54 protein-coding genes, 3 tRNA genes and 1 rRNA gene (1 of these 58 running past the window's edge) are annotated in these 57671 nt (G+C 32.8%); 15 read left to right on the top strand and 43 right to left on the bottom strand.

Annotated features, from left to right (window positions below; all coding sequences use genetic code 11):
- Both lptA and lptB read left to right on the top strand, forming a co-directional pair.
- Positions 1-489, top strand: partial view of a lipopolysaccharide transport periplasmic protein LptA gene (lptA, locus tag GCL57_RS14245; RefSeq protein WP_152214025.1) — the 3' portion only. Its footprint begins 204 nt before the window's first position; only the last 489 of its 693 coding nucleotides appear in the window; its start codon lies off the left edge, out of view; its stop codon occupies positions 487-489.
- A 13-nt stretch (positions 490-502) separates the two neighbouring features.
- Positions 503-1231 carry an LPS export ABC transporter ATP-binding protein gene (lptB, locus tag GCL57_RS14240; RefSeq protein ID WP_152214024.1) on the top strand — a complete coding sequence of 243 codons (729 nt, stop codon included), beginning with the start codon at positions 503-505 and terminating at the stop codon, positions 1229-1231.
- Here the strand turns inward: lptB and GCL57_RS14235 are convergent, their stop codons facing one another.
- The 7 genes from GCL57_RS14235 to rplU all read right to left on the bottom strand — a co-directional run bounded on the left by GCL57_RS14235 (position 1232) and on the right by rplU (position 5750).
- The gene (locus GCL57_RS14235) at positions 1232-1642 is read right to left on the bottom strand and encodes a septal ring lytic transglycosylase RlpA family protein (protein ID WP_152214023.1); all 411 of its coding nucleotides are present in this window, start codon (positions 1640-1642) and stop codon (positions 1232-1234) included.
- 362 nt (positions 1643-2004) lie between these two features.
- Positions 2005-2766, bottom strand: coding sequence for a hypothetical protein (locus tag GCL57_RS14230; protein ID WP_152214022.1), 762 nt, complete (start codon positions 2764-2766; stop codon positions 2005-2007).
- A gap of 27 nt (positions 2767-2793) precedes the next feature.
- Positions 2794-3303: a 23S rRNA (pseudouridine(1915)-N(3))-methyltransferase RlmH gene (locus GCL57_RS14225; RefSeq protein ID WP_152214021.1), complete on the bottom strand. Its 510-nt coding sequence runs from the start codon at positions 3301-3303 to the stop codon at positions 2794-2796.
- Positions 3304-3308: 5 nt separating this feature from the next.
- Positions 3309-3785 (bottom strand): ribosome silencing factor, encoded by a 477-nt coding sequence (gene rsfS / locus GCL57_RS14220; RefSeq protein WP_152214020.1) that lies wholly within the window; start codon positions 3783-3785, stop codon positions 3309-3311.
- Positions 3786-3800: 15 nt separating this feature from the next.
- Positions 3801-4829 carry a GTPase ObgE gene (gene obgE, locus GCL57_RS14215; protein WP_152214019.1) on the bottom strand — a complete coding sequence of 343 codons (1029 nt, stop codon included), beginning with the start codon at positions 4827-4829 and terminating at the stop codon, positions 3801-3803.
- A 224-nt stretch (positions 4830-5053) separates the two neighbouring features.
- Complete coding sequence (gene rpmA, locus GCL57_RS14210; protein ID WP_152214018.1) at positions 5054-5320, bottom strand: 50S ribosomal protein L27; 267 nt, start codon at positions 5318-5320, stop codon at positions 5054-5056.
- A 103-nt stretch (positions 5321-5423) separates the two neighbouring features.
- Complete coding sequence (rplU, locus tag GCL57_RS14205) at positions 5424-5750, bottom strand: 50S ribosomal protein L21 (RefSeq protein WP_152214017.1); 327 nt, start codon at positions 5748-5750, stop codon at positions 5424-5426.
- Between the two features lie 203 nt (positions 5751-5953).
- Here rplU and GCL57_RS14200 point away from each other — a divergent pair.
- Positions 5954-6044, top strand: a tRNA-Ser gene (locus tag GCL57_RS14200).
- Between the two features lie 164 nt (positions 6045-6208).
- On the opposite strand, the gene GCL57_RS14195 is transcribed toward GCL57_RS14200, so the two are convergent.
- Complete coding sequence (locus GCL57_RS14195; protein ID WP_152214016.1) at positions 6209-6877, bottom strand: M24 family metallopeptidase; 669 nt, start codon at positions 6875-6877, stop codon at positions 6209-6211.
- A 501-nt stretch (positions 6878-7378) separates the two neighbouring features.
- On the opposite strand from GCL57_RS14195, the gene dnaX reads away from it, so the two are divergent.
- Together dnaX and GCL57_RS14910 are read left to right on the top strand one after the other, a co-directional pair.
- Entirely contained in the window at positions 7379-9277 is a 1899-nt protein-coding gene (gene dnaX / locus GCL57_RS14190) for a DNA polymerase III subunit gamma/tau (RefSeq protein WP_152214015.1), read from the top strand.
- Positions 9278-9446: 169 nt separating this feature from the next.
- The gene (locus GCL57_RS14910) at positions 9447-9794 is read left to right on the top strand and encodes a hypothetical protein (protein WP_211363274.1); all 348 of its coding nucleotides are present in this window, start codon (positions 9447-9449) and stop codon (positions 9792-9794) included.
- An 18-nt stretch (positions 9795-9812) separates the two neighbouring features.
- Here GCL57_RS14910 and GCL57_RS14180 read toward each other — a convergent pair whose 3' ends face one another.
- From GCL57_RS14180 to GCL57_RS14165, 4 genes are read right to left on the bottom strand one after another with little or no spacing between them, the layout of a single operon-like run.
- Positions 9813-11108: a hemolysin family protein gene (locus GCL57_RS14180; RefSeq protein WP_152214014.1), complete on the bottom strand. Its 1296-nt coding sequence runs from the start codon at positions 11106-11108 to the stop codon at positions 9813-9815.
- A gap of 14 nt (positions 11109-11122) precedes the next feature.
- Entirely contained in the window at positions 11123-11683 is a 561-nt protein-coding gene (ybeY, locus tag GCL57_RS14175; RefSeq protein ID WP_152214013.1) for an rRNA maturation RNase YbeY, read from the bottom strand.
- Positions 11684-11701: 18 nt separating this feature from the next.
- On the bottom strand, positions 11702-13186 hold the full coding sequence (locus GCL57_RS14170; protein ID WP_152214012.1) for an outer membrane protein assembly factor BamB family protein: 1485 nt from the start codon (positions 13184-13186) through the stop codon (positions 11702-11704).
- Positions 13187-13208: 22 nt separating this feature from the next.
- Entirely contained in the window at positions 13209-14012 is an 804-nt protein-coding gene (locus tag GCL57_RS14165) for a tetratricopeptide repeat protein (protein WP_152214011.1), read from the bottom strand.
- A 275-nt stretch (positions 14013-14287) separates the two neighbouring features.
- On the opposite strand from GCL57_RS14165, the gene csrA reads away from it, so the two are divergent.
- On the top strand, positions 14288-14599 hold the full coding sequence (csrA, locus tag GCL57_RS15095) for a carbon storage regulator CsrA (protein WP_152214010.1): 312 nt from the start codon (positions 14288-14290) through the stop codon (positions 14597-14599).
- Here the strand turns inward: csrA and murA are convergent, their stop codons facing one another.
- The 6 genes from murA to GCL57_RS14130 form a co-directional block, all read right to left on the bottom strand.
- Positions 14600-15949, bottom strand: coding sequence for a UDP-N-acetylglucosamine 1-carboxyvinyltransferase (murA, locus tag GCL57_RS14155; RefSeq protein ID WP_152214009.1), 1350 nt, complete (start codon positions 15947-15949; stop codon positions 14600-14602).
- A 221-nt stretch (positions 15950-16170) separates the two neighbouring features.
- Positions 16171-16247 (bottom strand) — tRNA-Val (locus GCL57_RS14150).
- A gap of 61 nt (positions 16248-16308) precedes the next feature.
- Positions 16309-16385, bottom strand: a tRNA-Val gene (locus tag GCL57_RS14145).
- 11 nt (positions 16386-16396) lie between these two features.
- A complete protein-coding gene (locus GCL57_RS14140) occupies positions 16397-17395 on the bottom strand; it encodes an amidohydrolase family protein (protein ID WP_152214008.1) in 999 nt (332 codons plus the stop codon).
- Between the two features lie 9 nt (positions 17396-17404).
- Positions 17405-18085: a hypothetical protein gene (locus GCL57_RS14135; protein WP_152214007.1), complete on the bottom strand. Its 681-nt coding sequence runs from the start codon at positions 18083-18085 to the stop codon at positions 17405-17407.
- Complete coding sequence (locus tag GCL57_RS14130) at positions 18061-19137, bottom strand: hypothetical protein (RefSeq protein ID WP_152214006.1); 1077 nt, start codon at positions 19135-19137, stop codon at positions 18061-18063. The genes GCL57_RS14135 and GCL57_RS14130 overlap by 25 nt, the downstream gene beginning before the upstream one ends.
- A 157-nt stretch (positions 19138-19294) precedes the next feature.
- Here GCL57_RS14130 and GCL57_RS14125 point away from each other — a divergent pair, with 157 nt between their 5' ends.
- The 3 genes from GCL57_RS14125 to GCL57_RS14115 all read left to right on the top strand — a co-directional run bounded on the left by GCL57_RS14125 (position 19295) and on the right by GCL57_RS14115 (position 22132).
- On the top strand, positions 19295-20380 hold the full coding sequence (locus GCL57_RS14125) for a L,D-transpeptidase family protein (protein ID WP_152214005.1): 1086 nt from the start codon (positions 19295-19297) through the stop codon (positions 20378-20380).
- A complete protein-coding gene (locus tag GCL57_RS14120) occupies positions 20358-21266 on the top strand; it encodes a hypothetical protein (RefSeq protein ID WP_152214004.1) in 909 nt (302 codons plus the stop codon). The genes GCL57_RS14125 and GCL57_RS14120 overlap by 23 nt, the downstream gene beginning before the upstream one ends.
- A gap of 71 nt (positions 21267-21337) precedes the next feature.
- The gene (locus GCL57_RS14115) at positions 21338-22132 is read left to right on the top strand and encodes a matrixin family metalloprotease (RefSeq protein WP_152214003.1); all 795 of its coding nucleotides are present in this window, start codon (positions 21338-21340) and stop codon (positions 22130-22132) included.
- A gap of 1 nt (position 22133) precedes the next feature.
- On the opposite strand, the gene GCL57_RS14110 is transcribed toward GCL57_RS14115, so the two are convergent.
- From GCL57_RS14110 to GCL57_RS14100, 3 genes are all read right to left on the bottom strand, one after another.
- Entirely contained in the window at positions 22134-23096 is a 963-nt protein-coding gene (locus tag GCL57_RS14110) for a class I SAM-dependent methyltransferase (RefSeq protein ID WP_152214002.1), read from the bottom strand.
- 24 nt (positions 23097-23120) lie between these two features.
- On the bottom strand, positions 23121-24056 hold the full coding sequence (locus tag GCL57_RS14105; RefSeq protein ID WP_152214001.1) for a chemotaxis protein CheX: 936 nt from the start codon (positions 24054-24056) through the stop codon (positions 23121-23123).
- A gap of 62 nt (positions 24057-24118) precedes the next feature.
- Positions 24119-24499 (bottom strand): hypothetical protein, encoded by a 381-nt coding sequence (locus GCL57_RS14100; protein WP_152214000.1) that lies wholly within the window; start codon positions 24497-24499, stop codon positions 24119-24121.
- 121 nt (positions 24500-24620) lie between these two features.
- Here GCL57_RS14100 and GCL57_RS14095 point away from each other — a divergent pair, with 121 nt between their 5' ends.
- Positions 24621-26348 (top strand): M3 family metallopeptidase, encoded by a 1728-nt coding sequence (locus tag GCL57_RS14095; protein WP_152213999.1) that lies wholly within the window; start codon positions 24621-24623, stop codon positions 26346-26348.
- A gap of 85 nt (positions 26349-26433) precedes the next feature.
- Here the strand turns inward: GCL57_RS14095 and GCL57_RS14090 are convergent, their stop codons facing one another.
- On the bottom strand, positions 26434-26874 hold the full coding sequence (locus tag GCL57_RS14090) for a hypothetical protein (RefSeq protein WP_152213998.1): 441 nt from the start codon (positions 26872-26874) through the stop codon (positions 26434-26436).
- Positions 26875-27567: 693 nt separating this feature from the next.
- On the opposite strand from GCL57_RS14090, the gene GCL57_RS14085 reads away from it, so the two are divergent.
- Entirely contained in the window at positions 27568-30462 is a 2895-nt protein-coding gene (locus GCL57_RS14085; protein WP_152213997.1) for a TIM-barrel domain-containing protein, read from the top strand.
- On the opposite strand, the gene prpB is transcribed toward GCL57_RS14085, so the two are convergent.
- Together prpB and GCL57_RS14075 are read right to left on the bottom strand one after the other, a co-directional pair.
- Positions 30448-31359 (bottom strand): methylisocitrate lyase, encoded by a 912-nt coding sequence (prpB, locus tag GCL57_RS14080; RefSeq protein ID WP_152213996.1) that lies wholly within the window; start codon positions 31357-31359, stop codon positions 30448-30450. The two genes, GCL57_RS14085 and prpB, sit on opposite strands and share 15 nt — an antisense overlap.
- Positions 31359-32867, bottom strand: coding sequence for an MmgE/PrpD family protein (locus tag GCL57_RS14075; protein ID WP_152213995.1), 1509 nt, complete (start codon positions 32865-32867; stop codon positions 31359-31361). Before GCL57_RS14075 ends, prpB begins: the two co-directional genes overlap by 1 nt.
- Before the next feature lie 389 nt (positions 32868-33256).
- On the opposite strand from GCL57_RS14075, the gene GCL57_RS14070 reads away from it, so the two are divergent.
- Both GCL57_RS14070 and GCL57_RS14065 read left to right on the top strand, forming a co-directional pair.
- On the top strand, positions 33257-34420 hold the full coding sequence (locus GCL57_RS14070) for a bifunctional 2-methylcitrate synthase/citrate synthase (protein WP_152214046.1): 1164 nt from the start codon (positions 33257-33259) through the stop codon (positions 34418-34420).
- A 526-nt stretch (positions 34421-34946) separates the two neighbouring features.
- Positions 34947-36008 carry a substrate-binding domain-containing protein gene (locus GCL57_RS14065; protein WP_152213994.1) on the top strand — a complete coding sequence of 354 codons (1062 nt, stop codon included), beginning with the start codon at positions 34947-34949 and terminating at the stop codon, positions 36006-36008.
- A gap of 1 nt (position 36009) precedes the next feature.
- Here the strand turns inward: GCL57_RS14065 and GCL57_RS14060 are convergent, their stop codons facing one another.
- The 15 genes from GCL57_RS14060 to GCL57_RS13990 are packed head-to-tail and all read right to left on the bottom strand — an operon-like array spanning position 36010 to position 49209.
- Complete coding sequence (locus GCL57_RS14060) at positions 36010-36618, bottom strand: hypothetical protein (RefSeq protein ID WP_152213993.1); 609 nt, start codon at positions 36616-36618, stop codon at positions 36010-36012.
- On the bottom strand, positions 36615-37082 hold the full coding sequence (locus GCL57_RS14055; RefSeq protein WP_152213992.1) for a hypothetical protein: 468 nt from the start codon (positions 37080-37082) through the stop codon (positions 36615-36617). The genes GCL57_RS14060 and GCL57_RS14055 overlap by 4 nt, the downstream gene beginning before the upstream one ends.
- A gap of 41 nt (positions 37083-37123) precedes the next feature.
- Positions 37124-37516 carry a response regulator gene (locus GCL57_RS14050; RefSeq protein WP_152213991.1) on the bottom strand — a complete coding sequence of 131 codons (393 nt, stop codon included), beginning with the start codon at positions 37514-37516 and terminating at the stop codon, positions 37124-37126.
- A 27-nt stretch (positions 37517-37543) separates the two neighbouring features.
- Positions 37544-38365 carry a sigma-70 family RNA polymerase sigma factor gene (locus tag GCL57_RS14045; RefSeq protein WP_211363272.1) on the bottom strand — a complete coding sequence of 274 codons (822 nt, stop codon included), beginning with the start codon at positions 38363-38365 and terminating at the stop codon, positions 37544-37546.
- Between the two features lie 17 nt (positions 38366-38382).
- Positions 38383-39300 carry a MinD/ParA family protein gene (locus GCL57_RS14040; RefSeq protein ID WP_152213990.1) on the bottom strand — a complete coding sequence of 306 codons (918 nt, stop codon included), beginning with the start codon at positions 39298-39300 and terminating at the stop codon, positions 38383-38385.
- A gap of 26 nt (positions 39301-39326) precedes the next feature.
- Positions 39327-40730, bottom strand: coding sequence for a flagellar biosynthesis GTPase FlhF (flhF, locus tag GCL57_RS14035; protein ID WP_161597778.1), 1404 nt, complete (start codon positions 40728-40730; stop codon positions 39327-39329).
- A 54-nt stretch (positions 40731-40784) separates the two neighbouring features.
- Positions 40785-42899 (bottom strand): flagellar biosynthesis protein FlhA, encoded by a 2115-nt coding sequence (gene flhA / locus GCL57_RS14030; RefSeq protein WP_152213988.1) that lies wholly within the window; start codon positions 42897-42899, stop codon positions 40785-40787.
- A gap of 3 nt (positions 42900-42902) precedes the next feature.
- Entirely contained in the window at positions 42903-43994 is a 1092-nt protein-coding gene (locus GCL57_RS14025) for an EscU/YscU/HrcU family type III secretion system export apparatus switch protein (protein WP_152213987.1), read from the bottom strand.
- A 14-nt stretch (positions 43995-44008) separates the two neighbouring features.
- Positions 44009-44827, bottom strand: a complete 819-nt coding sequence (locus GCL57_RS14020; RefSeq protein ID WP_152213986.1) for a flagellar biosynthetic protein FliR — start codon at positions 44825-44827, stop codon at positions 44009-44011.
- 11 nt (positions 44828-44838) lie between these two features.
- A complete protein-coding gene (fliQ, locus tag GCL57_RS14015; protein WP_152213985.1) occupies positions 44839-45114 on the bottom strand; it encodes a flagellar biosynthesis protein FliQ in 276 nt (91 codons plus the stop codon).
- A gap of 12 nt (positions 45115-45126) precedes the next feature.
- Positions 45127-45960, bottom strand: coding sequence for a flagellar type III secretion system pore protein FliP (gene fliP / locus GCL57_RS14010; protein ID WP_152213984.1), 834 nt, complete (start codon positions 45958-45960; stop codon positions 45127-45129).
- Positions 45961-45983: 23 nt separating this feature from the next.
- Positions 45984-46982 carry a flagellar biosynthetic protein FliO gene (locus GCL57_RS14005; RefSeq protein ID WP_152213983.1) on the bottom strand — a complete coding sequence of 333 codons (999 nt, stop codon included), beginning with the start codon at positions 46980-46982 and terminating at the stop codon, positions 45984-45986.
- Between the two features lie 27 nt (positions 46983-47009).
- Complete coding sequence (gene fliN, locus GCL57_RS14000; protein ID WP_152213982.1) at positions 47010-47453, bottom strand: flagellar motor switch protein FliN; 444 nt, start codon at positions 47451-47453, stop codon at positions 47010-47012.
- Position 47454: 1 nt separating this feature from the next.
- On the bottom strand, positions 47455-48432 hold the full coding sequence (fliM, locus tag GCL57_RS13995; protein WP_152213981.1) for a flagellar motor switch protein FliM: 978 nt from the start codon (positions 48430-48432) through the stop codon (positions 47455-47457).
- Between the two features lie 3 nt (positions 48433-48435).
- The gene (locus GCL57_RS13990) at positions 48436-49209 is read right to left on the bottom strand and encodes a flagellar basal body-associated FliL family protein (RefSeq protein WP_152213980.1); all 774 of its coding nucleotides are present in this window, start codon (positions 49207-49209) and stop codon (positions 48436-48438) included.
- 163 nt (positions 49210-49372) lie between these two features.
- Here GCL57_RS13990 and GCL57_RS13985 point away from each other — a divergent pair, with 163 nt between their 5' ends.
- Positions 49373-51538 (top strand): DUF455 family protein, encoded by a 2166-nt coding sequence (locus tag GCL57_RS13985; protein WP_161597777.1) that lies wholly within the window; start codon positions 49373-49375, stop codon positions 51536-51538.
- Between the two features lie 119 nt (positions 51539-51657).
- On the opposite strand, the gene GCL57_RS13980 is transcribed toward GCL57_RS13985, so the two are convergent.
- On the bottom strand, positions 51658-52875 hold the full coding sequence (locus tag GCL57_RS13980) for an ATP-grasp domain-containing protein (RefSeq protein ID WP_152213978.1): 1218 nt from the start codon (positions 52873-52875) through the stop codon (positions 51658-51660).
- A 12-nt stretch (positions 52876-52887) separates the two neighbouring features.
- Positions 52888-53763: an MFS transporter gene (locus GCL57_RS13975; protein ID WP_152213977.1), complete on the bottom strand. Its 876-nt coding sequence runs from the start codon at positions 53761-53763 to the stop codon at positions 52888-52890.
- Between the two features lie 974 nt (positions 53764-54737).
- Here GCL57_RS13975 and GCL57_RS13970 point away from each other — a divergent pair.
- A complete protein-coding gene (locus tag GCL57_RS13970) occupies positions 54738-56030 on the top strand; it encodes a YihY/virulence factor BrkB family protein (protein ID WP_152213976.1) in 1293 nt (430 codons plus the stop codon).
- A gap of 7 nt (positions 56031-56037) precedes the next feature.
- Here the strand turns inward: GCL57_RS13970 and GCL57_RS13965 are convergent, their stop codons facing one another.
- Together GCL57_RS13965 and rrf are read right to left on the bottom strand one after the other, a co-directional pair.
- On the bottom strand, positions 56038-57519 hold the full coding sequence (locus GCL57_RS13965; protein WP_152213975.1) for a DEAD/DEAH box helicase: 1482 nt from the start codon (positions 57517-57519) through the stop codon (positions 56038-56040).
- 39 nt (positions 57520-57558) lie between these two features.
- Positions 57559-57671 (bottom strand): 5S ribosomal RNA (rrf, locus tag GCL57_RS13960); the annotation flags it as partial.

The following is a 57671-nucleotide window of genomic DNA, read 5'->3' as shown; positions in this document are numbered from 1 at the left end:
AATGATTTGGCAAATCACAATCAAAATGCCCCCGTGTATTTTGAAGGAAACAGTGCTGAGGGATCACGCAAAACCGGGGTTTTAAATTTAATTGGCAATGTAGTCATTATACAAGATGATTTAAAATTAACGGCAAATAAAGCACAAATTATAAGTAGCCAAGGAAAAACCTTTGGGTCTGGCTCCACCACTGTAAAAAAAGCAATCGCAACAGGAAATGTGAATATTTATAAAAAAGGCACTTCAAATACACCAGAAATAAGAGCTGTTGCAAATGAAATTGAATTTCAAGTTCCAGAGAAAATAATGGTACTAACTGGAAAAGCAAAGGTTTGGCGTAATAAAGAATTTGTAAATGCAGAAATTATTACAATTAATTTAAACACAGGTGATATAAGTCTAAAAGATCCGCATGGGACAATTGATCCAAAATCAACAAATAGTTTTAGCAAAGACAATAAAATAACAGAAAAAAAGAATAATTTATAAGGGTATTTAAAAGATGAACAACCAACTAAAATCTTCTAATTTAATCCGAAAGTTTGGAACACGTACGGTCGTAGATGACGTGAGTTTTCATGTAAATAGAGGTGAAGTGGTTGGTCTTCTCGGTCCAAATGGAGCAGGGAAGACAACAAGTTTTTATATGACAGTTGGTTTATTAAAGCCAAGTTCGGGCATCGTAAGAATTGATAAGGACATTATCACTGAATTGCCAATTCATAAAAGAGCTCGCCTAGGCATAGGATATTTACCTCAAAATTCAAGTGTATTTCGTAAACTTTCAGTAGAAGACAACTTGAGAGCTATTATGGAAGTCTGGGGGGTTCCCAGAAAAAATCGAACATTGCTCTTAGAAAAATTAATAGAACAATTTGGTATAGGCCATATTAGAAAAAGTTTAGGTCTAAGTCTTTCTGGTGGCGAAAGAAGAAGGCTTGAAATCGCAAGAACTTTAGTTATTTCTCCTCGCTTTTTACTGCTCGATGAACCTTTTGCAGGGATTGACCCTGTTACAGTTGCAGAAATACAAGAGCTCATAAAAAAACTTGTGGTAGAAGAAAATTTAGGAGTGCTCATTACTGATCATAATGTTCGTGAAACACTTACATTGTGCGATAGAGCTTATGTTTTAGCTTCTGGAAAAATACTTGCCGAGGGATTACCTGAAGATGTAGCTTCAAACGAAAAAGTAAAACAAGTTTATCTTGGAGAGAATTTTACATTTTAATTAATTTTTGACTAAAAAAACCTCGACTTTAGCAACACCCTTTCTCATGATTCCAAGCTTTTTCGCGGCTGCCACACTTAAATCAATAACTCTGCCAGGAATAAAAGGCCCTTTATCATTGATTGTCACGACAACAAATCGACCTGTTTTAACATCTTTAACTAATACACGAGAGTGTAATGGCAAAGTTTTGCTTGCAGCAGTTAATAAACCCGGATCATAAATTTTTCCACTTGCAGTTGGCTTACCCGCAAATCCTTTTCCATAAAAGGAAGCATACCCACTTTCTACAAAAGTATGTTCATAATTTATTTTCTCTTTTTTACTACCCCATTCTTTTTTAGTGGTAGTGCAACCACTAAAAACAAAAAGTAATATAATAAAAGCAGAGCCTATACTTAATAACTTCATTAAATATTCCACGAGAGTTATTGTGTAATATAAATTCTTTACACATTTTTAAAAGATGAGAGTCACCTGAGACACACTCTATACAAAGCTAGCAAAACAGTATTCAGCATGAAAGCTGCAAAAAGTAGTTATAAAAAAATTGACATAGAAAAATAAAATAAAAAAAAAGAAATTTCTTTAGTCTCTCATCAGAAATTAAATACAAAATTATTTTTTGCCGAGATTTTTTGATTAATATTTAAGCAAAATTAATTTGAAAAAGAAATATATTTTGCTTGTTTTGTTTGCATTATTGATATTTTTGACTTTACTTTAATTGTCTTATATACATTTAATATATCGATTTCTAACTTTCTCACTTTTTATGAATTATTTTTAAGCAAATTCTCATCCTCCTTTTGAGGTGATCTAAAAATAGTAAAAAGACTCCATAAATTATTATTATTCACTTGCTGAATTGAATTTATGAGCTGTCTTGCTGTTCTTCCCGTCGTTAACACATCGTCTAACAATAACAAATTTTTATTATTGTCCCAAATAAGTTTTTTATTTCCATTTGCACAGTGCCAACTTATTTTTTGTTCAATTAAATTTGAATAATTATAACGTCTTTCAAGCTTACTTTTAATTGCATTCTTTTTTGATGAACCTAAAATGTGTGGATAATATATATAAATAAGAAAATTTTTATTTTTCAAATTTTCAGTTATACTTTCTAAAATATGTTGAAAAAAAATATTGGTATGCCAACCAGAATTAAGAATTCTTTCTTTCCGTAATGGAGAAAGTACAACATATTCAATTTTATTTTCAAAAATATAATTTTGTAGAAAGTTTTTAATTGGATTATAAAATAATTCATAAAATAATTTTTGCGCATTACAATCATTATTATCCTTAGCCAATACTAAAATTTTTGAAAACTCTGGACAATACTTGTAAAAACTCATGACTCTAGAAAATTCGAATAAATCTTCGCAGCCCAAACAATTCATTTTTCCGCAACGCATACAAAATAAACATTCACGCTTTTGCGCAATAGAAAAACATGATTCACATAGAATTTTAATACTATTTTTTACTTTTTTCTTACAAAGATAACAGCGAGAGAAATTGTATATCAACCCTATTCTCCAATTTGAAAACAGATTTCATTTTTTAAATTGGCTTTTAATACTCATAGCAAGTGGAGATTTATCTCCATGATGGTAAGGGTGATTTGATAAAATACAGCGCGCTCTATAAACTTGTTCCACTAAAACAGCAAAAGCCATTTCGTGAGGGAAAGTCATTTTTGAAAGAGAAATGAGTTCAACACGCACAAGAGCTTTCAGCTCTTCAGGCAAACCATAAGCTCCTCCTAAGCAAAAAAGAATATATTTCTCACCTTTTAATTCACACTGTTCAAGTGATTTAGAGAGTTCACTGCTATTTACACTATCGCCGTTTTCATCTAAGGCAAAACACAATGGTTTTTCCACGGATATTTTCTTTATTTCTTTTGCATAAAAAGCAGATAATTCATTGGAGTGAATTGTAGCAGGTGGAGAAATATGCTGGACTGGAGTGAACTTAGATATCCGACCTAAAAACTCCTGTATGAAATCATACAGGAGTGAATTTTTTGGTAATTTCCATGGAGTTATAAAAATATAACGCATAATTTTTAAAGTGAGGCTTCTTGAGCTTGGTCATCACTCACTTCCATCGATTTAGTTAAATTTATAACTTCTTTATAAAGCTCTTGGCATTTATCTTCACTGACTGGAAGCATATGCGCTTTGCTCCAAAGCTGTTCCAATTGATAAAGTTCGCGCGTTGGCTCTTGAAAAATGTGAACAAATAAAAAGCCATAATCGATAAGTACCCAAGTACAGTTTTCCATTCCATCAACTGTGACAGGAGACATACCAAAATGAGTCTTAAAAAAATGACGAACAGCTTCAGCGGCTGCATAAACTTGTCTTGTATTTGAAGCACTTAAAATAGCAAAAAGCTCTGTAAAAGCACCTTGACTCGTAAGATCCATAACAACAGGCCGCACAGCTTTTTTCTCTTCTGCAGCTGCAATTGCGAGCATAGCAATTTCTTCGTGGGTAAATGATCTCTCGCCGATCATCATGCTTGTACTAAAATCAGTCATCAAAACTCTCCAATATTATTTTTGCCCAAGAACTTCTATAAGTTTATCAAGCATTTCAGATATACCAATTCTATAGGCAGAGCTGATTTCAAGATAAGGTGTTTTCTTTAATTTTAAATAATTGCGAAAACCATTTAAAGCTTCAGTGTTATTAAGAGGAGCCTCGGTTTCCTCACCCGAAAGAGAATCAACTTTAGAAACCACCGTAATTCTGGGGCGTTCTAATAATGTCTTATCGTAAAGACGAAGTTCTTCTAAAATACCATCAAAGTCTGAAATCATAGCCTCAGCAGTTTCTTGACTACCATCAATTAGGTGAACAAGTACACGAGTTCTTTCAATGTGACGTAAAAAATCGTGACCTAATCCTTTTCCTTGACTTGCTCCAGGAATAAGCCCTGGAACATCCGCTACAACAAATGGATTGGCTTCCTTATGGCTCACAACACCAAGAGTGGGTACAAGAGTTGTAAAAGGATAGTCTGCTACTTTCGGACGCGCGGCAGAAATCACTGTAATAAGTGTACTTTTTCCTGCATTAGGGCTCCCAATAATACCAACATCTGCAATCATTTTAAGTTCTAAGCGAAGTGATTTACTTTCTCCTACTATTGGAGGGATAGTTTTAGTTGGAGCTTGATTTCGAGCTGTTGTAAAAACAGTGTTACCAATTCCCCCTTTACCCCCTTTAGCAACTAATAATTTATGTCCTTCATATAAAACTTCGCCAATAATTTCTCCGCTTTCAGAATCAAGTGCAACGGTGCCACAAGGGACTTTTAATATAAGCTCATCTCCACAACGCCCTTGGCGGTTATTCGTACCACCTTTTCCGCCCGCTTCAGCTTCATGAAAACGTTGATAACGAAAATCGAGTAATGTTGATAAGCCTTCAGTTGCATAGAGAAAAACATCACCACCATTGCCACCGTTGCCACCATCAGGACCTCCAGCTGGAACATATTTTTCGCGGCGAAAATGAGACATGCCTATCCCACCATCCCCTGCTTTTACTTTGATTTCAGCTGTATCGATAAATTTCATAAAAATGCCACCATAAAAATTTGATTAAATAGTAAAAGCTGAGAATGAATTCCAATCTTAACGAAAAATCATTCACCCCCATTTATATAAAAAAGCTAATGATAAAAATAGCTTGCTTACATCAAAGAAGGAGACAAAACAAAAAGCCAAGCTGCGCATAAAGACTATAAACGCACCTTGGCTTTTAGTAAAAAGAATGAGGCTACAAATTGAAACTGTAACTCTTAAGCTTTTGCGTCTACTGGATAAACGCTAACGCATTGACGTTCACGAGTTATGTGTTCGAACTTAACTTCACCGTCTATTTTTGCAAATAAGGTAAAGTCTCTGCCGATACCAACGTTTGTGCCTGGGTGAATTTTTGTTCCCACTTGGCGGATGATGATGTTACCAGCTCTTACTGTTTCGCCACCGTAGGTTTTTACTCCACGGTATTTTGGATTACTATCGCGTCCGTTTTTGGTCGAACCACCGGCTTTTTTACTTGCCATTGTACGAGATCCTTATTTGGTTCCCATAAGATACATGGGAGATTTAATTTAAAAAAACACTTAAAACTCAATAATTTCTTTATCTTAAACAGCAAAGAAAGAATTAACCTTCAATGTGAGTGATAGATAAAGTTGTAAATGGCTGGCGGTGACCATGCATTTTCTTGGATTTGTTTTTACGAAGATATTTAAAAACAAGCACTTTGTCTTCGCGTCCATGAGCAACAATTTGAGCTGTTACCTTGGCGCCGCTTATAGTTGGTGCTCCAACCTTGAGTTCACCAGCTTTATTAATCATTAAAACTTCAGAAAAAGGCAATGTTGTACCTACATCCGCTTCAATATAACTTGCTTTGATTTTATCGCCTTCAGCAACTTTGTACTGACGACCAAAAATATTAACGACTGCGTAATTTGTCTTACTGCTCACAATAGAATTCCTTATACGCTTTTTATGCTAACTTTCTGCTAACATATGGTTTTTAGGTAAGCGCTACCACGCCATAAATACGGCTCAACAAGAGTCGGAAGCTAGCTCATAGTGCAATTTTCTAAATAGGTCAAGAAGTTTATTTTTTCATGGAAAGCTGCTTGCATTTTTTTAAACGGTCAGGTAGGGATTTTAATCTCAGTGGAGAGATGTCCGAGTGGCTGAAGGAGCACGATTGGAAATCGTGTTTGCGCTAATACCGTAACGAGGGTTCGAATCCCTCTCTCTCCGCCATTTTAAATGGCTGTCTATACAGTGGCTGCATACTTAACTCTTATGTATATCTAAAAATTAAAACAAAAAATCACCAAAAAGCTACCATTTCCAACACCTGTGTAAATATATTTTTTTATACTTAAGTTTTATTTTTATTCTAATAAAATTATATATCAATACCTTTAAAGCAAAAGATCTTCATAAAAAGCACCAAATTTCATACTTGGGTGACATATTTGCAATTCAAGAATCCATCTTTCAGCAGAGGGGCAAAAATCGAGATCAAATAAACCCGCATTTGTATATTTGGAGTGAGAAAATTCAGAAAGCCTATGTCCTTTAACATATTCAGGTAAAAGTAAATAACCCATTTTTTCGACTTGCTGTCTAGAATATTCACATAATTTCTGACCTGTCGCCTGCGTTTTTAGCCAATATTGGTGAACATCATCAAATAAAACTTTAATATCGTTTTTGATCTGCAGAAACTTCGAGCCCTCTCCCATGACAAAAGTATTGCCACAGTCACCTTCAATACCATCCCAAACAGGACCCACGTCTATATAAAAAATATCATTTTCTTTTAGAATAATATTTTCTCGATAGGTGTCATTAAAACTTAAAATTGTAGATTCACCGAAGCGAATGTGAGTTTGATGCCAAAATCTGCGCACTCCACAATCTGCAAAATATCTATTTGCTATTTTAATTGCCTCTAACTCAGTCATTCCAGGGCGAATCCTATTTTTAATCTCATGCACAGCATCCCATGTTTTATTGCGCGCTTGAGTTGCCATAGAAACGATGGCATTGCTATTGATATTTTCTGCTTCTTGTTGATTCAAAATCATAGATCCGATCTTTCTTTACATGAAATGAAAAAATAACTTTTAGAATATTAAAACACTAAGCTTAGGACCCCCACAACACACTCTCCCCATTGACACCCATTAAACTGTGGTGTACTACGAGTCTCAGTCGAGAGTCCAATCCCTCTCTCCGCCATTCCATTTGGAATGAAAGTGTGCTAGAATGCCACAAAGCAACCATGAGAGGTGGTTACAAGCCCTTAGTGTTTTTCTAATGAACCCGCCAGAGTCGGAAGGCAGCAACGGTGTTTAGGACAACAGGTGAGATCAGCTTGCAACCACCCCTCATGGTTGTTTTTTTCTAAGGTTTTCATTTCATAATTTATGATCTTTAAGCTTTCTTGATTTTTATTTTTCCTGAACACATACTATTTCTAATTGAAAATTATCGTTCTTGTTTTTTACGGGGAATGATGATCTATAATTATATGATAAATCACTATAAATCATTATTTTTTTAAATTTTTATCTGGTATACTGACTATGCACTTAGAAAATAAATCTCCAAATCATGTAATCCCTTCCGGTAAAGGAACAAATTATATTGTTTTGGCTCGTCGCACCCGCCCACAAAGCTTTTCAGAGCTTGTAGGCCAAGAGGATGTTTCTAAAGCAATTGAAAGCATGCTTTCAAATAAAAAAATACCCCACGCTTTTCTTTTTACAGGCACAAGAGGAACTGGAAAAACATCCAGTGCGCGTATTCTTGCCAAGTCCCTTTGTTGTCAAAAAGGGCCTATAGCTTCTCCATGCCAAACCTGCATTCACTGCACTCAAATTACAGCATGCGCTCATGATGATATTCTTGAAATTGACGGCGCCTCAAATACAGGAATTGATAATATTCGTGAATTGCGTGAAGCAACTCGCTTTTACCCAAATTCAGCACGCTATAAAGTTTTTATTATCGATGAAGTTCATATGCTTAGCACAGGTGCCTTTAATGCCCTTCTTAAAACCCTTGAAGAACCGCCTCCTCAAGTCGTATTCATTTTAGCCACAACCGAACTTCATAAGGTTCCTATAACAGTGCGCTCACGCTGCATGATATTTTCATTCAAAAAAATTGATCCAGATGTCATTGCTGAGCATTTAAAAGGAATTTTACAAAAAGAAAATATTAAATATGAAGAAGATGCTCTTAAAATGATTGCACGCGAGGCAAAAGGATCTCTACGCGACTCTCTCAGCTTGCTTGAGCAAATTATTGCTATCTGCGGACATTCCTTCATTTCAGCTGAACAGACCAAAAAAGGGCTTTGTCTACAAGGAGAAGAAATAGCAGAAAAAATATTCTCAAGCATCTGTACACAAAACATCGGACAAGCTCTTGAGCTTTTACAGCAAGCCGATACTGCAAGTCTTGATATTGCAACTCTTATTGAGAACACAGCTCAGCTGTTCAGAAATAGCATGCTCATCAAAAGCTTAAATGATAAAGCAAGAACCCTTCGCCTCACTCAACTCTTACCAAAAGAATACGATTTTTTAAAAGACTCCGCTGAAAATCTATCTATCGCGAGCTTAAGCGAAATATTTAGATTGCTTGCAAGCTCCGTAAAAGAAATCTCAAGAACCAACGCAAGTCTTGCATGGGCAGAAATCATTGTGACAGACTGTATTTCAAGAGCAGAATGGTTATCTGCTTCAGAAATTATTTCTCTTATAGGAAACCCAAATACAGTCAGTGGAATGCAAAACTCTTTGCCCTTAAAAAGCGAAGCAAACTTACAACAAATGCAACTGAAAGTAGCCACTGAAACGCCTGCGTCCATTTCGCCTCAAAAAACAGACACTCCTCAAAACCATCATATTGACTTAAACTCTTTTAAAAAGCTTGTCGAAATTGCTGAAAAGAAAAGTAAGACTTTAGCAGCACGATTGGGATTTGCTAAAATCGATCTCTTCAATTCCAAAATAATTCAGTTCTCTGACACGCCAGAAAATTTAACTTATCTTTCCTTTAATGAATCTGATCTCAATTATTTTTGGGAAAGTATTCATGAAATTGGTTTCCAAAATGCAGATTTTAAAGGAACCTTTACCCCAAAACCACGGATTATAAAAAAATCTCAAATAACAGAAGAAACAAAACCTCGTGAAATTCTAAAAAACATATCTGAAAAGCAAATCAATTCTACTAAAACTCCCAATAACCAACAAAGCGTTGCCCAACGCTTTCAAAAATATAACGAAAATATAAGTCTGAATACTAAAACAGAAAGTCGACAAGCAACAAGGAAAGCAATATCTCTTTCAGAAATAAACACTCATGAAAAAAGTCAAGATTTCCTCCAAAGAGAACAAGTCGTGCTTGAAAAAGAACATATTCAACAACTTAAAAAACTTGCAACGGAGATCCAAATCACTTCACTCGATTAAATCAGTGCATTTTTTTAAAAGATGACACAAAAGTCAATTCTGTTCTTGCACTCAGAAAAAAGATTTGGTTACATTTTTTACTGGTATGTGACAGAGACAATCTGGTTACCGATTTTTTAAAAGACGTATATAAGTTTCGCTATATTAAGATTTATTTCTGGAGGTCCTGATGGTTCTAAATGCTGATACAATTGATGAACAATTGCTTCATCAAGTTTTTCAAACAATTGAAATGGCAAAATCTGCTGAAGATGATGATGAAGAAGTTGAAGATTTTGATGACGAAGATGACATCGACGACGATGAAGACGATTTTGATGATGAAGATGACTACGACGACGATGAAGACGACGACGATTACGAAGACGATGATGACTATGAAGATGAAGATGATGACTATGAAGATGACTACGACGACGATTATGACGATGATTTTGATGACGAGGACGATGATCTGGATGATGATGACGATGATGAGGACGATGATGATTTTGACGACGAAGAAGAGGATGAGTGATTTTTAAAATTTAAACTTTTAAGTATTGCTCATTCGGACAACAACTCTACGAACCCTTCGTTTGCTCACTTCGACAACTTCCATAATAACATTATTAATTGTTAATTTATCTCCTGATTTCGGAATTTGTCCGAAGTGATGCAATATTAAACCCGCAAGAGTATCAAATTCTTGCTGATCTACGCCCTTCACTAAATCAGAATATTTAATGTCGAAAAAATCACAAAAATCATCAATATGAATTTTACATTCTACTAAAAATTGATTTGCAACTTGAGTAGGTCGTATTGCATCTTCCTCATTGTCGAATTCATCTCGGACTTCACCAAATATTTCCTCAAAAATATCTTCCATCGTAACAATTCCACTGGTACCACCATATTCATCAAGAACAATTGCCATATGTTGCTTAAGCCGTTTCATTTCTTGAAATAAATGATCAACTGGTTTTGTTTCAGGAATAAACATAACTTCCCGACGTATTTCAGAAACATGAGTATCAAGATGAGTGGCTTCATGCTGATGCTTTTTTAAAAAAAACAAGGCATCCTTTGCATGAATTGTTCCAATAATATTATCTATTTTATCTTCATATACAGGTATTCGCGATAAACCTGTTTCTTTAAACTTATCTATAACATCTACAATTTTCATTGACTGAGAAACGGCAGTGAGATCTATCCTATGAACCATAATTTCACGCACAACAGTATCGCCCAACTCAAAAATACCGGAAAGCATGTCGTGTTTTTGCTCAGCTATGACTCCCTCTTTTTCACCAACATTTATTAAAAACTCGAGTTCTTCTTCGGTGATTTGAGGATCATTAGAAGTTTTATTCTTTCTAGAGAATATAGAACCGATATAAGTGCTTATAAAAGTCATTATTAAAGTAACAGGAAGGAGAATATAATAAAAGAGTTTGAAGACTTTTAATGCTGGAATTACGATTTTTACAGAGTTAGCTTTTGCAAACGTTTTCGGAATTATTTCTGCAAATAAAACGATCACTATTGTCATGACGGCAGTTACGACAAAAATAGAAGAGCTGCCAAAATGTTCCCGAATAATATCATCAACAAATACTGAAGCAAAAATATTTGCAAGATTGTTTCCAATAAGAAGCGATGCAAGCACTCTATTGGGGTAATTTAACCATAATTTTAGAACCTGAGAAGACTTCTGCCCAGATTCATACATGTGCTTAGCTTTTAGATTTGAAATACTTGTTGCAGCGGTTTCTGTCATAGAAAAAAATGCAGAAAAGCTTAAACTAATAATAACAACTAAGAGACCAATCAGTAAAGTTTCCAATTCATGGTCTCCTTTTAATTAAGAATAGTAGCTTGACACCAATTTGATTTACCCATCGAATGAATTATTTCCTTTTTAATAGATTTCTCTAGCTGCGTCATAACTCGCCATGCACTTTCATTTCGTTCGTGATCAAACCCCTTAAGATGAACAATACCATGAATTATCATTCTCTCTAACTCATCAGATAAGCTTATACGTGCATGTTTTGCCTGATTAAAACAAACTGGCAAACAGATAAGTATATCCCCCAAATATTGCAATCTAGAATCTGGTTCTGGATTAAGCGTAGGAAAACTCAAAACATCTGTAGGGTAAAACTTTCCTCTAAATTGAGAGTTTAAAGCCAACATCTCTTCACAATCACAAAAACGAATTGAAACTTCAGTAGAAAAATCACAAACTAGAGAGAGAATAAATTTAATTCTATCGTTAATATCTTTTATTTGCACAGATAATTTAATAGATTCATCCTTGGTTAAATAATTCCCATCCTTTAATTTTAATATTTTCTTAAACTTTTTAGTAGAAAAAATAACGTGAGAGGAAAATTTTTGTTTTTTTAATTTATTCATATTTATCACTATCTAAATTCATGTTTCAGAAAGATTCTCTTTTGTTACTTTAGCATAAAAACAACGGAAGCCTTCTTGAGAAAAGCTTAAACAAGCTTCCGCTTTATCATAGCCCGGAAAAAACTCTCCATTTACCTCACCAATTGGCAAGTTTTGTGCAAGTATTTTTCCATTTGCAGGATCAACCATAAAAACCTGCCCTCTAGAAGAAGAGGCTAAGATAACGCCTGATTTAGTTAGAAATAAACTTATAATTGGGGAAGAGTCTTTTAAAACCTCTGTTGTCCAATTTTCTTTTCCAGAAACAGCATTTAAACTGACAATTTTTCCATTTACAGAACCCAAAATGACGTTGTCTTTATACACTTTAGCTTGAGCCACTGAACCAAGCGGATAACTCCAAATCGCAGCGCGCGAATCAAGAGATAAGTTTTGAGTCATACTTTCCGCATTGGAGACAATAACATTTCGCTTATAAACGAAGGGCAAAGCGATTATACCTGAAAAACGATCAGGTCCAGAAGGCAATTTTGTTTTTGATCTCTGCTCTTCATTTGCTGAAGGAATTTGCCAAGACCAAAAAATAGCACCTGATTTAGGATTTAAAAATAAAACGGTTCCAAGCTCAGTGCCAACAATAACATCAGAAGAAGTCACAACCAATGCATTGCTACTCATTCTTAAATTGGAGTCTGGCGCAAGACGTGTTGCCCAAGCTAATTTTCCAGTATTCCAATCGATTGCTTGTAAGTATTCTGAGGCTGAAAATGAATAAACAAAACCATTTTTAACGATTGGAGTTCCCATCAGCTCGGAAGATGCAGGGAAAACCCATTTAATACCACTAGGCAAAGCAGCTTTATTAATTAAATTGTTTGAGGAGGCAGGAGAAATTTTACCACCTTCAGTATAAACTGGTTTTGGCCTAAATGATGACATTTGCTTTCTAGAATAAGCACCCCAAAAATTAATATTCTCATGACCTAATTTAGGTAAGTATGCATTTTCTGGATTTGCTTCAACCTTAAAAAGAAATCCCTTAGTTGTCCCAAAAAGCCAGGAATTATCAGAAAAAACAGGGGTCGTAGAAAGAGCCCCAGGAATAGGATAACTTGCAAAATATTGAGCATTCTTATTTAAATCAAAACAATTAATCGTATTAGTATCAGGTGAAGCCCCACAAATGGGACGTGGAATTAAGAAATTATTTTTTTTTACAATTCCTAAAAAAGTCTTATTATTTTCACTTTTTTTAATTTCTTTTTGATTTTCAAGTGAAAATAGATTTTCAGAGGTTAATCCACCAAATTGAGAAAAAGTTCTTTTAAACGGAATAACAACTGTTGGTAATACAGAGGAAGATATCCATTGCCCAGGAGAATATCCCCCAATAACTTCTTGAACTTCTGAATGCGACTTTATAAGTTTAATTTCGGGGTGAGCAATAACGGTTCCATTTATACTCAATGCCACACTAACGTAACATATTTTTAAAAAATTCATTAAAATACCTACTACCTTTTGTTTACAAATCAATATAACTTAACCAGATTTTTGCTTGCTGTTGAATTTGAGATGTTTGACCAGAAATATCTAGAGATGATGCTTCACTGGTAGTAGAAATAATTTGATTGAAAACCTTTTGAGCCTCTGGCTTATTGCCAGACAGAAATAAAATCTGTCCTTTTAAAAGGCGTGCTTGGTTTGGAAGTGGGTTTGAAGGAATTTCTTCCACTCTTTTTAATTCTTCAATTGCTTTTTGACTATTTTGTTCTTCTGCATACAATGAAGCTAAAGCTGTACGTACTCGAATTTCAACCAATGGAAATTTATTTACATAACTTTCAATAGACTCAAGTACTTCTTTTGCTTTTATATTTTGTCCTTTTGTCATAAAGTAACTCGCAGCACGCACAGCAGCTTGCCATCCACTTGGTTCTGCTGGATGATCTAAAGCATATTGAGCAAACAATGCCATACTATTTGAATAATCTGGTGAAGCATCTTGTGGTAATTTGTCTTTTGCTGCTTCTGCTAGTTTTTGAAATGCTAAATTTTCTTGATTATAAATCATATCTATGGAAGCAAATTCTGCAGCCAGTTTAGATTCTTTATTTTTTGCAATATTATTATAAATAATAAAACTAACTCCTAATACTAATACAAATAACACAGAACCAATAAAAGTCCATTTTCTTCTTTGAGCAACTTTAATAGCACGGTAAGAAGTCTCTTCAAAAAGACTGTTCACTGAACTTCTTTTGGGGCTAATTATTTCTGTTTTTGAAGGATCATTATTCTGAGAAGTATTGCGTAATTGACGAATCACTTTCGGCTCCCTAAATCAAGCAAAATTAGAAATCAGTTTGGAGAAATCTCTCACAAACATTATCTTCTGTTTACTCACTAACACAGATAAGAGAAATTGTAAGCATCACCATAAAGCAAAACATATGGGGGCATTTTTGTAGCCTTGGCGACAAAAGACTAGCACATACCTCCCACTTCGACATCCTTAAAAAGATCAGATAAGTTATAATAGCTTTAATAAAACATACAAGACTCGCAATAAGAGAGCTTGGCTGGCCATGGAGGGTCTGCATCGTGCTGGTATTGACTCGAAAGGTAGGGGACGTCATAGCCATAGGCGATAATATTAAAATTATTGTAATGGCAATAAAAGGAAAGCAGGTTCGCCTTGGCATAGAAGCGGACAGGTCTACTGTTGTCCATAGAGAAGAAGTATATCAAAAAATTAAGCAAGAAACCAATGCTGCAGCACAAAGCTCTATCGATTCTACAAGTATGGCTAAAGAGCTTTTACAAAATTCAAATGAAAATGATTTAAAAACAAAGTCAGAAAAAAAAGGTGTAAAAATCATTAAGAGAGCCGCAGATAAAGACAAAAATAAATAATTATATTTTTGACAGCTCACCTTGAATAATCGATACATCTGCACCCATTTGAGTTAATTTTTCAACAATATTATCATATTTTCTTTGTAGTTCCTGAATATTAGATAAGACAGTTGTTCCCGAAGCCACAAGTCCAGCAATGACAAGACACATCCCAGCCCGAATATCAGTGGGCATTCTAAAGTTTCCACCTTTAAGTGAAGTTGGGCCATGGATAATTGCAGAATGGGTATGATTTTTATGTTTAAATCGACAGGGTGCTTCACCAAGACATGTTGAAAATAAATTTATATTGGCACCCATGCTATTTAAATAACGGGTATAACCCAAACGATCTTCAAAAATTGTTTCATGCAAAATACTTATTCCATCCGCTTGAGTAAATAATACCATAAAAGGCTGTTGCCAATCGGTCATAAAGCCAGGGTGCACCTCAACTTCAATATGACTGTGCTTCAACCTTTTTCCCTTAGGACTTGATATAAAAATACCTTCTGAATTCACACGAAATTCAGCCCCCATTCGTTGGATATAATTTAAAAAACTATAAAGAGGATCATGCGGAATTTTTTCAAGCAGTACATTTCCACCCGTTGCCAGTGCAGCACATGCAAAACTCACAGCCTGATTTCTATCGGGCATTATTCTAAGTTCACAGCCCTTCAATTTATCAACACCTTGAATAATATACGTTCTGTTTGAATTCATGGTGATGTCTGCACCCATTTTCTGGAGCATTTTTACGAGCTCAATAACTTCTGGCTCAATAGCTGCATTTTCAATTATTGTTCTTCCTTTTGCTAAGGTTGCCGCAATAATTAAATTTTCAGTCGTCATAACGCTTGGAAAGGGAAGCTCGATGTGTGCCCCGCGTAACCCCTCTTCATCTACTGAAATATGATAAAGATTATCATCAAGCTCAACCTGAGCCCCCATTTCTTGCAGACCTTTGATATGAAAATCAACAGGTCTTTTTCCTATTTTATCTCCACCTAAAGCGGCATAAATTTTAGCTTTTCCAAAACGATGGAGCAGAGGACCCACTGCTAAAATAGAGATTCTATTTTTTTTACAAATTTCTTTTGAAATAGAATTGTTCATGACTTCATTCGCACAAAGCCTTATCGTATGTTCATCATGGTACTCAACTCTTCCCCCAAGATATGCAAATAACTCTTCTGCAATTTTTCTTTCATTTACCGCTGGTGCATTTTTAATAACAATATGTTCATTTGTCAGAAGGGAGGCAATAATACATTTTGTGACTTGATTGCTACTTCCTGCTATAGAAACACGACCGCCTGATAATTTTTGACCACCATTTATTCTAATAAGCTGTTCTTCTGACATAGCGCTTCCTTCATCTTTTCATTTTGCAAAGTAATTTTATTTTTTGCAAATTTAACCTTCCCTGTGTACCAAGGACAGTTTCTTCATAATGCAGCAGTGCAAAAAATACTATCGCCGAGTTTGAGAAAAACATTATGCATTAAATAGATAAAAATATTGACATTTTTTTAAATTTATTTCTTTAAATTTGAATGGAATTTAGAATTGAATAGAAGAAAAAATGGTGGGTGCTTAGGGACTCGAACCCCAGACCCTCGCCTTGTAAGGGCGACGCTCTAACCAACTGAGCTAAGCACCCGAACTTGATAGTCTTCTCCGCTAAAAGAAGAAGTGAACTCTGACACGGAACCCATTAAAAATGGTGGGTGCTTAGGGACTCGAACCCCAGACCCTCGCCTTGTAAGGGCGACGCTCTAACCAACTGAGCTAAGCACCCGTGCAGAACATTCAAGTTAGGACTTCTTCAGTATGCGACCTACCAAGCATTGTCAATAACCTTTCTTGGTTTTTTTTGAACCCCTCAATATGAAAGCCAAAATGTTCTTTTAAACGGATGTCACGAAGAAAGGGATTGGAGATTTTTGAAACTTCTTTGTAGAAAGAAATTCCTGTTTTATCGACTAACAGAAGTGGAAAAACAGGAACGGGCCAATCAGTTCCAAACAAAAGACGCTCTTTAAGAACACTTTTTTGCGCAATACGAAAGAGTTTAACTGCAGAACGTGCACGCGATGGATTAAAAAGACCTGAGGTGTCTAAATAAAAGTTTTCGTACTGATTTGCCATCTCTACAGCCAATTCAATCTGCGATGGCGTTCCTGCATGCGCAGCAATAACATTCACACCCATTTCAAGGGGCACTTTAAGTTTTTTTAAGTGATTGAATTTTAACCAACCCGAAATAGGCTCCCCAAATGTAAATTCTCTGTCAGCATGGGAAAGCAAAGGAATTTTAAAATATTTTAAAGCTTCATAAAAGGGCAAGCAAAGTTTATGCTCAGGATCAATTCCCATGGCAGAAGGGAGCCATTTAATTAAAAATACATTATTTTTATTACATTTTTCAAGTTCATCAAGAAAATCTTTTCTATAAGGATGCACAGATGCTCCCAGTAAAAATGTATCTTTAAATTTTTGAGTTGCAAAAATTCCCCAATCATTTGGCACATAAAGTTGGCTTAAATCAAGATTTTGATCTCCATTTTCATTATAAACAGAATCAAAACATAAAACGACGGCCTTAGTAAGAAAATCAGAACTCATAACAAGATCCGAAATTCTTTTAATCCATATTAAATCGATATCCGATAGCATTTGCTCCTTAGATATTTTCTGAGAATATTTTAAATAAAGAAAAGCAGGTCTTTTCTCAAAAGATTTTCCCAAAATAATACCCGACTGAGCACAGCCTGAGCCTGCTAAATGAACATGAAAATCGATAACCATACAATTTCCCTAATTATGAGTATGCGCATTAGGATTTCTAACAAAGAAACTAAATAAGAAATAATAAGTTAACATTAATATAACTCCCTCCCAACCTTCAAGTTTTATAATAGGATGAGAAGCAACAAGAGCTAAAGCAAAGCCTAAACTGCTTAATAACCAGCAAGCAATTAAAACCCATTTACAAATAAAAAAAGAACGCCATGAGACAAGAAATATTGAAGGAATTTTTGTTAAACGCATCTTTAAACGAGCTTCAGAAAGCTGAGAAACCCAGAAGCTAAAATAAAGAGAAATAATACAAATTTTACTCACACCTAATGAAATTATATTTTTAAATTCAGGGGCATTAAATGAGATTATTAAATAAACAACTATAAAAAGAAGCATTATGATAAATGATGGTATTTTTTTATTTTCAAAGTGGTAACAAATATGTAATGATATTCTTGAAAGCAGAATATTATAAACTAACAAATAGAGTCCAGTAAAAAATAAAACACTCCCAACTCCAAGCGACGAAAAACTTCGTGAAATTAAAATCTTGAGTGCCCAACTTTCAGAAATACTCAATAGTAAAAGCAGTAAGACAGAAAATGTTAAAATAAATATAAAAAATAATCTTTTCTTTAATAAATGATGTTTCCGCTTATAGTAAGCAGCGCTTAATTCTCGACTTTTATCTTCCATTCTGCATAATCCTTCTCAATAGCTTCAATATATTTCTGCCCTTTAGAAAGAAGTTCTATAATTCGATCAAAACTACCCACTCGATTTGGTTCGACAAATCTTTCATCGCGAGCAATTTTAAAATCAGGTTCCATTGCTTGCTGTAAAGAAATTTTTAATTCATCTAAATTTCTTTTATAAGAAAAACTATAATTTTGATAATAGCTTTCATTTTTTGATATTTCTTGTAATAGTTTTTGAGTTGAAAACACGATAAGTGCATTGTCTGCATATGTCATATCATTTAAAAACTGCTCAAAAGCAAAAAGCTCCGCATTTGTTCCAGAACGTAACCTAAAAATAGTTTCTTCAAAACAAAGAACAACATTTCTCTTTTTAGGTAAAATATTTTTAACAAAATCCTGTCTTTCAAAGTTTTTATTGCCCTCATTATCAAAGTAAGACTTATAAAATATTTTAATATCATTCCAAAAAAACAGATGTATATTTTTATTTAAAAAAATCTCTTCATATGAATATAAAAAACCAAAATAATTTAAAACTTCATCATTAATATCAGGATTATAATATCTACTTAAGTTTTTTTTGTTTTTTACAAAAGACTCTCTATATTTTTCAACGGAACCACATTTAATCATAAAGGCAATTGACATCTGAACAGATTCATAACTGCTATTCACAAACTGCCAAGCTAAATTTTTTGTATCAACCATCCCTCTTTTTAAAGGCCAATGAGCATCAAGTCGTTTCAAAACAGATACAGATATTTTATGGGCATATTTCTTACTTATCTGTTTACAAATACAATCATATTGATATGGAGATTCTAAATTATTTATATTAAAGTCAAGAATAAAACCCTCGCATTTATGTTTGGTTTTAGTTTCAACTTGGCAAGGAGCTAATGAAATAAGCTCTTCAATAAAACTGTCTTTTAAATTTGCACCACATCTTCTTACTTTTTTTATAAATTCATTCAGATCATAAACAAGTCCTTTTAGAATTTGCTCTCTTGAACCTGTATTTATCATTTCAGTTCTCTTTTCATTCATAAAATCAGTAAAACCTTTTACTTTCCTAAAATTCGTGCACAAACTTCTCATTTTACAAAAGACAACCTATAATGACGAGAGTTTGACGATCTAGAATTAAACTAAATAAGCTCATAAACTATATACAAACTAATAAGTTCTATATGGAGTGCGAATTATGTCCGAGTGGGTTCTTTCATTTATAAAATCGCTTGCACTTCTCACAATTCAAATAGTAAGCATATCATATTCAATTGAAGTTTTCTCAGTAGAAAACACAATAATAGAAAACCAAGCTATTGAAGTTCCAAGTCCTAATATTTTTATGAATGAAGAGATTATAAGCCCACATACGACTCAACTCCCGACAGCTTTAATCAGTCTTGGCAATGAGCCTATTTCCTATGCCCTGATTGTTGAAAAACTTCAACATAAACTGAGTGTTTATAAATCATCCTCAAAAGGTGACTACGAACTGATCAAGGCTTATCGAGCTATTACTGGGAAAAAACAAGGAGATAAAAAGTTCACTGGAGACAAACGAACTCCAGAAGGAATCTATTTTATCACAGGAAAAATCAATGGAAATAAGCTTCCCCCAAAGTACGGACCAGGGGCATTTATCCTAGACTATCCAAATATTTATGATCAAAGGTTAAGCAAAACGGGCTATGGCATATGGATCCATGGAGTCGAAGACGATTCACGTGCCGACAAACCTTTTGACACAGATGGCTGTATTGCCCTTAAAAATAAAGACTGGCTCGAACTTGAGCAGTATATTTTCCCTTTTGATACTCCTGTCATAATAACAAAAGAAATGAAAGTAGCAATTTCACACCAAGATATTCATGAACAAAAAGAAAAAATAATGAAATTAATTGAAGACTGGAGATTGTCTTGGAAAGACTCTGAACTTGAAAAATACAATAGTTTTTACTCAAATTCATTTAACTCTTCGGGTAAAGACAAAAGACAATGGCTTGATATGAAAAAAAATATTAGCTCAATCCGCAATAGAAAAATTTCAATTGAAATCAGCGAACCCAAAATACTTGCATTTGAAAATCAGGTTTTAGTTTCATTTTTTCAAAAATATCAATCACAAGGAAAGGAAGATTTTGGCAGAAAATTCTTATATTTTCAGCTCGAAGATTCAAATTATAAAATAGTTTCAGAAAAATGGTTTAATGAACCTGAAAAAAATGACCACATCAATGCTTTAGTTAGGCAAAATAATAATGAGCTCAATACAAAACAGTAATAAGAAGCAAGCTCGAAAGTTTAATTTAATATATTTTATTGATTCACATAAAACTTATCATCACAAACTTAATTTTACATTTGTAAAATTTATAATTGCATTTTTTATCATTTTAAATATATCCTCTTTTGTTTTGATTTATATCAGTTATTCCATAATAAAAAATAGCGCTACCCAAGAAAAATACATTATTAATTTTAAAAAAGATATTTTAAACTATTATTTTGAAAAAACTTTCTTGAAAGATGAAAGAAAAAAAGATCATGAAAACAACACTTCTATGGTTGAAAATGAAATTAAATCGAATGAAAGCATTTTCCCCACAGAGACAATAGCTGAGATAAAGCCCAGCAAGGAGAAAAATGATGAAAAGAAAATAGGCACTCCACCTGCAAGCGGCGCTACTGACAAGATATCTGAGGCAACTCAAACAGCTACAGCCCAACCAAAAGAAATAAATCAAACTATCAACGATACAAATAAAAATTCAGCTACAAACGAGAAAAAAATTATTTTTATAGAAAATAGTGGCGTAAAAATTGAAAATCCAAGAATTGTACAAGAAGAATCTTCTGCAAAAATAACTTTTTCTTTCCTAAACTCTGGGACACCAAAGACTATTTCTGGTAATATTTGTCTTGTTATTCTTGGAGTTTCCCCTCAAGGAGAAAGCAAAGTCTATAAAATTCCTGCTAAACTTGAAGTTGATCACGATAACACTCCATATTCATGTGCATCGGGCAGTCTTGTAAAATTCAGTCGTTTAAGGCCTTCAGAGTTCAATATAACTATTAATAAAAGTGAATTTATTATAAAAAAAGTAAATGTTTATTTTTCAAATAAACATGTGCAAGGAATTGTTGTTAATAGCTTTGAACATAAATAAAACAAATTTTTGACACTGTTATTTTTGCAGTCTCTTTGTCGATAAATACTTAAATCGATGAAGAGGCCCCTATGTTTCTTAAATGTATTTATTTTCCTTTTAGATTTTTTTATTCACGTAAAAAATACATTATTAGTTTTATTATTTTTATTTCCCCTATTAGCTGTGGATTACAGTCAAATTATGTTCGACATGATGATTCCTTTTCAGATAATCAACCCATCGCATTATCAGAGGGATGGGGAACAAATTATAATTATCCAATTACTATAGATTTAAGTGTGCAAATAAACCAAGAAAATGAATTCTTAATAAGTCAAATTCAAAAAGCTATCAATACTTGGAACAATGCAATAGGTCGAAAAATATTAACTCTTAGAGCTGGCTATGATACAAAAACTGGAAACGACTTTGCAAATCTTTATTCGCCTTTAAATGATATGATTCAAGGTTTGTACTACGATAAAATGCAAGGAAACTTTGGCGGATGGATAAAAAATACTGGTAAAAGCAATATGATTCTTGCCTCCACAATTTTTAACTCTAACAACCAAAAAATTCAGTCTGCTGATATTCGTTTTAATAGAGATCAATATATTTTTGGCGACACAAAAACAGATCCAGAAGTTGCAAATCACATACTTGCTGACATGGAAAGCGTTGCACTCCATGAGCTTGGACATTTCTTAGGTTTAGGGCATGTCATTTCAGAAAGCAGCAGTGTTATGTATCCATTTATTAATACAGGTGCGGATTCTCCTGACAATCCAAGCACTGTCCGTTGTTTATCTGAAAATGACATAATAAGAATTCGCACAATTTACTTTGGAGGAAGCCCCCCGCAGACAACTTGTATTCAAAAATAAATTATATTTTCTTAGTTAACATCCAAGCATGATGTATTCTTTCATTGCGAAAATCTTTTGGAATTGTTTTTTTAGTTAAATCTTCTATATCAAATTTATCAGTAAAAATATTTTTATCTATCTTAAATGAACGTAAATTACAAGAAAACAATATTTTTCCCTTAGAATTTAAAAGTTTTTCACACTGATTTAATAAGAAAATATAATCTTTCTGCACATCGAAACTTTCATGCATTTTTTTTGAGTTTGAAAAGGAAGGAGGATCTAAAAAAATAAAATCATACTTTTTTGACCTATATGAAACTGTTGGCAACCAACTCATAATATCTGCACGAATAAATTCATGACGAGAAACAGGTATTTTATTGAGATTAAAATTTTCTTCAGCCCATTTTAAATAAGTGTTACTCATATCTACGGTGGTAATATATTCAGCATTGCCAAGAGCTGCAGCTATACTCACAGAACCTGTATAAGCAAATAAATTTAATACTTTTTTTTCAGTTGCATTTTTCTTTACAATTTGTCTTGTCTTTCTATGATCTAAAAATAATCCACTATCAAGATAATCAGATAAGTTAACTTTAAACTTCATATCTCCTTCACTGACTATTTTTATGACTTCTTTTTCATCTTGCCTTTCATATTGAAAAAGACCTTTTTGTCTTTTTCTGAGTTTTAAAAATATTTTGCTTTCGTCAATTTCAAATAAAGTTTTTATTGCTAAAATAACCTCTTCAAGTTGCTCTTTATCTGCTTTCATATACTCTTCTGTATACCTGAGAGAAGCTTTTCCTCTTTCGTATTCATAAACAACAATAGAACCATCATAATAATCAATTGAATATGAATATTCAGGAATATCTTTATCGTAAATTCTAAATGCCGTTACATTCTCTCGTTTTGCCCATTTTTTATGAGAATTAAAATTTTTTTCGAGCCGATTTTTAAACATGGAATCCATTGATTTTTCCTATGGGATGAAAACTTAAAAAAGAACAAGCTCACCTTCTTCAACAACAACTTGAAGTTTGTCAGGCGCAACGGGTTCGTAAGTATCATTGAGTTCAAGACAAAACTCAACAAATATCGCTTCAATTTTTTCAATTTTAAACGGAATGACAAGAACTGGAGAAGGGCTTTTATAGTCTAAAATATGATTCGGGTCTGATAGAACGGTAGGCACACTTATTTCAAAACTCATGCTTTTCTTCTTTAAAAACTGTTGCTTTGCACGCCCCATAATCTGATTACAAAGCTCTCCACACATATCGTTAACAGCTGCATCATCTGCCTTACTGGCACTCATGTCAGCCCCAAGTATTTTTAATAAGCAACGCGTTAGAATATCCTTTGTCACATTTATCGAAAGTGAACCTTTTACCTGTGGACTGGAAAGGCCAATAACTGCACTCACTTCACTTAAACTTTTATTGCCAGATTTTAAAAATGGTTTTGAAGCTTCAACAGAAATGCCAGAAATAGATTCAAAGATATGAATTGTTGATTCCAAAAATATTTTTAGAATATCGGGCTCAAATGCCCCATGATCTCCTCGAATTGGATTCATGATATATTTAATTTTATCGGATAAAAGCTTATATCGATAAGGTTTTACAAAAATAAAATTAACCCCAAGCGAACTGTATTTACTCAATGCATCCTTATTAGGACTTGAAGTAGTAACAATAATTTGAGAATTTGAAAAATCAGGATTATTTAAGATTAAATTAATTATTTCAGAGCTTGGCATATCTTTATAATTTAAATCGATTATCGATAAATCAAATTTATTTTCTGAAATTATTTTTTCTAAAGGCTCAGAATGATCCCAAAAAAAAGGATCATGCCCATCTGCTTTTAAAAAATGCTCTAAATTCTCTATTGATCTTTTTGATGATTCAGCAATAAATAATTTAGCCATACCATTTTCCAGATAGAATATTTAAAGACAAAAATAAAAAGCCTCCAAAATTTATTTCTTACTTATTTAATGTCATCAATTCGAGGCAGTGCATATTCTTCAAATAATGCCCAACATCTCATATCTCGACTGTAAAAAGCCAACATTATTCCAACTTCAGACCAATATTTGTAGCGAGCATTCCAATATGTGTAATATCGCAAATATAAATTTGAAGTTTTTCCATTAACCAAAGAATCAGGAGTTGGCAGGAAATCATCAATATAGTAGCATTCCCCAGCTTGCTCTAACCGCAAAAAAGGTAAGTTTACAGGTTGTGGGGGAGGCCCACGCACAACAGTAGGAGCCGTATTACAAGCAGATAAGAACAAAGAAATGATGGCAAATAATACCAATATATTTAAATTATATTTATATGTATTTTTCCATTTCCAACGTCCCATTTATACCCCTCTCCAACTAAGCAAAATATCGGAAAGGAAGGCTAAGCACTTAATTTTAGAAAGAGATGTCACACACGCAACGCGCCAATTCTCTGACTAATTTTCCTGAAGAAAGGTAAACATGTCCCATTACTATATTTTGCCAAATCAAACTAAAAAATTTTTTATCAAAGAAAATTTTGATCCTCTTAATAAAAACGATGTCAAAGAAATAGTTGCCAAGCTTTCAGGCGAAGTGCCAAATAGTTTTAAAAGCGCGCGTGAATGGTATGGACTCTTTCATGAAGCTTCCTGCGCCATTTCTGAAGCGCAAACCATTTTAGAGCTCGATCTTTATTTTAATACAACAAATAAACTTGCTGAAGAAAAATTAAATGAATTCGAAGAAAATATTCTTTCTCAACTTTTAATTGCACGTAGCGACTTAATGGACGTTTATATGTCGTCTCCTTGGCGACATTCCATGCATACGTATGACAATGAAAGAATATATAAAGATTTTAAAATTAGAAGAAAATATACGAATCAAGAAATATCTCTTTTACAGATTGAAGAGAATCAACATATTCGTGAATATAAAAAATTTGTTAACTCTGCTAAAACCAAATTTGCAGAAAGAACATTACCAATATCAGTTGTTATTGGAAAATTAAATGACAATAATCCTGAAATTAGAAAATCTGCTTTTTTTTCATATTGGAATTTTGTTAAAGAAAATGAACATGTTTATCAAGATATATTCGATGCCCTTTTAGAAAATCGTCTAAAACAAGCAGACTCAGTTCAGGCTAAAAATTATGTCGAAGTTGCGTTTTCAGAATTAGGCCGCATTGATTATGGAGAGAGAGAATGCAAAGAACTTCGTGATTCTATATTCAAAGAATCCATCCCCGTTATTGAAAGAATTGCAAAAAGACAAAAAAAGTCATTAAATACAGAAACAATTAAACCGTGGGATATTTCTATTTTTCCTCAATTAATGCCTGAAACATCACCTGTAAATGGCGATCTCAACATGCTCATTGCGAGTATGCAAAATATCACTTCAAAAATTCATCCAAGCTTTGGAAAGCTTTTTCATGAAATGAAAAGTAATAATTTAATTGATATTGCACCTCGAGCAAATAAAGCGGCCGGCGCTTTTTGTGTTACTTTTCAAGAGAGTAAAGTTCCATTTATTTTTGCAAATTTTAGTGGCCATTTTCGAGATGCTATGACATTTATTCATGAGTTTGGCCATGCACTGCATGGTTATGCTGTTTCAAATATTGAAAATGTACTTTTAAGACATCCTGGTTTTGAATTTTGTGAAGTGGCTAGCATTGGTCTTGAACTCTTAGCCAGTCCCTTTTTCACTGCATGGTGGAAAGATAAAAAAGATGCGCAAAAAGCCCTAACTTTTCAACTTTTCCATATGCTGCACTTCTGGCCTTTTATGTCTATGATGGATGAATGGCAGCACAATATTTATTCAACTAAACAAAAACTCACCGCAACACAACGTAACAACGCATGGCTCAGTATTTCTAAAAAATACCGACCACAGGTTGATTGGAGTGGTTGTGAAGAATTTGAAGAACTTGGCTGGATTAGCAGACCACATGTTTTCACTTCTCCATTTTATTATATCGATTATGGAATTGCTCAGGTTGGCGCCTTACAATTGTGGAAAAAAAGTAGAGAAAACTATGCACAAGCAGTTAATAATTACATTGCAGGAATAAGTTTAGGTGCCCAATGTTCTCTGCAAAATTTATTTACAGCTTCTGATCTGCAATTTGATTTTAGTGAAAGCATGATTAAAAATTTGTGTGAAGAAATCGAAAAAGAAATCGAAAAAATAGGGTAATATTTAAAAAGAAGGATTTTTTTTAGTATCACCCTATTTTAATTTAAAAAGATAAAATCTAATAAGTTATACAATTTTAACTCGATTAATTACAAAGCTTATCTAATAAATTGCGTAAACCAAAAGATCCTACTGATTGATTTTCAGTTTGCCAAGTATTCGCAACAAGATGCCCAAGATTTACTGTTTCTGTACTTCCATTTGTATTGATTCTAATTGCAGAGTACATAGTGGAAGATGCATCAACTGGAGCAATAGAATTTCTAAGCGGCCCTCTGCTTGCATCTTCGATCATTCCTTTGATATTACCAGAAAGAGCAATTTCTTTTACTTGTTTAACTTGACCTTCACCTGCTCTTACATTTATTAAAACTTTGTTATTATAAACTTCACATTCATTAGATGTATTATAACCCATCATTACATATCCTGAATATGATTTTTTTGTCAGAATTGGGCTTTCGTTTGCTGCAAAAGCATTAATAGAACAAAACAGTGAACAAGCAAGCAACATTTTTTTATACATACTTTACTCCTATCTATTATATTGAATTTAATAGTTCTTTAAATTAAATATTTTTAAATTGCAAGTTATATTTTAGATATTATTTTATTTTTTTCACATTAAATATACTGCACTTTAAAGAAACAGAAATTCCAGAAGATTAAAAATTAATTTTTTAAGTAAAAATTCAGCTAAAGCCCCGAGCATATGTTTTATTTCTAAAATAAATGCAAATACCAGTTTAAGTCTTTATGTTTATTTAATAATTTAACAAGTTAATTTTACTGATAAGCCTCTTTCAGATAAACTAAAAGAATTAGGATATGATTTAAAAACAACACCATTTTCAAATTTAAGTGCATTAAAAAAAATTAAATGAAATTGAAAAATATCGTCACAGTTATATTTTTGAAAACAGCCTAACTAACTTTGCTATGAATGCATTTTTAATGCATTATTTACCCGACAGTTACCTAAAAAATGAAAACATTGATAACAAAAAAATCTTAGCGACTCTTCAGCCACTTCTCATTAAATATCCAAATAGTGCTAAAAACGGATGTGGATTTTAAATTGCTATTTTATTTGAAAAATTAAAACATTTAAAATAATAAAACATTTTAAATGTTTTAATAATCATAAACTTGATGTAAATAAATATTTTGACTCTTATGCTCATGCAATTTAAATCGTTCAACACAACGAAAGGTAAGTATGTATCATTTAAAATATTCAAATTTTATCACTTCAAGTCTTTGTTTGATTGTTACAAATTTATATCATTCACATGTTTTTGCAAAAACAGAATATTCTAGTTCAATTCCAAACATAAAATTTTCTGAAAATGGAAAATATATTTTATTAGAGGCACTGAGTGACGATATAATACATATTGAAACAGGCGATAATTTAAATAATTCTCAATATAACTTTCCTATCTTTACGTCACCCATGGTACAAGAGCAATCATTTCGTGGTCCCACAGAATTTAAGCAATCAGCTTCAACAATTGAGACTGCAAATATAGGTGTAAATATAGATAGAAAAACTTTTTGCATCTCCTATACCAATAAGAAATTAAATTATAAATTAGCAAAAATTTGTCCAATTAACAATTTAGATAATAATTCCCTTAAAATTATTTCAACTCAAAATCAAAATGCCTATGGACTTGGACAATATTTTTATGATCCAAATTCAGCCGATGGTGACTGGGTCGGTCGCAAATGGGAACCCGGTGAATTTGGCAATGCCTTTGTCGGTTTTTCTGGGGGTGCAAACTCAAAAGTTCAATTTCCGATTCTTTATGCACTTGGTGAAGAAAAACAAAATTATGCAATTTTTATAGACAGTACATATAAAATGGGCTGGGATTTTACAAACTCAAATGCTTGGAATGTTAAAGTGTCTGATAAAAAAATCCGCTACTTCTTAATTGCTGGGGATAATTTAGAACAACTCAGACAAAAATACATGTCATTAATTGGCAACCCGACTCTGCCACCAAAAAAAATGCTCGGACTTTGGGTCAGCGAATATGGCTATAAAAACTGGAATGAAGTTAATTCTAAATTATCAAGTCTTAGAAATAATAAGTTTCCTATCGATGGTTTTGCCCTAGACCTTTATTGGTTTGGCGGTACTAAAGGAATGGGTAGTTTATCATTTGATGAAAATAATTTTCCAAATCCAATAGAAAATATAAAAAAGTTCAAAGAGAATGGCATTGAATTTATTCCTATCCAAGAATCCTATATTTCTGAATCGGCAAAAACTCCAAACTCTAATATTGGTGATTATCAAGATTTATTGTCACGCTGTTACCTTGTCAGAAAAAACGCTACGGGATGTGATCCTAGTTACTTTAAAGACACTTGGTGGGGAAGCGGTGGAATGATCGACTGGAGCAATGCAAAAGCATCTGCTTACTGGTTTCAAAAAAAGCAAGTTCCACTTGTTAATTCGGGATTATCAAACTTTTGGTTAGATTTAAATGAACCTGAGATGTATGACCCTAATGCATATTATTCAGGCTATGTTGAGAATGGAGAGTTAAAAAATAGACATGCTGATAATGCAAATCTTTATGCACTAAAATGGATTGAAAGTTTAGATAAAGGTTATTTTACAAATAGGCAGAATCCAAACTTTAGTGATCGCCCATTTTACATAAGTCGTGCAGGTTCACCCGGCATGCAACGCATGGGAGCAGGCATGTGGTCAGGTGATATTGGTGCTAATTTAGGTGCACTTAAAGCTCATATAAATAATCAAATGAATGTTTCTTTAAGTGGGATTGATTTTTACTCAGCTGATACAGGTGGATTTCACAGAAATACTTTTGATGGTAGCAATATCGAAAAACTATATACGTTATGGTTTGCCAATGCCTCGGTTTTCGATTTTCCAGTACGTCCACATACCGTCGTTGGTGAAACAAATCAATCTGAAACTGCTCCTTCCTTAATTGGTGACATTTCTTCGAATAGGGAGAATTTGAGGCAGCGATATACCCTTGCTCCATATTATTATTCACTCTTTTTCAGAGCACATTTATTTGGAGAAGCCGTAACACCCCCTTTAGTAACTTTATTTCAGTCTGATAAAAATGTAAGAAAAATAAGTAGCGAAAAAATGATTGGAAAGTTTTTGCTTGGTAGTACAATGTTTCAATATAATGATCCTATTCGTAAAAATATTTACTTACCTGAAGGGCGCTGGCTTAATTATCACACGCTTGATGAAATTACGGATACAGGAAAAAAATATATTGATTTTCCAGCATATTTAAATGGTAAATATAAAATACCACTTTTTATTCTTGGCGGCGCCATAATTCCACAAGCATTTATTGATGACAAAACAATGGATATACAAGGACTCCGCACTGATGGAACAAAAATATATGATTTAATTATTGCAGTGGTACCAAGTGAAAAAATGACTAATTTTACACTTTATGAAGATGATGGACGATCATTAAAATACAAAGAAAAAAATTATTCTGAAACTGAAATGACTCAAGTTAGGAAAAATAACACTGCAATTCTTACAATATCTCCAACCATAGGAAAATTTTCAGGTATACAAGAATCAAGAAAGCACGTAATTAAAATGGCTATCCCAAATGAAATCGTAAGTTATGTCGCTCTCAACGGAGTTCTACTTGAAAAATGCACTGATCTCGTAAATGAAAATTGTTGGGATACTCCAAGTAAAAATTTAGCTATTGCGAAAACAAGTAAACTAAATGTGCGCAGTTCTTACGTTTATGAATTTAATTTACAAGCAAAGCAAAGTAAAAACGCACATTACACATTTACTTGTCTAAATGGAATAACAAACTTTGGCGAATCTATTTATATTGTTGGGAACAGTAATGAAATTGGTAATTGGAACACAACAAAAGCAATAAAATTGGAACCAAATGAATACCCAACTTGGTCAAAATACATTGCCGATTTCTCTACAGAGAACAAAGAAATCGAATGGAAGTGTATTAAAAAGAAAGAGTTTACCAATGAAGTAATAGAATGGCAGGCAGGGAGAAACAATATTTTGAAAACAATAAATTCTGGATATGGAGGGAATTTTTCAGGGAGTTTTTAAAGTATGTTTAAAATTAAATATATTTTGATCAAATGAATTATATTCTTCATAACGTGACAATGAATATAAATCTTTCCGATGCTGCATTTGATCTAAAATTCCTTCTTGCGTTCCCTTCGATTTTATTTCTAATAATCCATCCACAGTTGCTTTCATCGCTAAACGGAAAGTCGTAACAGGATAAATAACAATATTATATCCAAGATTTGAAAGCTGCTCATAAGTAAACAACTTTGATTTTCCAAATTCGGTCATATTAACAAGGAGGGGAACTGAAATTGCCTTCCTGAATATTTCAAACTCTTTTTCATTTTCAAGTGCTTCTATAAAAATGCACTCAGCTCCCGCATCGATATAAGCCTTAGAGCGTTCAATTGCTTTATCTAAACCTTCTACTGCACGCGCATCTGTGCGAGCAATTATTAGAAAGTTTTCATCAAGTTTTTTACCCAAGATCGCGGCTGTTACTTTATGAACCATGTCTTTTTGACTCACAACTGCTTTTCCATCCAAATGCCCACAGCGTTTTGGATTTATTTGATCTTCAATATGACACCCTGCAAGTCCCATTTCTATCATTTCTTGAACGGAGCGAGTTGCATTCATCGGCTCACCAAAACCAGTATCAATATCAATAATTGTAGGAAGGTTTGTTGTTCGGGAAATTTGTCTTCCTCTTTGCCCAACTTCCGTTAATGTTGTCATACCAATATCTGGATAACCCAAATCATTTGAAAGCACTGAACCAGAAATATAAACTCCATCGAAACCTTGTTTTTCAATTGCCATACTGACAAGAGGAGACCACGAACCAGGAAACTGCAAAAGCTTGCCCGTTTTTAATACGGAACGAAGATTTTTTCGTTTTTCTGAAGGTGTGCATTCAGGAAACAGCATTAAAATATCCCCTGTGAATTTGGTTTATTATTAATTAAGTTTTTCATTTCAACTTGGACATTAAGTTGTTTTACTTGCTCATCTGTCAAATCAATTAAATTCTCTGCGAGTGAAATAAAGCGATCTCTTTCTGACTTCAAAATAATTCCGTCCGATAGAGTATCAAACTTATTTATATAATTTTTTCTCTTAAATGGGCGCGCTCCATTCGGATGTGCATCTGCTACGCCAAGTTCATCAACCAATTTATCACCATTTTTAAATTTAATTTCTACTCGTCCACCAAACCTTTTTTTATTAGGATCCTGCTCATGATACCATTGAGTCCATTGAGGATCTTCAATCGTTGAAATTTTATGCCATAAGCGAATTGTATCTTCTCTTTTTGCACGCTCAGGAGAATAAGAATGAATATGATGCCAATTTCCATCTTGCAGAGCGACTGCAAAAATATACATTATGGAATGATCAAGTGTTTCGCGTGACGCATTGGGATCCATTTTTTGTGGATCATTTGCACCTGTACCAATAACATAATGCGTATGATGAGAAGTATAAATTTGTATACTTTGTATTTCTTCAAAGTTTGTAACCTTTGCCTTTAATTTTCGTGCAAGGTCAATTAAGGCTTGAGACTGGTATTCGGCAGAGTGTTCTTTTGTATAGGTTTCAAGAATTGCAAGTTGTTCTTCCCCTGCTTCAGGAAGTGGGACTTCATAACGTCCTTCTTTGCCACTCAGCATATATGCAATCACTGAATCCTCACCTTCATAAATAGGTGAAGGTGAACCTTCTCCTCTCATTGCCCTGTCTAAAGCTTCAATGGCGAGTTTACCTGCATGAGCAGGAGCATAAGCTTTCCAAGACGAAATTTCTCCTTTTCGAGATTGCCGAGTTGTAAACGAAACGTGAACAGCTTGTTGAACAGCTTGATATATAGTATCAATTGGAAGTCCAAGCAATGCGCCTATTCCTGCTGCTTGTGCTGGACAAAGATGTGCGATGTGATCTTTTTTAAATTCATGCAAACAGATAGACTTTACAAGATTTACGTGTACTTCATATCCCGTCAAAATACCTCGAAGCAGCTCTTTTCCAGATTTATTTTTTTGTTGAGCAACAGCTAAAATTGGAGGAATATTGTCTCCTGGGTGTGAATAATCAGCAGCCAAAAAAGTATCGTGAAAATCAAGTTCACGAACCGCAGTTCCATTTGCCCAAGCCGCCCATTCACAATTGAATTTCTGATTATTTGGCATTCCAAAAACTGTTGCTCCATTTTGTCTTGGATGAGCAATAGCCATAGAACGCGCAGTCGCAACAGGAGAGCGATTGATTGAAGCAATAGCAACAGAAGCATTGTCTATAATTCTGTTGATTGCCATTTCTAACACATCATCATTTATATTGAATGAATTCGAAGCAATTTCTGCTATTTTCCAGGCAAGCTGATCTTTTCGCTCAATTTTTTCTTTTGATTGATGGACTCGAACGAGATGCATTTTCATACTCAACCTTTCATTGGAAATTTTCTTGAAAATACTGGCGTCTCGAAATCCCGTCAAGAGTTCATTGAAGTTTAGATAAAATTAGCTTAGCCTTCCTAAACCAATTAACCACTCAATGAAAGCTGAAGACCGGTGAGAAACCGGCACTGTCCCGCAACGGTATGGAAAATGTATTTTTCCTTTTTTTCCTAAGTCCGATCGCATCATTGAGTTCAACCTATGCTTGTGGCTTTCTCTTCGGTACAAAGGGAGAACATGTCAGCAAAATAAAATCTAAATATTCAGATTTTATTTTGCTGTTGTTATCCTTTCCCATCTGATTGAGAGGCCCGTGCACTCTCGGAGGAAGAGTCGTGATCAATTTAGAAGATGTCCCATCTCACAAGAATATTCATATCAATCCTGATTACATTCCTGAACCAGAAAAAGTAAATGTAAAGAAAGGCTTGGAAGGAGTGGTGATCGACACAACCAAGATTTCTAAAGTGAATCCAGAATCAAATTCACTTATTTATCGAGGCTATCCCGTACAAGATCTAGCCGAAAATTGTTCTTTTGAAGAAGTTGCCTTTCTATTATTTCATGGAGAGCTTCCCACTTATGAACAATTACAATCTTTTATAAAAAAAGAGCATGGATATAGAGATGTTTCAAAGACAATTTTAAATACTTTAAAAGCATTACCAAAAGAAACTCATCCTATGGACGCAATTAGAACTGCAGTTTCTCTTCTTGGTTGTGAAGATATTACAAAATCAGCCAATTCATCGGCAGATATTTTTTATGATAGAGCACTTCAACTCTTAGCAAAAATACCAACAATGGTTGCTGCACATTACCGTCTACGTCAGGGAAAGACTGTTATTCCTCCAAGGAAAGATCTTTCTTTTGCAGAAAATTTTTTTCATATGTGTTTTAATAAAATTCCTTCAGAAAAAATTGTAAAAGCATTTGATGTTTCTTTAATACTTTATGCTGAACATAGTTTTAATGCATCAACATTTACAACTCGCGTGGTGACTTCAACTCAGTCAGATATTTATTCTGCCACTGTTGCTGGTATTGGCGCACTGAAAGGTTCTTTACATGGCGGAGCAAATGAACAAGTCATGTATATGATGATTGAAATTGATGATGCTAACAAAGCAGAACAATGGATGAAAGATGCACTAGTCCAAAAGAAAAAAGTAATGGGTTTTGGTCATCGCGTTTATAAATCTGGCGACTCACGTGTTCCTACAATGAAAAAATATTTGCAAATTATAAGTGATGTTAAAAATGAGCAAAAATGGGTGCAAATGTATCATTCTTTAGAAAAAGTTATGGTAGAGAAAAAAAATATCTATCCAAACCTCGATTTCCCAACTGGGCCTGCTTATTATATGATGGGTTTTGATATTGATTTTTTTACACCCATTTTTGTGATTGCCAGAACAACAGGGTGGTCAGCTCATATAATGGAACAAAATGAAAATAACCGACTTATTCGTCCCTTGAGCGAATATATTGGAGCTTTTCAGCGAGAAATTATTCCATTAAAGAATAGAAAATAAAATATAAAGTTCAGGATTCTAAGAATGTTTTTAAAAATTAATGAAAATTAATTTCTTGATTATGGAGTTCACAACTTAAAATTAAAAAAATTTATTATTTGTTGTGCAACCCAAAACTCTAAAAGTATTGCTATACTATTACGTCTTGGTATCCAAAAAAATCCTGAAGTTAAAAAAGATGCCGAATGGTTATATGATCATCATGTGGATCATTTTATATTTGAATTATCCATAGAAAATTAAGGCACAATATTAGCATTATAAATATATTCAATTTCTTCACTGATAATAAACTCTAAAAAAATTTATTATAAGACAAATCTATTATTAATATTTATTATTTTTAAAAACAAAAATAATTCAATTTATAAAATACAATAATACCATTTAAAATTTAAAAGTAAGCAAAATTTAACAGTAGAGGAAAAAATGAGTATACTAAAATAGTATATTAATTAAAAAGAATCTAATAAATTTAGTCATTATAACGACCTATTTTAATTAAACCTTTGGAGACTAAACACTTATGAGTTCTAAGAAATTTTCATTATATTACACTTTAAAAGCATTTTTATTTTTAAATCTTTTAGTACAAATGAACATCTACGCTAAATGGGATGGTCCCACTGATGGTCCTCCTGGGCTTATGTCTAGAAATATTATTTTCATAGCTTCAGATACTCAAAATGGAGGGGTGTCAGCAGTTTATCGTGGTTTTGAAACTGCAGGAGAAGTTTTAACATGGAAAATTAAAATATTTAACGGAAGTGGTGATAAAAATAAAATTAAAAAAATATTTCTAGAAGCTATTCAGTTACACCCTGACGCAATTGTTATAGGTGGTTTTCAACCTGAAGACATAAGCGATTCTTTAGAACAGGCTAAAAAATCAAAAATTATTCTTATTGGCTGGCACGCTGGAGAAAAGTCAGGTCCAACAAAAGATCTTTTCGTTAATGTCACAACCGACGCTAAAGAGGTTGCCAAAACTGCAGCAGAATATGCTATAAAAGATTCTCGTAATAAAGGGGGCTTTGTCATATTAAATGATAATAATTTTGCAATTGCAAATGCAAAAACTAAATTTATGCGCGAAATAATTGAAGCATGTAAGAAATGTAAACTACTCACTGTTGAAAATGTTCCAATCTCTAAAGCAGATGAACTCATGCTCGAGGTTGTTCCACGCCTAAATGATAAATTTAAGAAAAGTTGGACACACACTTTAGCAATAAATGATATTTACTTTGACAATATGAATTTTCCTTTATCAAATATTGGAAGGAAGGACATTAAAAATGTTTCAGCAGGCGACGGCTCAAATAAGGCATTAAGTCGTATTCGTTCAGGCTTTTCACAGCAAATTGCAACTGTAGCAGAACCCTTAAGTTCACAAGGTTGGCAGCTGGTCGATGAACTTAATAGAGCATTCTCTGGCAAACCTCCCAGCGGCTACATTAGCAAACCCATTCTTGTGACACCAAAACTTCTAGAAAGATTAAAAAAATCAGATGTTGACTCGGGAATTGGCTACGAAGAAGCGTATATTAAGATTTGGGGACAAAATAAAATAAAGAATAAAAAATAATTTAAATATATGCGGATAATAAAACAACTTCTGACATACTTAAACCAAGCTTCTTTACAACTACACTCGCATCAACTCCTTCACTGAGAAGTTTTTTTGCCTCAAAATATTTTTCACTCTGTATTTCTTTAAATATTTCTTCATTAGGAACATTTGTATCAAAAAGCTTTAATACTTTCTGAGCTTTCCGAGTGTTTTCAACTATTTTTTCATTAATAAGTTGAGCATCTTTCATAATTTTTTCAACTGACATGCTACGCATTGCAAGCTTTGAAAGATTATCTTCTAAAATAATTCCAGAGTGTTTATCAACCTCAAGCAAAACACTGTTTATTTTTTTAGTCACATCCTCCCATTCTGCATGGGCTTCAGAGCCAATTATTCTTAATTTATTCAAAGTATCATTTGCTAGTTTTTTAGCATCTTGAACTTCTTGAGATAATGCAGACTGCATTTCAATTAATTGACCTCTTTCAGAATCAAGAATAGCAAATTCTTTATCTCTTTTTCTTTTTCCACTAGCAAGCCATCTTAAGCAAAAAATGATGAAAATAGATTGAATTATAAAAAGAAAGATTCCAATGCATAGCACAATTGCTATAGAATTCATTTTTGAAGCGCTCCATTATTATTCAGGTAATCTTCTAAAACAGATTCATCAATAGGATCTATACTTAATACTTCACAGAGAGTTTGATATTTTGTTCCACGCTTTAAGAATTCTTCAACACTTAAAACACGAGTTAATATTTGAAAATAGGTAGGTGCCTCAGTATGTCTATATTCAACTTTTCGAGATTTTCTTGACCAATAATCTGGTATTTCAATCCAGACTCTTAATAAATTTGCTTTTTTGAATTCAGTCGTTGATAAAAATAAAATACCTTTATTTGAAATACCTATTGTTTCTGAGTTTAACATTTTATTAGGTACATTTGATATTTTATATTCACAAAAACGTATTGCAATCTTCTTAGTAATAAGCCTTAAATCAAAAGGAGTCGGCTGTATTTGTGCCGAAGCGCCAGCTTGATTAATTTCTTCAATATCCTCAATAGTGAGGTTTTTTTGCATAGTGAAAAAACTCCATAAGGCATTTATGCTTTAAAAATTTTTTATTTCTTAATAAAAATCTTATCAATTTTTTCTTTCATTGTTGCAGCATTAAATGGCTTAACAATATAATTGTTCACCCCACTTTTGACTGCTTCAACAATATTATCTTTATCGGCTTCTGCTGTTACCATAAGAAATGGCAAATGCTTCAACTTAGGATCTGCACGAACCATTTTTAAAAGTTCTATGCCCGTCATATTCGGCATATTCCAGTCGCTTACAATAAATTCAATTTGAGGATTTACCTTCAAAAAGTTTAGAGCAAGTTGGCCGTCTTCTGCTTCGGATATATTTTGATAACCAAGCTGTTTGAGAACGCTCTTTATTATTTTTCTCATAGTTGGAAAGTCATCCACGATTAAGATATTCATCTGGGGGTTTGGATAAACCATTTTAAAGGCACTCCTTTCTCAAAAGCCTTACTCCTGCAAGAGGTGTCTCAGCTTTAACTTCATTTTTTGAACAGCCTGAGTATGCAACTGTGATACACGGGATTCTGTTACATCTAATATTCGGCCAATTTCTTTTAAATTTAAGTCTTCATAATAATAAAGACTTAAAACAAGCTTTTGTTTTTCTGGCAATTCTTCTACAGTTTTCATAATAATATCACGAACTCCCTTATTCTTTAACTGAATAAAAGGATTTTTTGAATTTGGATTTTCAAGACAATCAAGTAACGATTTTTTGTCGCTGGAATGAGTTCCACCCAATTCTTCAAGACTCATCATCGAGACACGCGTCCTTCCCATCCGCTCTTGATATTCTTCTAAGGGGACTTCAAGGAATTGAGCAATTTCTCTTTCAGTTGCCGGCCGCCCAAGTTTATGCTCAAGTTCAAGCTTAGCTTTATCTTCTTTTTTGTTACTTTCGCGCACGCTTCTTGGTACCCAGTCTTGATTTCTAAGTTCATCAAGCATTGCTCCACGCACACGAAATTCGGCATAAGTTTTAAATTTATTATCTCGACTTGGATCATATTTATCTATTGCATCCATTAAACCTATAACGCCAGCAGAAAAGAGATCATCTAAATCAATATTTGAAGGCAAACGTGCGGCAATTTTTTGCGCAATATATTTAATTAGAGGAGCGTAATCCATGATAATTTGATTTCTCATCGGATCACTTGTCAATGGAACTGCCCGCGTTTGGTTTTGTGCAATACGTTTCTGCTTTTGCGGTTCAAGTGATTCTTCGACGAAGATTTGTTTTTTTTGTGTGGCTCCCGATGCGCTCATTATGCCTCCAAAAAACTTTATTTATATGCAAATACTTCATTATTATTTGCAGCAATCATTCTTCTCCAAAAAAACTGCATTGTTCCTTTAAGCTGTCCCACGTTACTTTGCGTAACAATTTGCCTTGAAATATCTCTTAATCCCTGAGATGCCAATGAAAATGGATATCTTTGTACATATGGGACTCTTTCACGAACAGATGCTCTTACCGATTCATCAAATGGAATAAATCCAAGATATTCAACTCTAACTTGCAAATACTCATCCGCTAATGATGATATTTTCTCGTAAATTCTTTTTGCTTCTAAATCATTTTGTGCCATATTTACGATAAGTTTAAATGAATTTTCTAAGGTTACCTGTGCAAGTATTTTTATACTCGCATAACAATCTGCTAGACTTGTCGGCTCTGGAGTAACCACCATAATGACTTCTGCTGCAGATGTTGTCCAATACTGTACATTTTTTGATACACCTGCAGGTGTATCAATGATTACAACATCAAATTCTTCATCCAATGCCTCAATTTGATCAAGCAAGACTAGTTTTTGTAGCTTATCTAATTCTGGCACTTTCATAACTCCACTTGATGAAGGAATTATTCTAACACCTTCAGGACCAGTCATAATAATTTCTTTTAGATGCCTTTCCCCACACAGAACATCATCAAGAGTAAATTTTGGTCTTAAATTTAAAATAACATCTAAATTTGCTAAGCCAAAATCACCATCAATAAGCAATGTTCTCATTCCAAGGCGTGCCATACACAGCCCTAAGTTTGCCGTGGTCAAAGTTTTGCCAACACCACCTTTACCGCCTGAAATAGCGATAACAGTAGGTATCTTTTGAATAAATTGAGGTTGAATTATTTTATTCAGACCTTCTTTTTCAATATTCTTCATAATTTCTCTTAGACTTGAAGCTTGATCAAACACTGCTCCCCTCCTAAAATCTTTTTAATTCAAAGTTTTAATAATCTTTCTACAACTCTTTCTTTTGAAGCAATTTCTAAATCCTCTGGAACCCTTTGGCCTGTCGTAAAGTAACTAAGTGGAATTTTTGCATGAACGCTGCTATTTAAAATTTCTCCAAAAGCCCAAGATTCATCAAGCTTTGTAAAGATAAGGCTTGAAGGGGATAAAAATTTAAAGCCACGAATTGTTTCATCTATATCTCTTTGTTTCATAGTGCATGAGAGAACAAGATGAAATTCAATAGGAAGAGGAACGGTCAACATTTTCCGTAAAAATTCCATTTGTTCATTAAAACGCGTACTAATGCCTGCTGTATCAATTAAAATATAATCATAATTATTATTTTTTGAAATGTATTTGACTAATTCAGTTTTATCGGCTGTTTCCGCAAAGGGACATTCAAGTATTTTTGCATAAACTCTTAATTGATCGGATGCAGCAATTCGAAATGAATCCATTGAAATAAGTTCAACAGATTTTCCATCGGTTATTTTTAATTTTGCCGCTATTTTTGCAATTGTCGTTGTTTTACCAACTCCTGTTGGCCCAACAAGGCAAATTACTTTTTTTCGACCATTTTCAATGCGAAAGGGCCCTGTTACTTTTAAATATTTAAATATGAATTTTATTGAGTTACTTAAATAAAATTCTCTTGTTTTTTCAGGAGAAGACAGTAATTCTTCACTTGATTTTGCCTCTTCTAATGTCTTTAAAAATGTAGAAAGCTGACTGATAAAATTTTCAGAAACTCCGGCAGTTCTCAGTCGAATTCCAATATCAGAAATATGTGAATTTGAACCTTCAACCGTTTTTTTATATTTTTCTCTCATTATATCATGCAAAAGAATTTTTATTTCTTGCATTTGCTCTGAGATATCTACCTGAGGCAATGACTCAAGCTCTCTGCGAACTTTTGAAATTTCATTGCGCAATACTCCAATATCTTCAATATTTTCTTGATTTTCATAAAAGGATTTACTGCGATTTTGCTCAGGTGCTATCAATCTTTCTTTAGGCGTTTCTTTCTGTAAAGCGTTTGCTAACGTTTTTGCCATATTACGTGTTTCTGGATTTAAATTAGCAAGAGCTGGACTGAGCTGAGAACGAAAGGGACGAGAATCGCCCTTCACAACGGTAGCTTCACTTTTAGGTCTTATTTTTGGAAAATCAACTTTCGGTAAATTCTGGGCAGACTTTGGAGAAATAACTCTCCCATTCATAGTTGCGCTCGCTGTTGCTGTAACTTCATAAATTCTGCAGTTTTTATCTAATTCTTCCGAATATATTTCTTTTTCTTTTGTAGAAAGAATGACAGCATCACGCCCAAGTTCTAACTTAACAAGTTTTATGGCATCCTGAAGTGAAAAAGATTCAAACTTTCTTATTTCCATTTTCTCATCCTTCAACATTCGACAAAACAAAAATTCAATAAACTTAACTTATATTCACACAATCATTTCTAAATTCTTTACATTTATATCTGCTGGAATTTCATCATACGAAAGGACAATGAGATGCGGTATATAACGTGATACAAGTTTATGAAATGATTGGCGCATTCTTGCACTTAAAAGCAACACGGGTTGAGATCCTTCTCTTTCAAAAACTTGAATACTCTTCATTAATTTTTGTAAAATATCTTGAGCATTTTTTGCATCTAAATTTATATAAGATGTTCCATTTTCTGTTGTCACTAGACCTCCAGATAAAATATCTTCAATCAATCGATCAAAGGTAACAACCAAGATTTCTTCTTTATCATTTAAAAGTTTTTGCACTATATTTCTGCCAAAACTTTTGCGACATTGCTCAGAAAGAACATCTGGATTCTTAATAATTCTACAGTGATCCGCTAAACACTCAAACAGGGTAAGAATGTCTCGAACAGACACATCTTCACGCAGCAGGTTTTGCACGACCTTAACAATTTCTCCAAGAGAGAGCCTGTCAGATTGCATAACTTCATCAACAACTTTTGGATTTGTTTCTTTTAATTTATCAATTAAATATTGCATATCTTGCCGCGTGATAAGTTCTGCAGCATGTTCTTTCAAAACTTTCGTAACGTGGGTAGCTATAACTGTAGAACAATTAACTACAGTATAGCCTCTAAATACAGCTTCATCTTTATCACGTTTATGGACCCAAATTGCTGGTAAACCATAAACAGGATCCTTTGTTGTTTCACCACTTATTGGTAAATCAACTCCACCCGGATCCATAGCGAGAAAATAATCGACCATTAGATTGCCTTGTGAAATTTTATTTGATTTCAATAAAATTTGATACGTTCCTGGATCGAGTTGTAAATTATCTCGTAATTGCACTTGGGGAATTATTATTCCCATTTCTTGGGCAAATTGTTTGCGAATTCCTTGAATTCTATCGACAACTTCTCCATCTTGGCCTGGATCAATTAATGGAACAAGACCGTGTCCAACTTCAATTGCAAGCATATCAATTTTCATTATGCTATCGAGACTATTTACTTCTTTTTCATCTTTTTTACGGTCATCAGCATCTTTTGTGTTTTCTTCAGACTTCTTTTTATCATTAATCCATTTGTGCGACATTCTACCAAATAAAACAAGAATTGAGCCTAAAATAAAGAAAGATAATTTAGGGAATCCAGGAATAAGAGCTAAACAAAAGATCAAGCCAGCAGCAATATAAAATGCTTTTGGATGAATACGTATCTGATTTAAAACTTCACTTCCTAAATTTCCTTCACTGGTTGCTCTTGTTACGATAATACCAGCTGCAGTTGAAATCATAAGAGCAGGAATGGCACTGATTAGACCATCTCCCACTGCAAATAAGGTAAAACGTGCTGCTGAGTCTTGTGGGGTTAAATTATGCATTAATACACCAATTGAAAACCCAACAATAATATTAACAACTGTAATAATAATACCTGCAATAGCATCTCCTCGCACGAATTTACTGGCACCATCCATTGCACCATAGAAATCGGCTTCTTTCTCAACCGATTTTCTGCGTTTTTTTGCTTCATCAGCATTTATATGTCCGGCATTTAATTCTGCATCAATTGCCATTTGCTTTCCAGGCATTGCATCCAAAGTAAATCTTGCTGCAACTTCTGCAACGCGACCTGCACCTTTAGTAATAACAATAAAGTTAATGACCATTAATATTATAAATATTACAAATCCTACAACAAAATTACCTCCAACAACGACTTGTCCAAAACCTACGACTAAATTTGCAACTTCTCCATCTGCTCCATGAAGAAGTATATTTCTAGTAGTAGCTACGTTTAATGAAAGTCTAAATAATGTTGAAATCAATAATAAGGTAGGAAAAACACCAAATTCTAATGGCTTTGTAATATAAATACTAACCATTAAAATTATAAGTGCAACTGAAATACTAATTGCTAATAAAAAATCAAGAAAAAATACAGGGAGTGGAAAGATCATCATAAGCACAGTGCCGACAACAACCGCAGCCATAATAAGATCTGGATTGCGCGAAAATGCTTGTGACGCTAATGAACTATTTGATGTTCCAGATAGAACAGTTGTGTTGCTTTTTGCCATACACTATGCCTCAAACCTTTCAAAATACTTTTTGCCACGAATCTTATAAATATATTTAATAACTTCAATTACACTTTGATAAAGTGAAGGTGGTATTTCTTGACCAACTTTAACTGTCTTATATAATGTTCTAGCTAATGGTTTATTTTCTACAATCATAATATCGTTTTGTTTTGCAATTTCTCTTATTTTAAAAGCAATGAGATCCTGTCCCTTAGCAACGACAACAGGAGCAGGCATTCCTTTTTTATATCTAATGGCAATTGAGAAATGCTCAGGATTTGTAACAATAAAACTTGCCTTAGGAACTTCTTTTAAACTTTTTCGCATTATAAAATCTCTTGCCATTCTTTTGCGTTGAGATTTTAAAAGAGGATCTCCTTCATGTTTTTTTACTTCTTCTTTCAATTCTTGTTTAGTCATTTTCATATCTCTATTTATTTTCCAGAAATTATATGAAAAATCTCCTCCTCCAATAACAACACCAGCAGCACACATAACCAACATTAATTTTGAAATAGAATTTCCTATGTTTTTCATATAATCAATATTATTAAAAAAATAGTTTTCACTAGCTGAAAATATTTCTCCTTTTAAAACAAAATAAATAAGAATGGTAAATATAGAACATTTTACAATGACCTTAATAATTTCAACTAAAGCATTAAAACTAAACATTCTGCCAAAGCCTGAAATTGGGTTTAATTTTCCTAAATTAAAATTCATTTTATTCCATGACCAATTAAAGCGCGTAACAACAAGACCAATTAAAGTTGGAAATATTGCGCAGGCAAAAACAATAAATAAAAAATGTGGTAAAATTGGGTTTATTGCATAAAAAACAACTTTAAAAAGACTAGCATAATCTACAGCAAAACCAGGAAATCCATACCAAGCTCTTTTGAAACATTCTTGAAAACTATTTATCAAACTGGAAGTTGAAAAATAAAAATATGATGTAAATAAAATAAGAGTTACACATGCTACAATTTCTCGAGGGTTTGCAATATTACCTTCTTCACGAAATTGATTTCGTTTTTCTTCGGTTGCTTCTTCCGTTTTATCTTCTTGTCCTTTTTCTTCTCTCTGCTCCATATGACCTCAATAAATTATTGTGAATTCATAGGGACAAACACGCGTCGCATCGTTTCAAACCAAGCAACTTCTTTTTCCATTCCATAAGTACCAAGTAATTTTAAAAATGATGCAATGCTAATAAATAAAATAATCATAGTTATTAGAAAACTAAGAGGAAAACTCACAATAAATACATTCAGTGATGGCAATGCACGATTAAGCAGACCAAGAGAAATATTTATTAATATCTGAACAGCAATCAGAGGGGCGCCTAAACGAAGACCTAATTCAAATGCTTCTTGAGCAATTTCAATGACAGTTTTCATAAGAGCTACTTTATCTGGTATGGCTGCAATAGGAACGTAGACAAATGATTTAACCAATCCTTCAATAAAAATATGATGAATATTTAAAGTCAAAATAAGTATGATTGCAAACCAATTTTTCATAACAGAAAATGAAGATTCGTGATCATTTAATCCTGGGCTAAACATGGAGGCAACTTGAAACCCCATATTAATTCCAACAGTATGAGAAGCAACAGACACTCCAAAAATAACAAGCTTTGCCGCATACCCAACTGCAAATCCAAAAAAAACTTCATGAAACGTTGCAACTGCTAAAGTAACTGCACTCCATTGGAGAAGTCTTTCAGGATGATACATTTTATCTGCAACCAACGGATATAAGAAAAAAGTAAAAGCAAGACCTAATAAAATTCTAAGTCTGATGGGAACCACTTGATCACCGAAAATTGGCAAGAAGAAAAACAAGGTTGTAATTCTTAAAAATGCCATTATGGGCAATGGCCAAGTTTCAGGTTTAAGTTGTATGACAGATAAAATATCCATATAATTACCAACTATTTTTGCCTAGATATTTCTGGAATTTTATTGTACATTTTAAGCGTATAATCATTTAGTTTTCTTAACATCCATGGAGAAAGCATTATTAAGACAACAATCATCACTGCTATTTTTGGTAAAAAGCTTAATGTAGATTCGTTTATTTGGGTTGCAGCCTGAAAAATACTTACCATTAATCCTACTATTAGAGCGACTCCTAATAATGGTAATGAGATTTCAACCGTGATATATAAAAGAGATAGAATAATATCTATGACTTGCTGATTATTCATATATACACTCCTTTATATAAAACTCTTTATTAATGATCCTGCTAATAAATTCCATCCATCAACAACAACAAATAAAATTAGTTTCAATGGCAAACTCACTACAGTTGGCGGTAACATCATCATACCCATAGCCATTAAAACACTGCTGACTATCATATCTATAACAATGAAGGGTAAATAAACTAAAAATCCGATTTGAAATGCCATTTTTAATTCGCTAATAACAAATGCAGGAACCAAAACACGCATTGGCACATCATCTCTATTTTCTGGTCTTTCAAGTTTGCTCATTTGATAGAATAATTTTAAATCATCTTTTCTAACTTGCACAATCATAAAATCATGAAGTGGTTTTTGAGCCACATCAAGAGCTTGTTGAGTTGTGAGGTCTTTTTGCATATATGGAACAACAGCTGTGTCATATATTTTTGATATCGTTGGAGACATAATGAAATATGTTAAAAATAAAGATAATGCTATTAAAATTTGATTGGGAGGCATAGTAGGAATACCTAAAGCTTGTCTTAAAAAGGATAAAACAATCAGTATTCTTGTAAATGAACTCATTAATAATAAAATTGCTGGTCCAAAAGTTAATATTGTTAAAACTGCAACAACTTTTATTGCAGGAACAAAATCATCCTGATTCTCACCATTTGCAATATTTATTGAAAATATGGGCAATGGACTTTTACTCAGATCCAATTTATTTTGAGCATTTGCATTATCTCGTTGCCATGCTTTTTCTGATTTATGTTCAGGTGATTGATTTTGAGCGCTTAAGTTATTAATAAATAATACAGAAAATGATAAGAGCAATATCTTAAAATAAAGAATAATTCTCATCTCATCTCCTTAATAGTAAAGTTTTAATTAAGCGGCTTCATTGAACGAAGTTTTTCTCTTATTAAATTGGTTACATTTTCTACACTATCTCCATCTTCTTCCTTCTTTTTTAACTCTTTTTTACTTTCGGCTTCAAATTGACTTGCCAAATATTTTGGAAAGTTACCTATTTTATTTTCTTCATTGTTTTTTTCTTCTGAGTTTTTTAATTTTTGAGTTAAAGAGTTTGAATTCAAACTCTTTAAAGCTTTTAAAAGAATATCCGATTTTTTCTCTGCGACTTTATCAGTGCCTAGGGGATTTCCTTCTTTTTTAGAATCAGCTTTTTCAACTAAAGATCTGTCAAGTTTTGAAAATGTCATTTTATCACTAATTAAACTTGGCTTTTTTTCAATAATTGGTTTGCTCTGGAAGTTATTTCCGCCACTCACTTCGGTCAGAAAATTAATTCCAGCTTCTGTATTTGAAACAACTATTTCTTGATCTCGAATTCTTAAAATAACTATTTGTCTTTTTGGTGATAATGATAAACTAGAAACAACATCCATAATCTTATCTTGACGTGAAATTAAAAAGGAGCCTCTCTTTTTAATTTTTGCTAAGAAATAACCAACAACTGCAATTATTGAAGAAAAACAAATTGCCAATGTAAAAAACTTCCATAACTCTGAACTTGTGCGACTTTTTGCAGAATCTTCTTTTAAAAAGTCATATTCACTTTCATGTGTTTTAATTTTTTGTTCTGACTTAATTTTCTTATTTTCTTTTTCACTTTTTAAATTTTTAATTTCATTATTTTCTTGGATTTTATTGGAAATAATGAGTTCCATTTGCTTTTCTAAATTCATTTCCTTTATTTTATCAGTGCTTGAGGATCCCTTATTTTGCTCATTCTTTTCGATACTGTCTTCAATTTTTTGTTCTGGAAATTGAATAGGTGGTACAACTGCTTCATTACTTGACTGAGCAAAAGTTTGCTTACCCCAAAAAATTAAACTGAAAAAAATAAATAGAAATTTCATAAAAATCCCCTTGTACCTAATTCACTCTTAAACTGAATCACCTGATGAAGATGCTTCCATTCCTACGCCACTCATAACGTCGGTGAGACGAACGCCAAATTTTTCATTAACAACAACAACTTCTCCCATTGCTACAAGCTTATCATTGACATAAATTTCCATTGGTTCACCAGCCATTTTATCGAGTTCAATGACAGAACCTTGCCCCAATTGCAATAAATCATTCACTAAGAGTTTTGTTCTGCCCAATTCCACTGTTACTTTTAATGGGACATCAAGAACCATTTTCATTCTTGAAATATCTAAATTTCTTAAAGACTCATCGTCTTTTTGCGCAGCTGTTTGCCCACCACCGCCGCCACCGGCAGCTTCTGCGGGTGGAGCTTCTGCAGCAGGAGCTTCTCCCTCTGCGCCTTCGTCTGCTAAACCAAAATCTTCTGGTCTAAAGCCTGTATTTAGATCTTCTGCCATTTTAATTTTCTCCAATGAGTTCAGTTATTTTAATTGCCTTATTACCTCTAATAATTCCTGGAGTTCCTCTAAACTTATGAATTCCTTCAATCATAACATCAAGAGCCTTGTCACTATCACGTTCTAGAATAAGAACATCTCCTCTTGAAAGTTCCATTAAATCTCTTAAATTAATCCAACAGCTTCCTAAATTAACAGTTAAGTTAACACTTGTTCCCATTAATTGAGATTTAATTCGATTAATCCAAATATGGTCAACCTCTAATTGTTCGTTCTGAAATCCAACACTTAATTTAGATTTAATTGGTTCAAGAGTAGAGTATGGTATGACTAATTTAATTGAGCCACTCATTTTTTCGAGTTCAATATCAAATGCAGTAGAAATAACCACATCACTTGGAGGTACAATTGCAACAAATTGTGGATTAATTTCTGTACGTGAATATGAAATCTTTATTGGAAAAACAGGAGCCCACGCCTTTTCTAAATCGTCTACGGCTGACATTACAATTCGTCTTGCAACTTTTATCTCTATTTGCGTAAAATCTTTACCTTCAATTTTTGTATAAGGGACATCATTTCCTCCAAATAAACTATCCACAAGTGCATAGAGTAATTTACTTTCAATAACCATAACTGCGGAACCACGCAGTGGCTCAATTCGTAAAATATTTAAGCAACTAGGTAATGGAAGTGAGTTCATAAATTCACCAAATTTAATTGGCCCAGAACTATTCACTCCAATATTAGCTACTTTTCTCAATGCGGCAGAAAGAGAAATTCGAAATAAACGGATGAAACGATCGTGGATGATATCCAATGTTGGCATGCGCCCACGAATAATTCTGTCTTGATTTGCTAAATCATAATGAACAATGCCCGATGCATCTTGCTTACCAGCATCAGGTCCTTCCACTCGACCATCTGAAACAGCATTTAATAAGGCGTCAACTTCATTTTGACTTAATACTTGATCCATTCCTTACTCCACAAAAAATTCAGTAAAGAAAACATTTTGAATAGGTCTGTCTGAAACTTCATTTACCCTATTCATAATTTCTCTACGCAGACTCTCTTTTCCACTATCTGAAATTAAATCTGATCTCGTTTTACTTGTGACTGCCGTAATTACTATATCTTTAATTTGAGCTTCTCTTTTTTTAAGTTCCATTCCTTGATTTTCACCGCCTCTATATTCAATTGCTACAGCAATGCGAATAAAGCGATTTTCAATAGCGTTACCTAAATTTAAATCCAAGCGCGGAATCTGGAACGTATCACCAAAATTTGCTGTTCCTTTATTTGGGTCATTTTTTGGATCTGCTGGTGGTGGTGCATTTTTAGGATCATCTTTTTTCCCATGATCATCTTTTTTGTCATCTTTCTTTTCATCCTTTTTCGCATGATCATCTTTTTTGTCATCTTTCTTTTCATCCTTTTTCCCATGATCATCTTTTTTGTCATCTTTCTTTTCATCCTTTTTCCCGTGATCATCTTTTGCATGTGGATCAGCTTTTGGATCTGCATGTGGATCAGCGGTTGCCGCACCATCAACCCCCTGCGCCGCCAGTGCCATTTGCTTTTTTGCACTGATGGTTTTGAAGACAAAAAAACCACCTACACCAAGCGCCACTAATAGAACTCCACCAATTCCAGCAAATAGAGCAAAGCGGCTTTTTTTAACTTCTTTTTCATTGGGATCCTTGGCTTTTTCGTCTTTTTTTGCGTCCGCTTTTTTTTCATCTTCTTCTGCCATACGAGTTTCCTAAATGAAATAAAAATAAGGGTGAATTTTTTATTGCCATCTTTTAATGAGTTTGCCATAAAATGATTGAGCAGGTTTGTTCTTTATGTCGCAAATTCTATCGGCAATCTTTTCCAGAGAGAGCAATTTCTGCCTGTTTAAGGGGTCATTTTTAATGGAATTAAATGAATTTGCGGAGATAATTTTATTTGGAACAAATATTTCTAGTGACAAACTTTTGGAACCAAAATTGCTTACTGATGATAACTCTAATCAGGCAATTCTTGCACCTAAATTCCCTGGTCGCCCAAATAATCTCTGTTTCGATAAAATGAAGCTTAAAAATAAAATTCCATTTCCAAATAATGAGCAAATTAAGACAGAACAACATAGAGGTTTTGTACTTCATTTTTTTGCAAATCATGAATTATTAGCCATGGAAATAATGGCGCTTGTTCTCTTAAAATTTCCAAATGCTCCTAAAAGTTTTCGTATGGGAATTGCAAAAACAATTCTTGAAGAGCAAAAACACATGACTCTTTATTTGAATAGAATGAGAGAATTAAATGTAGAATTCGGTGAAATCCCTGTAAACGATTTTTTCTGGAATTGTTTATCAAAAATGCAAAGTCCGCTTGATTTTGTTACACAAATGAGCATGACTTTTGAACAAGCAAATATAGATTACTCTTTATTTTATAAAAATTTAATGCTTAAAATAAATGATTTTAAAACTGCTGAAATATTAGATATTGTTTATCGAGAAGAAATAGGACATGTCAAACATGGCGTCACTTGGTTTGATCGCTTTCGTGATCCCTCCCAATCGCAATGGCAAGCATATGTTTCATCTTTAAAGTTACCTTTAAGTCCTACACGCGCTAAAGGAATAATATTTGATGAAATTGGTAGAAAATCTGCTGGTCTTTCAGAAAATTTTATTAAAGAATTATCCGTTTTTTCTTCTTCAAAAGGCCGCCCTCCCCATATATTTTATTTTAACCCTGCCTGCGAAAGTGAAGTTTCTAGAGGAAAAGTTGGTTATTCTTCAAATAAATTTGTTGAAAATATAAAACAAGATTGTTCATCTCTAATGCTTTTTATTGCTTCTAAAGATGATATTATTCTTACAGAAAAAAAACCTTCTTTTCTTTTTCTAAAAAAATTAAAAGACTGTGGCTTCGATTTACCTGAATGGCTTGAAAACGAGAATTCTAATTTTAAGCCTGAAAATATTTCTCAACGACTTGTAGGTTCTCTAAATCCATGGGGATGGAGTCCTAATAGTATTCAAATTATGTCTATTTTTAAAGTAAAAATGATTGGAAATATTGATTTTCAAAACAATATTTTTCAAAATGATTTTTTTTTAAACAAGGTTAAACCCCTGTATTCAAAATGCTATGCGGCGGAACTTTCAAAACAGATTTATCTAGATTTTGCTCATATGAAAGATATTCTTCCCCTTGAAGAAACACTTTCACAAATCGCACACAATTATACTGAATGCTTAAATGCAATTGAAGACATTTTTAAATTGAAAACATTTGATATGTGTTTATTAAAAGCTCCATTTGGATCATCTGGACAAAATATGCGACGCGTTAAATCTACCGTTCTCGATAATTCAGAAATAAGCTGGATCAAAAGAATTTTAAATGACCAAGGTTCTTTAGTCATAGAACCTTGGTTCGATAAAGTTGCAGACCTCTCGTATCAATTTAAAATAGATAGAAATCAGACCTCAATTTTAGGATTCACCCGCTTTATAACCGATCAAAGAGGTCAATATAAAGCGACCATCATTGGCAGAAAAACGGATGATCTAGAAGAAAAATTAATTAAATTTATTTATAATCCTATCAAAGATTACAAAGATCTTCTCGCATTTTTTAAAGTCATTGCTGAATTTGTTGCATATAACTTAAAATTCTCCCAATTTGAAGGTCCTGTTGGGATAGATTCATTTATTTATTCAGATCCAATTTCACCCTATGGCTTTAGAATTAAAATATTATCTGAAATAAATCCACGCTACACAATGGGGCGAGTCGCTTTAGAAATCTCAAAAAGAATTCAAAGTGGGGCCTATGCCATATGGGCTCATATAAGAGTCAGTGATATTTTAGGCGCTGGATTTACTTCAATCGAGGATTTTACAACTCAAATTGAAAATAAATTTCCAATTATCAAAACTGAGAATACAAAACCTCTTATCAAAGAAGGCATTCTATTTACCAACGATCCTTCCTCAGCAAAATCTATCCTTACAACTCTTATTGTCGGAAAAAAAGTTCTTCATGACTTTACAAAGCTCACACAAATAAAAATAATAAAATAAGTGTTTGAAAAAACATAAAATAATTTTAGTAAAGTTCATTATTTATGTAAGAGTTCAATTGATACTTTATTATTATAAACTAAATATTTTATACTCAGTCACTGAATCACATAATTAAATTATTCTTCAATGATATAAAAATCGTCCCTACTTTCCAAAGAACGCAGTTTTTTTACGCTTTCTCTTACAAGATCTTTTCTCTCACTGGCAAACATAATAATTCCAGGAATACTTAAAAGATCTATTGTTATACTCAGATCATCATTTACTTTTAAAAACGGGAAAAAATCAATATATCCATCTAGTTCCTTCATTTTTTCAATAAGACCAAAACCCTTAAATACTCCTTTTTTACTTGAAATTAGAAAAACCAATTCACCATATTTTTTAGGCTCATAAGTTATATTTTTTTTCTGTTCAATAATTAATTCTAATGTTCGAGTGATTTGATTATAACCTAAACACTCTTTCATTATTACTTGGGATTTTCCTCCATGGGGTCTGCTTCCCACTTCAATTAAAACTGGCTCATCAACATTGTCTATCATAATTTCAACGTGTGATGGTCCAATACAAGTTCCCAAAGCTTTTACTACTTGTTTTGAATAATTAAGAAGCCTATCAAAATATATATTTTGGGAATCCACTAATTTAAGCGATGAGTAAATAAAATTACCATTAATAGTTAACTTTTTTTCGTATTTCCACATTGCTACAAGTTCGGTGTAATCGTCATATGTGGTAAGATCAACCACAAATTCAGTGCCTGTTATAAACTCCTGCAATAGCAACTCATTATTTTCTATACCAATTTTATTTGTAGTTCCAAGATTACATTCAATATATCTTTTTACTTCATTTTCATTTTTGCAAAAGACAACGGCATCACTGCCCGCACTTTGGGTGGGTTTTAAAACGACTGGGAATTTAAAATTTGGTATTTTATTTTTGATATCCTTAATTAGAAATTGTTCTATTGATTTTAATCCAAACTCTCTTATTCTCTCATGCATCAAATATTTATTTATTCTTTCTTTACTAAATTCTTTTAAGTTTGTTTTAATATTTAATTCTTGAGAAATTTTTTCTGATAATTGAACCCCTACCTCACTTCCAGCAAGACAAAATAAAATATTTTCTCCTAACGTAATATTTAAAATTCTTTCAATTAAATCTTCTAAACTACAATCTTCAGATATACAATTAGTTAACTGGGAGAAAAAAACTGCTTTTCTTGCTTGTGCTGAAACTACAGTTATAACCTTAATATCATACTTCATTAATTCTTTTAAAAAATCTGCGCCACTTGAAAAAGGATCAACAATTATAGCATACATTTTTAATCTCTCTTACTCTTGAAGTAATTCTTTAGTTGAAATAGATTTCATTATCCTTAATATAATTATCAAGACACCTATTGTAATGAAAACAAAAAAACCTACAAATGGAAATATAATTTCTCTTGATATACTACCTATCAAAAGTGAAGCAAACAAAGGAAAAATAGCTCTAGGCATAAATGTAAATAAATTGCTTAGTGACATCCATTTTGAAATATCATCCTTTGATTTTAGCCTATCAAAAATATTTTTTCTGAACGTACTGCGAAGAGAATTCAAAGAAAAGCCAAGCAAAAAAGCAATTAATAAGCATAGAAATGTATTATCAATATGAATGAATGAAAAATTAGAGAGAGGTATAATACTTGCAAATGTTAATATAAACAATAAATAAAACCTACCATTAAAAACGACAAAGGAAGCAATAAATGCACCTAAGCTTGCCATACCAGATAAATAGCCAAAAAGCTCGGCACTCCATCCTTTAGAATGAATAAGAATATCTGGTATTAAAAGATTGAAGTTTGCAATTTGAAGTGAAAGCATGAGTATACATATTGCTGAAAACCAAAGCTCTAGCGTCCCTTCAGTTTTTGTTGCTATGTTAGTTTCTTGTTCATTCTTTTTAATTATTTCATTAACAGTACCTGTATCTTTTATAAACAAAGAAATAAGTGAAGCACAAAGAGCTAGTCCAAGGAATGATAAAATTATCTTTATAGTTCCAGAAATACCATAAGAGTGAAAGATCTTTCCTCCAATAGAGAACCCTAAAAGTGTTCCAATTTGCATTGCAACCTGACTTATCATGCTTCCCTGAGTTGAAGTTATTTTTTTGATAAGAATATATTTTGAAATAAATGCATCAATTATATAATAATTCATAAAAATGAAGCCGCTAAATAGTATCAAAGAAAACATAATCCAGTATTTATTAAAAAAATTATTGCTAATTAAAAAATAAAAATATATTGAAAACACAGTTAGTATTAGTGCTTTTATAAAGAAAAACATATTTGTATTTTTTAATATTGCCGCCTTAATAAATAAAGATTTTGTTTGAATTATATAACATATTATGCTTGAAATAGATATACATATTCCCAAGCTAAAAATGGAATTATATTTTTTAAGAAGTATCCAAACAAATCCCACATTGACAAAACCATCTATACACATAAAAAGAACAAATGAAATTAGATTAAAATAAAAATATTTCATTTTATTAATATTCAAGAATCAGTCTCCTTTACAAATAAGGTAAGAAAATTATAATTTAATATAGATGGTAAAGAGTTTTTATGAAGTGATTTTGAACACAATTGAGTATTCCTCATTTTAATTTTGAAAAAACTAATATATATAAATAAATTTGTCAATTTAAATTTTAAAAATAATTATACATATCTGGTTTTAACAAATTTTTATTACCATTAATTATATTTTTGCAATAAAATAATTTGTAATCACATTTTTACTATTAGTAATTGGTATTCAACATTATAACATTATAAAAAAAATTTATCTAGTTAAATCAATCTAATCAACCTGATTGCAAAAATAGCTGCCCTGAATTGTCTCCAAATATAAAAGAATGCCACACAATGGGAAGAATCCTTTAGAAGTCTTAAAAAGATTCAAAGTGGAGCCTATGCCTTATGGACTCTTATCAAAGAAGGCATTCTATTTACCAACGATCCTTCCTCGGCAAAATCTGTCTCTACAACTCTTATTATAGGCAAAAAAGTTCTTCATGACTTTACAAAGTTCACGTAAATAGAGATAATAAAATGGATAAAGTGTTTTGAAACTTGGGCACTTTTAATACGATATTTAATTTAGTCATTTAAGGAGTCCTTTTGGTTCCTTTCTACAAAAAATCAATGTCTTTTATTAAACGTATTTTAAAAAGACCGCGCCACAAAGAAATAATTTTTTCAATCCAAAAAAAATTATTTCTTAAAAAATGTGAGCTGATTTTTAGAGAAAGCATTTTTGTTCTTAAAAATTCAAATCTTTCTGAAAAATCAGCGCAACTTACTTATACATCTATCCTTTCCATAGTCCCTTTACTTGCCATACTTTTTACTTTCATACATACCATTAATGGTTTAAATGATTTCTTTGTTCAAACTATCTCACCAACAATCATAAAACATTTTGGAGTTGTAGCAGGACTACAAATATCAGAATATCTGCATGTTCTTATAAAAAATTTAGAAGTTAAAGAGCTTGGAGTTATATCACTCATCACTTTTCTCATTACAGTTATCTTATTGCTCTTAAGAATTGAAGATACTTTTGATGAAATAATGGATATAAAAAGTAAATTAAGTTTATTTAATAGACTCACTAAATGTTGGGTTATATTAACAATAACTCCATTTATTTTAGCGATTGCGTCAATTAAGTCAGATCAATTCATAAATTTAATCCCAATTACGAATTTCGATGCATTTAATACATTTGCAATTAAAGGTTTTAGAGTTGGATTTGGAATGTTTTTTCAAGCTCTCTTTTTTATAATAATTTATTATATTATGCCTACCAAAAGATTAAATATTAGAGTTGTCATTTTAGGCGGTATAATTTCGAGTCTATTATTTGAAGGTCTTCAATTTTTAAATGTTTACTTAGCAAGAAGAGCTTTTTCAGGAGATCCAATTCATATGTATGGAACTGCCCCATTAATTGCAGTATTATTTTTTGTTTGGCTCAGAATTATCTGGATCATAACATTATTTGGAGCAGCCCTGACAATTTCTTCACAAAGAATTTTATTTTATAAAAATGCTCTTTCAAAACAATTATTCCCAAGAAAAAGCCTTGCTGATTGTTTAACTGTCTATAAAATTATTTCGCAACAGTTTCAAAAATCAAATGAAGCAACAACTATAAACCACATTGTGAAGGCATCAAATTTAAATAAAAAAGAAGCGGAAGACTGGATTGAATATCTTGTACATCATAAATTTATTTGTACTTCTGGTGAGGTATCAGATGATATTTTATATATCCCAACTTATAAATCTCTTATGTCAGAAAAAGATCAAGTTGCGTTTCTTAAAAGACTTTTAACAGATGATGATCTCGAAAAAAATGGAATGATCTCAGAAATTAATCTCTTATTTGAAAGAAATCAAAAAAAATAATTAAAATCTACTTGGCCTCTGTCATTTTAACTTGCAAATTTTTAATTCTAAATTTCTTTTTTAATGCTAATTCAAGTTTATCAGAGTTTAATTCAACATGCGTAAAATTATCAAAAATAAAAATATTACCTAAATCTTCTTTTTCAAGTGAAAGTTCTTTTATAAAAGCACCGAGTATGTCACCTGGACGCATTTTATCTTGTTTCCCTTTATTTATATAAACTTTTGAAAATTTTATTTTTGTTTGATGCTGGTTTTTGCCTTCTGGTCTCTCTTCTGCAGAGTTTTGATTCACAAAAAAATCTTTATCAAAGGGTTTTGCTTGAATACTCAATTCTTTCATCAAATTAAGATAATAAGATTCTACTTTAGCTTCGCACAATGCCAAAGCTAGGCCATTATTTCCGGCACGTCCCGTTCTGCCTGATCTGTGAATATATTCATCTTGGGTATATGGAATATCATAATGAATAACTAAGGATAATTTAGCCACATCTATTCCACGTCCAGCAATATTAGTTGCTACTAAATATTTTAAAGTACCATTTTTAAAGTTTCGCATTATACTATTTCTATGAACTTGCCCAAGTTCCCCAGAAAGAGCATCTGCAGCAAAACCTTCATTTTTTAAGGATTCAGCTAACTGATGAGAAGTTTCTCGCGTATGGCAAAAGATAATTCCTTTACCAATATGAGTTGAAGATTCACATTTCTTTAAAAATTTAACTAAGCTTTGATATTTAGACTCTTTATTTCCAACATTTATATATTGATGCTTAATTTCTGAATCATGAAATTTTTGCACACCTGAATTATTTTGAATATTTTCAACATCAGCATTTAAGTAATCGTTACCTCCTAGTAACAATTTTTCTAAATGAGTCACTTTTTCGTTTTTTGTCGCAGAAAATAATCCGACTTGAAGATTTTCTGGAAGAAAATCACAAATAGCTTCGACCTGATCGGAAAATCCCATTCCAACCATAATGTCTGCTTCATCTAAAATTAAACTTTTTAATTTTAGGAGATCAAGCGCATTTCTCTCTAATAAGTCCAGTATACGTCCAGGAGTTGCAATTAAGACATGTGGATTTTTAGAAACTTCTTCAATTTGAGATGAAATAGGAGTTCCACCGAAAATCGTACGTACCAAAATATTTTTTCCGTCGATTTTAAAAATTGCTTGTGCAACTTTATTTGCCACGCTCGCTATTTGATTTCCAAGTTCTCTTGTCGGAACTAAAATAAGTATTTGCTGATCTCTTAACTGACTTTCTACTTTAAGCAAAAGTGGCAAAACAAAAGCTAGAGTTTTTCCAGATCCTGTGGGTGCCAATCCAAAAACAGATTTTCCTTCAAACATGGGCTGCATGCATACAGATTGTATGTCAGTCAAGTTTGTAATTGAGAGGTGTTCAAGGTAATTTGCAAAAAATGAATTATTTGAGTTCATATTAGAATGTACTTTATTGAAGTTAATTGCACACAAAAAAAGCCCCTGAGTTAATCTCAGAGGCTTTAGAAATAAAGGCTGCACAGAGCTACTCTCCCACACTTAAGAGTGCAGTACCATTGCCGCAGACGGGCTTGACTTCGGAGTTCGGAATGGGATCCGGTATTTCCCCGTCGCAATCAGCACAG

It is taken from the genome of Fluviispira multicolorata (assembly GCF_009208585.1).
In the GTDB taxonomy this organism is placed as follows: Bacteria; Bdellovibrionota_B; Oligoflexia; order Silvanigrellales; family Silvanigrellaceae; genus Silvanigrella; species Silvanigrella multicolorata.
This window is presented reverse-complemented; position numbering and strand designations above follow the sequence as displayed.

Bases quoted from the DNA above. Each gene is read 5' to 3' on its own strand.
- prpB (WP_152213996.1), bottom strand. From the start codon at position 31,359: ATGCTGTTTCCTGAATGCACACCTTCAGAAAAACGAAAAAATCTTCGT.
- fliP (WP_152213984.1), bottom strand. From the start codon at position 45,960: ATGAGAATTATTCTTTATTTTAAGATATTGCTCTTATCATTTTCTGTA.
- GCL57_RS14120 (WP_152214004.1), top strand. From the start codon at position 20,358: ATGAGCTCAATACAAAACAGTAATAAGAAGCAAGCTCGAAAGTTTAAT.
- rpmA (WP_152214018.1), bottom strand. From the start codon at position 5,320: ATGGCAAGTAAAAAAGCCGGTGGTTCGACCAAAAACGGACGCGATAGT.
- GCL57_RS13985 (WP_161597777.1), top strand. From the start codon at position 49,373: ATGGAATTAAATGAATTTGCGGAGATAATTTTATTTGGAACAAATATT.
- GCL57_RS14020 (WP_152213986.1), bottom strand. From the start codon at position 44,827: ATGGATATTTTATCTGTCATACAACTTAAACCTGAAACTTGGCCATTG.
- GCL57_RS14910 (WP_211363274.1), top strand. From the start codon at position 9,447: ATGGTTCTAAATGCTGATACAATTGATGAACAATTGCTTCATCAAGTT.
- murA (WP_152214009.1), bottom strand. From the start codon at position 15,949: ATGTCAGAAGAACAGCTTATTAGAATAAATGGTGGTCAAAAATTATCA.
- GCL57_RS14140 (WP_152214008.1), bottom strand. From the start codon at position 17,395: ATGGTTATCGATTTTCATGTTCATTTAGCAGGCTCAGGCTGTGCTCAG.
- flhA (WP_152213988.1), bottom strand. From the start codon at position 42,899: ATGGCAAAAAGCAACACAACTGTTCTATCTGGAACATCAAATAGTTCA.
- GCL57_RS14095 (WP_152213999.1), top strand. From the start codon at position 24,621: ATGTCCCATTACTATATTTTGCCAAATCAAACTAAAAAATTTTTTATC.
- GCL57_RS14130 (WP_152214006.1), bottom strand. From the start codon at position 19,137: ATGAATGAAAAGAGAACTGAAATGATAAATACAGGTTCAAGAGAGCAA.
- GCL57_RS14050 (WP_152213991.1), bottom strand. From the start codon at position 37,516: ATGGTTTATCCAAACCCCCAGATGAATATCTTAATCGTGGATGACTTT.
- GCL57_RS14195 (WP_152214016.1), bottom strand. From the start codon at position 6,877: ATGATTTTGAATCAACAAGAAGCAGAAAATATCAATAGCAATGCCATC.
- GCL57_RS14225 (WP_152214021.1), bottom strand. From the start codon at position 3,303: ATGCGTTATATTTTTATAACTCCATGGAAATTACCAAAAAATTCACTC.
- GCL57_RS14060 (WP_152213993.1), bottom strand. From the start codon at position 36,618: ATGAATTCTATAGCAATTGTGCTATGCATTGGAATCTTTCTTTTTATA.
- fliQ (WP_152213985.1), bottom strand. From the start codon at position 45,114: ATGAATAATCAGCAAGTCATAGATATTATTCTATCTCTTTTATATATC.
- rsfS (WP_152214020.1), bottom strand. From the start codon at position 3,785: ATGACTGATTTTAGTACAAGCATGATGATCGGCGAGAGATCATTTACC.
- GCL57_RS14115 (WP_152214003.1), top strand. From the start codon at position 21,338: ATGTTTCTTAAATGTATTTATTTTCCTTTTAGATTTTTTTATTCACGT.
- GCL57_RS14100 (WP_152214000.1), bottom strand. From the start codon at position 24,499: ATGGGACGTTGGAAATGGAAAAATACATATAAATATAATTTAAATATA.
- dnaX (WP_152214015.1), top strand. From the start codon at position 7,379: ATGCACTTAGAAAATAAATCTCCAAATCATGTAATCCCTTCCGGTAAA.
- GCL57_RS14075 (WP_152213995.1), bottom strand. From the start codon at position 32,867: ATGAAAATGCATCTCGTTCGAGTCCATCAATCAAAAGAAAAAATTGAG.
- lptB (WP_152214024.1), top strand. From the start codon at position 503: ATGAACAACCAACTAAAATCTTCTAATTTAATCCGAAAGTTTGGAACA.
- GCL57_RS13975 (WP_152213977.1), bottom strand. From the start codon at position 53,763: ATGAATTATTATATAATTGATGCATTTATTTCAAAATATATTCTTATC.
- GCL57_RS14055 (WP_152213992.1), bottom strand. From the start codon at position 37,082: ATGCAAAAAAACCTCACTATTGAGGATATTGAAGAAATTAATCAAGCT.
- GCL57_RS14065 (WP_152213994.1), top strand. From the start codon at position 34,947: ATGAGTTCTAAGAAATTTTCATTATATTACACTTTAAAAGCATTTTTA.
- GCL57_RS14045 (WP_211363272.1), bottom strand. From the start codon at position 38,365: ATGAGCGCATCGGGAGCCACACAAAAAAAACAAATCTTCGTCGAAGAA.
- GCL57_RS14110 (WP_152214002.1), bottom strand. From the start codon at position 23,096: ATGGATTCCATGTTTAAAAATCGGCTCGAAAAAAATTTTAATTCTCAT.
- GCL57_RS14125 (WP_152214005.1), top strand. From the start codon at position 19,295: ATGTCCGAGTGGGTTCTTTCATTTATAAAATCGCTTGCACTTCTCACA.
- GCL57_RS14170 (WP_152214012.1), bottom strand. From the start codon at position 13,186: ATGAATTTTTTAAAAATATGTTACGTTAGTGTGGCATTGAGTATAAAT.
- GCL57_RS14090 (WP_152213998.1), bottom strand. From the start codon at position 26,874: ATGTATAAAAAAATGTTGCTTGCTTGTTCACTGTTTTGTTCTATTAAT.
- GCL57_RS13990 (WP_152213980.1), bottom strand. From the start codon at position 49,209: ATGGCAGAAGAAGATGAAAAAAAAGCGGACGCAAAAAAAGACGAAAAA.
- GCL57_RS14085 (WP_152213997.1), top strand. From the start codon at position 27,568: ATGTATCATTTAAAATATTCAAATTTTATCACTTCAAGTCTTTGTTTG.
- fliN (WP_152213982.1), bottom strand. From the start codon at position 47,453: ATGGCAGAAGATCTAAATACAGGCTTTAGACCAGAAGATTTTGGTTTA.
- obgE (WP_152214019.1), bottom strand. From the start codon at position 4,829: ATGAAATTTATCGATACAGCTGAAATCAAAGTAAAAGCAGGGGATGGT.
- flhF (WP_161597778.1), bottom strand. From the start codon at position 40,730: ATGGAAATAAGAAAGTTTGAATCTTTTTCACTTCAGGATGCCATAAAA.
- GCL57_RS14235 (WP_152214023.1), bottom strand. From the start codon at position 1,642: ATGAAGTTATTAAGTATAGGCTCTGCTTTTATTATATTACTTTTTGTT.
- ybeY (WP_152214013.1), bottom strand. From the start codon at position 11,683: ATGAATAAATTAAAAAAACAAAAATTTTCCTCTCACGTTATTTTTTCT.
- fliM (WP_152213981.1), bottom strand. From the start codon at position 48,432: ATGGATCAAGTATTAAGTCAAAATGAAGTTGACGCCTTATTAAATGCT.
- GCL57_RS14025 (WP_152213987.1), bottom strand. From the start codon at position 43,994: ATGGAGCAGAGAGAAGAAAAAGGACAAGAAGATAAAACGGAAGAAGCA.
- GCL57_RS13980 (WP_152213978.1), bottom strand. From the start codon at position 52,875: ATGTATGCTATAATTGTTGATCCTTTTTCAAGTGGCGCAGATTTTTTA.
- GCL57_RS14105 (WP_152214001.1), bottom strand. From the start codon at position 24,056: ATGGCTAAATTATTTATTGCTGAATCATCAAAAAGATCAATAGAGAAT.
- GCL57_RS14005 (WP_152213983.1), bottom strand. From the start codon at position 46,982: ATGAAATTTCTATTTATTTTTTTCAGTTTAATTTTTTGGGGTAAGCAA.
- GCL57_RS14135 (WP_152214007.1), bottom strand. From the start codon at position 18,085: ATGGAAGATAAAAGTCGAGAATTAAGCGCTGCTTACTATAAGCGGAAA.